Source organism: Aeromonas sp. Prich7-2 (assembly GCF_017939255.1).
Taxonomy (GTDB): Bacteria; Pseudomonadota; Gammaproteobacteria; order Enterobacterales; family Aeromonadaceae; genus Aeromonas; species Aeromonas caviae.
In genome coordinates this window covers 1-53,198 of the sequence record NZ_JAGKRI010000025.1, presented here as the reverse complement: position 1 = coordinate 53,198, position 53,198 = coordinate 1, and the positions used below count along the sequence as shown (strand labels likewise).

67 protein-coding genes (1 of these 67 running past the window's edge) are annotated in these 53,198 nt (G+C 61.4%); 44 read left to right on the top strand and 23 right to left on the bottom strand.

From position 1 onward, the window contains the following. Together corA and J9892_RS06155 are read right to left on the bottom strand one after the other, a co-directional pair. Positions 1-659, bottom strand: partial view of a magnesium/cobalt transporter CorA gene (corA, locus tag J9892_RS06160; RefSeq protein ID WP_005301617.1) — the 5' portion only. It extends 289 nt beyond the left edge of the window; only the first 659 of its 948 coding nucleotides appear in the window; the start codon lies at positions 657-659; its stop codon lies off the left edge, out of view. A gap of 415 nt (positions 660-1,074) precedes the next feature. Beyond that, a complete protein-coding gene (locus J9892_RS06155) occupies positions 1,075-2,718 on the bottom strand; it encodes an electron transfer flavoprotein-ubiquinone oxidoreductase (RefSeq protein ID WP_210538093.1) in 1,644 nt (547 codons plus the stop codon). A 126-nt stretch (positions 2,719-2,844) separates the two neighbouring features. On the opposite strand from J9892_RS06155, the gene J9892_RS06150 reads away from it, so the two are divergent. The 5 genes from J9892_RS06150 (at position 2,845) to aroG (ending at position 8,643) form a co-directional block, all read left to right on the top strand. Next, on the top strand, positions 2,845-3,594 hold the full coding sequence (locus J9892_RS06150) for an electron transfer flavoprotein subunit beta/FixA family protein (protein WP_039038996.1): 750 nt from the start codon (positions 2,845-2,847) through the stop codon (positions 3,592-3,594). A gap of 103 nt (positions 3,595-3,697) precedes the next feature. Next, positions 3,698-4,627 carry an FAD-binding protein gene (locus J9892_RS06145; protein ID WP_010674451.1) on the top strand — a complete coding sequence of 310 codons (930 nt, stop codon included), beginning with the start codon at positions 3,698-3,700 and terminating at the stop codon, positions 4,625-4,627. A 224-nt stretch (positions 4,628-4,851) separates the two neighbouring features. Beyond that, entirely contained in the window at positions 4,852-5,940 is a 1,089-nt protein-coding gene (gene serC / locus J9892_RS06140; RefSeq protein WP_010674452.1) for a 3-phosphoserine/phosphohydroxythreonine transaminase, read from the top strand. A 170-nt stretch (positions 5,941-6,110) separates the two neighbouring features. Then, positions 6,111-7,391, top strand: coding sequence for a 3-phosphoshikimate 1-carboxyvinyltransferase (gene aroA / locus J9892_RS06135; protein ID WP_010674453.1), 1,281 nt, complete (start codon positions 6,111-6,113; stop codon positions 7,389-7,391). Between the two features lie 196 nt (positions 7,392-7,587). Then, positions 7,588-8,643 (top strand): 3-deoxy-7-phosphoheptulonate synthase AroG, encoded by a 1,056-nt coding sequence (gene aroG / locus J9892_RS06130; protein ID WP_010674454.1) that lies wholly within the window; start codon positions 7,588-7,590, stop codon positions 8,641-8,643. An 86-nt stretch (positions 8,644-8,729) separates the two neighbouring features. Here the strand turns inward: aroG and J9892_RS06125 are convergent, their stop codons facing one another. Next, complete coding sequence (locus J9892_RS06125) at positions 8,730-9,452, bottom strand: TerC family protein (protein ID WP_010674455.1); 723 nt, start codon at positions 9,450-9,452, stop codon at positions 8,730-8,732. 116 nt (positions 9,453-9,568) lie between these two features. Here J9892_RS06125 and J9892_RS06120 point away from each other — a divergent pair, with 116 nt between their 5' ends. From J9892_RS06120 to J9892_RS06110, 3 genes are all read left to right on the top strand, one after another. Beyond that, entirely contained in the window at positions 9,569-10,684 is a 1,116-nt protein-coding gene (locus tag J9892_RS06120) for an ATP-NAD kinase family protein (RefSeq protein ID WP_210538092.1), read from the top strand. Positions 10,685-10,791: 107 nt separating this feature from the next. Further along, complete coding sequence (locus tag J9892_RS06115; RefSeq protein ID WP_010674457.1) at positions 10,792-11,070, top strand: YfcL family protein; 279 nt, start codon at positions 10,792-10,794, stop codon at positions 11,068-11,070. A gap of 99 nt (positions 11,071-11,169) precedes the next feature. After that, entirely contained in the window at positions 11,170-12,834 is a 1,665-nt protein-coding gene (locus tag J9892_RS06110; protein WP_043155860.1) for an AMP-binding protein, read from the top strand. Between the two features lie 609 nt (positions 12,835-13,443). Here J9892_RS06110 and cdd read toward each other — a convergent pair. From cdd to J9892_RS06095, 3 genes are all read right to left on the bottom strand, one after another. Beyond that, on the bottom strand, positions 13,444-14,325 hold the full coding sequence (cdd, locus tag J9892_RS06105; protein WP_010674459.1) for a cytidine deaminase: 882 nt from the start codon (positions 14,323-14,325) through the stop codon (positions 13,444-13,446). A 226-nt stretch (positions 14,326-14,551) separates the two neighbouring features. After that, on the bottom strand, positions 14,552-15,238 hold the full coding sequence (locus tag J9892_RS06100; protein ID WP_210538091.1) for an LrgB family protein: 687 nt from the start codon (positions 15,236-15,238) through the stop codon (positions 14,552-14,554). Between the two features lie 58 nt (positions 15,239-15,296). Further along, entirely contained in the window at positions 15,297-15,656 is a 360-nt protein-coding gene (locus J9892_RS06095) for a CidA/LrgA family protein (RefSeq protein ID WP_010674461.1), read from the bottom strand. A gap of 130 nt (positions 15,657-15,786) precedes the next feature. Here J9892_RS06095 and J9892_RS06090 point away from each other — a divergent pair, with 130 nt between their 5' ends. Next, complete coding sequence (locus J9892_RS06090; RefSeq protein WP_180911624.1) at positions 15,787-17,502, top strand: glycoside hydrolase family 36 protein; 1,716 nt, start codon at positions 15,787-15,789, stop codon at positions 17,500-17,502. A gap of 58 nt (positions 17,503-17,560) precedes the next feature. On the opposite strand, the gene J9892_RS06085 is transcribed toward J9892_RS06090, so the two are convergent. Then, positions 17,561-18,067 (bottom strand): hypothetical protein, encoded by a 507-nt coding sequence (locus J9892_RS06085; protein ID WP_010674463.1) that lies wholly within the window; start codon positions 18,065-18,067, stop codon positions 17,561-17,563. Positions 18,068-18,215: 148 nt separating this feature from the next. Next, complete coding sequence (gene sbcB, locus J9892_RS06080; RefSeq protein ID WP_210538090.1) at positions 18,216-19,643, bottom strand: exodeoxyribonuclease I; 1,428 nt, start codon at positions 19,641-19,643, stop codon at positions 18,216-18,218. On the opposite strand from sbcB, the gene J9892_RS06075 reads away from it, so the two are divergent. Then, positions 19,642-21,018, top strand: a complete 1,377-nt coding sequence (locus tag J9892_RS06075) for a site-specific integrase (protein ID WP_349237044.1) — start codon at positions 19,642-19,644, stop codon at positions 21,016-21,018. The genes sbcB and J9892_RS06075 overlap by 2 nt on opposite strands. Here J9892_RS06075 and J9892_RS06070 read toward each other — a convergent pair. The 14 genes from J9892_RS06070 to J9892_RS06005 form a co-directional block, all read right to left on the bottom strand. Next, complete coding sequence (locus J9892_RS06070) at positions 20,965-21,159, bottom strand: hypothetical protein (protein ID WP_210538088.1); 195 nt, start codon at positions 21,157-21,159, stop codon at positions 20,965-20,967. The two genes, J9892_RS06075 and J9892_RS06070, sit on opposite strands and share 54 nt — an antisense overlap. A 10-nt stretch (positions 21,160-21,169) precedes the next feature. Continuing rightward, complete coding sequence (gene ssb / locus J9892_RS06065; protein WP_210538087.1) at positions 21,170-21,649, bottom strand: single-stranded DNA-binding protein; 480 nt, start codon at positions 21,647-21,649, stop codon at positions 21,170-21,172. Continuing rightward, entirely contained in the window at positions 21,646-22,218 is a 573-nt protein-coding gene (locus J9892_RS06060; protein ID WP_210538086.1) for a 3'-5' exonuclease, read from the bottom strand. The genes ssb and J9892_RS06060 overlap by 4 nt, the downstream gene beginning before the upstream one ends. Next, positions 22,211-22,642 (bottom strand): hypothetical protein, encoded by a 432-nt coding sequence (locus J9892_RS06055; RefSeq protein ID WP_210538085.1) that lies wholly within the window; start codon positions 22,640-22,642, stop codon positions 22,211-22,213. The genes J9892_RS06060 and J9892_RS06055 overlap by 8 nt, the downstream gene beginning before the upstream one ends. Next, positions 22,639-23,226 (bottom strand): ASCH/PUA domain-containing protein, encoded by a 588-nt coding sequence (locus tag J9892_RS06050; protein ID WP_210538084.1) that lies wholly within the window; start codon positions 23,224-23,226, stop codon positions 22,639-22,641. The genes J9892_RS06055 and J9892_RS06050 overlap by 4 nt, the downstream gene beginning before the upstream one ends. A gap of 87 nt (positions 23,227-23,313) precedes the next feature. Next, positions 23,314-23,550, bottom strand: coding sequence for a hypothetical protein (locus tag J9892_RS06045; protein ID WP_210538083.1), 237 nt, complete (start codon positions 23,548-23,550; stop codon positions 23,314-23,316). Beyond that, on the bottom strand, positions 23,547-24,461 hold the full coding sequence (locus J9892_RS06040; RefSeq protein WP_210538082.1) for a DNA cytosine methyltransferase: 915 nt from the start codon (positions 24,459-24,461) through the stop codon (positions 23,547-23,549). Before J9892_RS06040 ends, J9892_RS06045 begins: the two co-directional genes overlap by 4 nt. Then, the gene (locus J9892_RS06035; RefSeq protein WP_210538081.1) at positions 24,458-25,300 is read right to left on the bottom strand and encodes an MT-A70 family methyltransferase; all 843 of its coding nucleotides are present in this window, start codon (positions 25,298-25,300) and stop codon (positions 24,458-24,460) included. The genes J9892_RS06040 and J9892_RS06035 overlap by 4 nt, the downstream gene beginning before the upstream one ends. Beyond that, positions 25,297-25,956 (bottom strand): hypothetical protein, encoded by a 660-nt coding sequence (locus J9892_RS06030; protein WP_210538080.1) that lies wholly within the window; start codon positions 25,954-25,956, stop codon positions 25,297-25,299. Before J9892_RS06030 ends, J9892_RS06035 begins: the two co-directional genes overlap by 4 nt. Then, the gene (locus J9892_RS06025) at positions 25,953-26,294 is read right to left on the bottom strand and encodes a DUF4406 domain-containing protein (protein WP_210538079.1); all 342 of its coding nucleotides are present in this window, start codon (positions 26,292-26,294) and stop codon (positions 25,953-25,955) included. Before J9892_RS06025 ends, J9892_RS06030 begins: the two co-directional genes overlap by 4 nt. A 124-nt stretch (positions 26,295-26,418) precedes the next feature. After that, a complete protein-coding gene (locus J9892_RS06020; RefSeq protein ID WP_244088545.1) occupies positions 26,419-26,715 on the bottom strand; it encodes a TM2 domain-containing protein in 297 nt (98 codons plus the stop codon). Positions 26,716-26,762: 47 nt separating this feature from the next. Further along, positions 26,763-27,080, bottom strand: a complete 318-nt coding sequence (locus J9892_RS06015) for a hypothetical protein (RefSeq protein ID WP_210538078.1) — start codon at positions 27,078-27,080, stop codon at positions 26,763-26,765. Positions 27,081-27,139: 59 nt separating this feature from the next. Further along, complete coding sequence (locus J9892_RS06010) at positions 27,140-27,514, bottom strand: hypothetical protein (RefSeq protein ID WP_210538077.1); 375 nt, start codon at positions 27,512-27,514, stop codon at positions 27,140-27,142. 15 nt (positions 27,515-27,529) lie between these two features. Then, positions 27,530-27,958, bottom strand: coding sequence for a hypothetical protein (locus J9892_RS06005; RefSeq protein WP_210538076.1), 429 nt, complete (start codon positions 27,956-27,958; stop codon positions 27,530-27,532). Between J9892_RS06005 and J9892_RS06000 the strand changes: the two genes are divergently transcribed. Next, positions 27,957-28,229 (top strand): hypothetical protein, encoded by a 273-nt coding sequence (locus tag J9892_RS06000; RefSeq protein ID WP_210538075.1) that lies wholly within the window; start codon positions 27,957-27,959, stop codon positions 28,227-28,229. The two genes, J9892_RS06005 and J9892_RS06000, sit on opposite strands and share 2 nt — an antisense overlap. An 18-nt stretch (positions 28,230-28,247) precedes the next feature. On the opposite strand, the gene J9892_RS05995 is transcribed toward J9892_RS06000, so the two are convergent. Further along, positions 28,248-28,676, bottom strand: a complete 429-nt coding sequence (locus tag J9892_RS05995; protein ID WP_246876623.1) for a S24 family peptidase — start codon at positions 28,674-28,676, stop codon at positions 28,248-28,250. Between the two features lie 322 nt (positions 28,677-28,998). Between J9892_RS05995 and J9892_RS05990 the strand changes: the two genes are divergently transcribed. The 33 genes from J9892_RS05990 to J9892_RS05830 all read left to right on the top strand — a co-directional run. Further along, positions 28,999-29,205, top strand: coding sequence for a helix-turn-helix transcriptional regulator (locus J9892_RS05990; protein WP_182951238.1), 207 nt, complete (start codon positions 28,999-29,001; stop codon positions 29,203-29,205). 31 nt (positions 29,206-29,236) lie between these two features. Then, on the top strand, positions 29,237-29,758 hold the full coding sequence (locus J9892_RS05985; protein ID WP_210538073.1) for a phage regulatory CII family protein: 522 nt from the start codon (positions 29,237-29,239) through the stop codon (positions 29,756-29,758). Then, the gene (locus tag J9892_RS05980; RefSeq protein ID WP_246876622.1) at positions 29,758-30,048 is read left to right on the top strand and encodes a hypothetical protein; all 291 of its coding nucleotides are present in this window, start codon (positions 29,758-29,760) and stop codon (positions 30,046-30,048) included. The genes J9892_RS05985 and J9892_RS05980 overlap by 1 nt, the downstream gene beginning before the upstream one ends. Continuing rightward, on the top strand, positions 30,041-31,132 hold the full coding sequence (locus J9892_RS05975; protein ID WP_210538072.1) for a hypothetical protein: 1,092 nt from the start codon (positions 30,041-30,043) through the stop codon (positions 31,130-31,132). The genes J9892_RS05980 and J9892_RS05975 overlap by 8 nt, the downstream gene beginning before the upstream one ends. Before the next feature lie 49 nt (positions 31,133-31,181). After that, positions 31,182-31,598 carry a hypothetical protein gene (locus J9892_RS05970; protein ID WP_210538071.1) on the top strand — a complete coding sequence of 139 codons (417 nt, stop codon included), beginning with the start codon at positions 31,182-31,184 and terminating at the stop codon, positions 31,596-31,598. Beyond that, a complete protein-coding gene (locus J9892_RS05965; protein ID WP_210538070.1) occupies positions 31,598-31,870 on the top strand; it encodes a hypothetical protein in 273 nt (90 codons plus the stop codon). Before J9892_RS05970 ends, J9892_RS05965 begins: the two co-directional genes overlap by 1 nt. Next, positions 31,870-32,151 carry a hypothetical protein gene (locus J9892_RS05960; protein WP_210538069.1) on the top strand — a complete coding sequence of 94 codons (282 nt, stop codon included), beginning with the start codon at positions 31,870-31,872 and terminating at the stop codon, positions 32,149-32,151. The genes J9892_RS05965 and J9892_RS05960 overlap by 1 nt, the downstream gene beginning before the upstream one ends. 76 nt (positions 32,152-32,227) lie before the next feature. Next, positions 32,228-32,938 carry a phage regulatory protein/antirepressor Ant gene (locus J9892_RS05955; protein ID WP_041205556.1) on the top strand — a complete coding sequence of 237 codons (711 nt, stop codon included), beginning with the start codon at positions 32,228-32,230 and terminating at the stop codon, positions 32,936-32,938. Beyond that, positions 32,935-33,132, top strand: a complete 198-nt coding sequence (locus tag J9892_RS05950; RefSeq protein WP_210538068.1) for a DUF3283 family protein — start codon at positions 32,935-32,937, stop codon at positions 33,130-33,132. The genes J9892_RS05955 and J9892_RS05950 overlap by 4 nt, the downstream gene beginning before the upstream one ends. Then, a complete protein-coding gene (locus tag J9892_RS05945) occupies positions 33,129-34,121 on the top strand; it encodes a DUF968 domain-containing protein (RefSeq protein WP_223955436.1) in 993 nt (330 codons plus the stop codon). Before J9892_RS05950 ends, J9892_RS05945 begins: the two co-directional genes overlap by 4 nt. Further along, the gene (locus J9892_RS05940; RefSeq protein WP_041211155.1) at positions 34,108-34,494 is read left to right on the top strand and encodes a RusA family crossover junction endodeoxyribonuclease; all 387 of its coding nucleotides are present in this window, start codon (positions 34,108-34,110) and stop codon (positions 34,492-34,494) included. The genes J9892_RS05945 and J9892_RS05940 overlap by 14 nt, the downstream gene beginning before the upstream one ends. Before the next feature lie 94 nt (positions 34,495-34,588). Next, positions 34,589-35,110, top strand: coding sequence for an antitermination protein (locus J9892_RS05935; RefSeq protein WP_246876621.1), 522 nt, complete (start codon positions 34,589-34,591; stop codon positions 35,108-35,110). Positions 35,111-35,520: 410 nt separating this feature from the next. After that, the gene (locus tag J9892_RS05930) at positions 35,521-35,727 is read left to right on the top strand and encodes a hypothetical protein (protein WP_033132437.1); all 207 of its coding nucleotides are present in this window, start codon (positions 35,521-35,523) and stop codon (positions 35,725-35,727) included. Between the two features lie 2 nt (positions 35,728-35,729). Further along, positions 35,730-36,221: a lysozyme gene (locus J9892_RS05925; RefSeq protein WP_045525021.1), complete on the top strand. Its 492-nt coding sequence runs from the start codon at positions 35,730-35,732 to the stop codon at positions 36,219-36,221. After that, complete coding sequence (locus J9892_RS05920) at positions 36,164-36,760, top strand: DUF2514 domain-containing protein (RefSeq protein WP_349237043.1); 597 nt, start codon at positions 36,164-36,166, stop codon at positions 36,758-36,760. Before J9892_RS05925 ends, J9892_RS05920 begins: the two co-directional genes overlap by 58 nt. Positions 36,761-36,886: 126 nt before the next feature. Beyond that, positions 36,887-37,423 carry a terminase small subunit gene (locus J9892_RS05915; RefSeq protein ID WP_210538066.1) on the top strand — a complete coding sequence of 179 codons (537 nt, stop codon included), beginning with the start codon at positions 36,887-36,889 and terminating at the stop codon, positions 37,421-37,423. Further along, a complete protein-coding gene (locus J9892_RS05910) occupies positions 37,395-39,341 on the top strand; it encodes a terminase gpA endonuclease subunit (protein ID WP_041205566.1) in 1,947 nt (648 codons plus the stop codon). Before J9892_RS05915 ends, J9892_RS05910 begins: the two co-directional genes overlap by 29 nt. Further along, positions 39,338-39,547, top strand: coding sequence for a hypothetical protein (locus J9892_RS05905; RefSeq protein WP_041211165.1), 210 nt, complete (start codon positions 39,338-39,340; stop codon positions 39,545-39,547). Before J9892_RS05910 ends, J9892_RS05905 begins: the two co-directional genes overlap by 4 nt. Beyond that, a complete protein-coding gene (locus J9892_RS05900) occupies positions 39,544-41,106 on the top strand; it encodes a phage portal protein (protein ID WP_246876620.1) in 1,563 nt (520 codons plus the stop codon). The genes J9892_RS05905 and J9892_RS05900 overlap by 4 nt, the downstream gene beginning before the upstream one ends. Beyond that, entirely contained in the window at positions 41,018-43,123 is a 2,106-nt protein-coding gene (locus tag J9892_RS05895; RefSeq protein WP_349237042.1) for a ClpP-like prohead protease/major capsid protein fusion protein, read from the top strand. The genes J9892_RS05900 and J9892_RS05895 overlap by 89 nt, the downstream gene beginning before the upstream one ends. A 57-nt stretch (positions 43,124-43,180) precedes the next feature. Then, positions 43,181-43,498, top strand: coding sequence for a DUF2190 family protein (locus J9892_RS05890; RefSeq protein WP_210538065.1), 318 nt, complete (start codon positions 43,181-43,183; stop codon positions 43,496-43,498). After that, positions 43,498-43,794 carry a hypothetical protein gene (locus J9892_RS05885; RefSeq protein WP_210538064.1) on the top strand — a complete coding sequence of 99 codons (297 nt, stop codon included), beginning with the start codon at positions 43,498-43,500 and terminating at the stop codon, positions 43,792-43,794. Before J9892_RS05890 ends, J9892_RS05885 begins: the two co-directional genes overlap by 1 nt. Before the next feature lie 6 nt (positions 43,795-43,800). After that, a complete protein-coding gene (locus J9892_RS05880; RefSeq protein WP_210538063.1) occupies positions 43,801-44,403 on the top strand; it encodes a phage tail protein in 603 nt (200 codons plus the stop codon). A gap of 34 nt (positions 44,404-44,437) precedes the next feature. Next, entirely contained in the window at positions 44,438-44,605 is a 168-nt protein-coding gene (locus J9892_RS05875) for a hypothetical protein (RefSeq protein WP_164980045.1), read from the top strand. A gap of 32 nt (positions 44,606-44,637) precedes the next feature. Further along, positions 44,638-45,054 carry a phage tail terminator protein gene (gpU, locus tag J9892_RS05870; RefSeq protein WP_210538062.1) on the top strand — a complete coding sequence of 139 codons (417 nt, stop codon included), beginning with the start codon at positions 44,638-44,640 and terminating at the stop codon, positions 45,052-45,054. After that, positions 45,054-45,518, top strand: a complete 465-nt coding sequence (locus tag J9892_RS05865; protein WP_201903007.1) for a phage tail tube protein — start codon at positions 45,054-45,056, stop codon at positions 45,516-45,518. The genes gpU and J9892_RS05865 overlap by 1 nt, the downstream gene beginning before the upstream one ends. Continuing rightward, positions 45,515-45,934: a hypothetical protein gene (locus J9892_RS05860; protein ID WP_210538061.1), complete on the top strand. Its 420-nt coding sequence runs from the start codon at positions 45,515-45,517 to the stop codon at positions 45,932-45,934. The genes J9892_RS05865 and J9892_RS05860 overlap by 4 nt, the downstream gene beginning before the upstream one ends. Positions 45,935-45,954: 20 nt before the next feature. Further along, a complete protein-coding gene (locus tag J9892_RS05855; RefSeq protein ID WP_210538060.1) occupies positions 45,955-46,248 on the top strand; it encodes a phage tail assembly protein T in 294 nt (97 codons plus the stop codon). Beyond that, positions 46,245-48,371, top strand: a complete 2,127-nt coding sequence (locus J9892_RS05850) for a hypothetical protein (RefSeq protein ID WP_210538059.1) — start codon at positions 46,245-46,247, stop codon at positions 48,369-48,371. The genes J9892_RS05855 and J9892_RS05850 overlap by 4 nt, the downstream gene beginning before the upstream one ends. Continuing rightward, positions 48,371-48,973 carry a hypothetical protein gene (locus tag J9892_RS05845; RefSeq protein ID WP_210538058.1) on the top strand — a complete coding sequence of 201 codons (603 nt, stop codon included), beginning with the start codon at positions 48,371-48,373 and terminating at the stop codon, positions 48,971-48,973. The genes J9892_RS05850 and J9892_RS05845 overlap by 1 nt, the downstream gene beginning before the upstream one ends. Further along, entirely contained in the window at positions 48,970-49,554 is a 585-nt protein-coding gene (locus tag J9892_RS05840) for a hypothetical protein (protein ID WP_210538057.1), read from the top strand. The genes J9892_RS05845 and J9892_RS05840 overlap by 4 nt, the downstream gene beginning before the upstream one ends. Positions 49,555-49,556: 2 nt before the next feature. After that, positions 49,557-49,958 carry a hypothetical protein gene (locus tag J9892_RS05835; RefSeq protein WP_210538056.1) on the top strand — a complete coding sequence of 134 codons (402 nt, stop codon included), beginning with the start codon at positions 49,557-49,559 and terminating at the stop codon, positions 49,956-49,958. Between the two features lie 125 nt (positions 49,959-50,083). After that, on the top strand, positions 50,084-53,198 hold a 3,115-nt coding region (locus J9892_RS05830), incomplete at its 3' end, for a hypothetical protein (RefSeq protein WP_210538055.1).

The following is a 53,198-nucleotide window of genomic DNA, read 5'->3' as shown; positions in this document are numbered from 1 at the left end:
TGCAGCATCTCGTCGATCCACTTGTTCTGCTCCCCCGTCATGCGCTGGCGCAGGCTGCGTTTGAGAAAGCGCAGGGCGCGGCGGGTATCGTGCAGGGAGAGACGGATCTGGCCGTTGGCCTCTTCCTGGGCCATCAGCTCCTTGAGCATGGGGTTGATCTGGTCCGGCTCGAAGATCTGATCGGCGGTGTTCTCCAGGGTCTTGTACCCATCCTCGATCAGGTCTGAGAGGTACTCCACCTTGAGGTTCTGCACCTCCAGCAGGATGTCGAGGGCGTCTTCGACCTCCAGTCTGTCCTGGCGCATGTAGTGGCGCAGCAGACGCACCAGGCCGATGTCGTCCTCGCGGATGCTGATCAGCAGGTTGTTGCGCAGGGTAAAAGAGACGTGCACACCCTTGGTGTCGCGACCGATGCGCTGGGGAAACAGGGAGTGGATGTGCAGACCGTCGGTGTCCCAGTAGAAGCGGGCGGATGCCTCGATGTCATCGAGCTCCTCCTTGTCCGGCACCTCCTCCAGGAACAGGCCCGTCAACCATTCTCGCTCCGCTGTGTCCGGCTTGTAGGCATCCAGCCAGACGGTGTTGTCGGGAACGATGTCATCCGGCCCGAGCGTGACTATGTCCAGCACCTTGTTGTTGAGAATGTAGGCGGTGATCATCTGTCCCCCCTTAAGAAGTCATGGGTAATCAGGGATGGTTGCACAGGTTCATGCGGCCTTAGATCGCACGGAAAGCGATCCCATGAAATAGCATAACGAGGCCGATGGACAACCTGAATGCGGCGAACTATACAGGGGCGGGACCCGCTTGTCAGGGCCTATTCATCAGGGGTTCAGCCTGTTCGCTCAAAAAATCGGCGAGGTCGGATCAGCCGTGGCGACCCCGATGCGGGCGATCCCGGCGTCGCCTTCTTTGTTCGCCCTGGTGTGGGGGAGGGCCCGGGCTCACCGGCGGGAATGGCGGGTTGCTGGTCGCCCTGCGACAGCCCCCGGCCAAGCGCAGGAAACGGTCTCCGGGCGGTGTTCCGGGGCTGCGTCTCCTTGTTATCTGCTCTGGTGTGCGTGGGCAAGCCTGTTACAGATTGGGATAGTTGGGGCCCGAGCCGCCCTGGGGCGGCGTCCAGACGATATTCTGGCTGGGATCCTTGATGTCGCAGGTTTTGCAGTGAATGCAGTTGGCGGCGTTGATCTGCAGCCTTGGCCGGGTATCCCCATCAAGGATCTCGAACACCCCCGCCGGGCAGTAGCGCTGGGCGGGTTCGGCCCAGGTGGGCAGGTTGACCTCGACCGGAATGCGCGCGTCCTGAAGGGTCAGGTGACAGGGTTGATCCTCGTCGTGGCTGGTGCTGGCCAGATAGACGGAAGAGAGCTTGTCGAAGCTGAGCTTGCCGTCGGGTTTGGGGTAGTCGATGGGCTGGCAACGGCTGGCCAGGCGCAGCTGGCGGTAATCCGGCTCCTTGTCCAGCAGAGTAAAAGGAGAGGTCAAGGCAAAGAGTCGCTGCTCCAGCCAGTTGAAGGCGCCGCCGAGCCAGGGGCCGAAGCGGTGCAGGGCGGCCCCGACGTTGCGGGCCCTCTTCAGTTCCCGGGTCAGCCAGCTTTGCAGCAGCGCGTCCTGAAACTCGGCCAGATCCCGTCCCCCTTCATCCCCTCCTCGCAGTGCCATGGCGACCGTCGCGGCCGCCACCATGCCGGACTTCATGGCGGTGTGGATCCCCTTGATGCGGGAGACGTCGAGGGTGCCCGCGTCACAACCGATGAGCAGACCGCCGGGAAAGTGCATGCGCGGCAATGAGTGCCAGCCCCCCTTGGTGATGGCCCGCGCGCCGTAGCTGATGCGCTCGCCCCCCTGCAACGTTGCCGCGATGAGGGGGTGGTGCTTGAGACGCTGGAATTCGTCAAAGGGGCTGAGCCAGGGATTCTGGTAGTTGAGATCGACGATAAGGCCGACCGCCACCAGATCCTGGGCCAGATGATAGAGATAGAAGCCCCCCTGACTCTTGTTGCCCTTTCCCTCGCCAAGGGGCCAGCCGCTGCCATGGAGCACCCGCCCAGGATGGGATTGTCCCGCAGGCACCTGCCACACCTCCTTGAAGCCGATGGCGTAATGCTGCGGCTGGGCGGTATTTTCCAGATGGAATCGGGCGATCAGCTGTTTGCCGAGGTGGCCGCGCGCCCCTTCGGCAAACAGGGTATAGCGGCCATACAGGGCCATGCCGGGCACGTGATCCGGCTTGGGGTTGCCCTCCTTGTCGAGGCCCAGATCGCCGGTCACCACCCCGCGTACCCGGCCCTCCTCCACGATGAGGGTGCTCGCCGCAAAGCCCGGGTAGATCTCGACACCGAGGGCCTCGGCCTGCTTGCCGAGCCAGCGGCAGAGGGTGCCGAGGCTGATGATGTGGCTGCCGTCGTTGTGCATGCGGGGTGGCACCGCCCAGTGGGGCAGCTGCAGGGAGCGGCTGTCGCTTTGCAGCAGATGGACCTGATCATCCGTCACCGGCATGCCGAGGGGGGCCTCCTGCCAGCTCTCTGGCAGCAGCTCCCTGAGGGCGACGGGATCGAGCAGGGCGCCGGAGATGAGGTGGGCGCCAATCTCGGCCCCCTTCTCCAGCAGGCAGACCGAGAGGGCCGGGGCCTGCTGCTTCAATGCGATGGCGGCACTCAGGCCTGCCGGGCCGCCACCGACGATGACGACATCAAATTCCATTGCTTCGCGTTCCATCTTGCCTCTGCGCTCGACTTGGCCTAGGGTAGTGCTGGTAGTTTACGTAAACGTAAACCACTTTGTCAGCAGAAAAGTGAGTGACGACAAGGTGGACCCACACAACAGGTATGAGGGATGACCGCCATGAAGCTGCTGGTCGCAGTCAAACGGGTCGTTGATTACAACGTCAGGATCCGGGTCAAGGGGGATGGCTCCGATGTGGAGCTCGCCAATGTGAAGATGGGGATCAACCCGTTTTGTGAAATCGCGGTGGAGGAGGGGGTCAGGCTGCGGGAAGCCGGCGTGGCATCCGAGCTGGTGGTGGTGACCTTCGGCCCCGAGGCGGCGGCCGAGCAGTTGCGCCATGCCCTGGCGCTGGGGGCGGATCGGGCGTTGCACTATGTTACCGGCGAGACCCTGACCCCGCTCACCGTGGCCCGGGCCCTGCAAACGGTGTGCGGGCAGGAGCAGCCCGATCTGGTGCTGCTCGGCAAACAGTCCATCGACTCTGACAACAATCAGGTAGGGCAGATGCTCGCCGCCCTCAATGACTGGCCGCTTGCCACTTTCGCCTCCGCCATCAGGCTGGTGGAGGGGGAATTGCAGGTGACCCGCGAGATAGACGGTGGCCTCGAGACCCTCGGCATGGCGCTGCCCGCCGTGGTGACCGTGGACTTGCGCCTCAACGAGCCGCGCTTCGCCTCCCTCCCCAACATCATGAAGGCCAAGCGCAAGCCGCTGGAGAGCCAGCCGTTCGCCGCCCTCGGGGTAGTGCCGGCCGGCCAGACACGGCAGCTCGGAGTGATGGCGCCACCGGTGCGCAGCGCCGGCATCAGGGTGGGCTCGGTGGACGAGCTGCTGGACAAGCTCAAGCACGAAGCCCGGGTGCTCTGATGGGCAGGGGCATGAGAGGGATGCCTCCCGCAGGCGTGAGCGCCATGCATGGGGCAGCGGCCCCGGGGAGCAAGGGATCAATGGATGACATGAAGGTGCTGCCATGAGCGTACTTGTGATTGCGGAACATCATCAGGGGCGGATCGCCGACAACCTGGCCCAGCTGGTCACGGCGGCGGGGCGCCTGGGGGGCGAGGTGCACCTCTTGCTGCTGGGGCAGGGGCTGACGGAGGCGGGGGAGCAGGCCGCCGCCCTCACGGGGGTAAACCGGGTGCTGCTGGCGGAACATCCCATGCTGGCGGAGGGGCTCAACGACGGGGTCGACAGACTGCTCGCCGAGGTGGCCAGGGACTACCAGCACTGCCTGATGGCTGCCAGCAGCCAGGGCAAGGATCTGCTGCCGCGAGTGGCGGCCAGGCTCGGGGTGGAGATGATCGCCGAGGTGACCGGCATCGAGGGGCCCGACACTTTCCTGCGTCCCATCTATGCGGGGAACGCCATCGCCCGGGTGGCGAGCAGCGCCCCCGTCAAGGTGCTCACCGTGCGGCCCACAGCGTTCGCCAAGGCCGGGTCCGGGGAGGAGCGTGCCCTGATGGAATCGCTGCCGGTGGCCGAGGTGCGCTGCCGTACCCGGCTCATCGAGCGGCGTGCGGTGCGCTCCGCCAGACCCGAGCTCGGGGCGGCCCGGGTGGTGGTCTCCGGCGGGCGGGCACTCGGCTCGAAAGAGCACTTTGCCCTCATCGACGCTCTGGCGGACAAGCTGGGGGCTGCCGTCGGGGCATCGCGGGCCGCCGTGGATGCCGGTTATGTCTCCAACGACCTGCAGGTGGGGCAGACCGGCAAGGTGGTGGCCCCCGAGCTCTACATCGCGGTGGGCATCTCGGGCGCCATCCAGCATCTGGCGGGGATGAAGGAGTCCAAGGTGATCGTCGCCATCAACAAGGACGCCGAGGCCCCCATCTTCCAGGTGGCGGACTACGGTCTGGTGGGGGATCTCTTCACCCTGCTGCCGGAGCTCACCGCCAAGCTGTAAATTTGCCACAAAGGGGCGAAGAAAGCCGTCCGTGCTGTCTCGCCCCCGTTTCCATGCATATTCTCTGCAAGCCCTGGCCCGTTCAGGGCTTTTGTCTGATGGGGGCCCGGTGGCGCCGGGGCAAAAGGTTGCGCTGGATCCCAAAAAGCCTTTGCCCCCACGGGGGGCTGTCGTGTAAAAACGTTCGAGTCACTGATCACACACATCCATTCACGGAAAGCGTCATGAGCAAACAGATTTACAACTTCTGCGCCGGCCCCGCCATGTTGCCGGTTGAAGTCATGGAGCGCGCCCAGCGCGAATTTTGTAATTTCCAGGGGCTGGGAGCCTCGGTCATGGAGCTTTCCCATCGCGGCAAGCCCTATATGGCGGTCGCCGAGAAGGCCGAAGCGGACCTGCGCGACCTGCTGGCGGTGCCGGACAACTACAAGGTGCTCTTCATGCACGGCGGTGGCCGCGGCCAGTTCTCCGCCGTGCCCATGAACCTGCTGGGTGGCGCCAACAAGAAGGCGGATTACCTGGTGACCGGCGTCTGGGCCCAGAGCGCCGTGGATGAAGCCCAGAAATACGGTGACATCCAGACCTTCCAGGGGGTGGCCAAGAACGAGCAGGGAGTCTCCCACCTGCTGCCGACGCCGGCGTTTCGCGCCGATGCCGCCTATGTGCACTACTGCCCGAATGAAACCATCGATGGCATCGAGATGTTCGACATCCCGGCCACCGGCGATGTGCCCCTGGTGGCGGATCTCTCCTCCACCATTCTCTCCCGTCCCCTCGACGTGAGCCGCTTCGGCATCCTCTACGCCGGTGCCCAGAAGAACATCGGCCCCTCTGGTCTGGCCATCGCCATCGTGCGCGATGACCTGCTAAATCAGGCCCGCGCCGATGTGCCGTCCATCTTCGACTACCAGCTCACCGCCAAGAATGACTCCATGTTCAACACGCCCCCCACCTACGCCTGGTACCTGGCCGGTCTGGTGTTCGAGTGGCTCAAGGAGCAGGGTGGCCTGGCGGCGATGGAAGCACGCAACAAGGAGAAGGCCGACTTCCTCTACGGCTACCTCGATCAGTCGAGCTTCTATGGCAACAAGGTGGATGTGGCCTGCCGCTCCCGCATGAACGTGCCCTTCCAGCTGAAAAACGAGGCCCTGGACAAGCTGTTCCTGGCGGAGTCGGAAGCGGCCGGTCTGCTGGCTCTCAAGGGACATCGCATCGTCGGTGGCATGCGCGCCAGCCTCTACAACGCCATGCCCCTGGAAGGGGTCAAGGCCCTAGTCAGCTTTATGGATGATTTTGCCAAACGCCACGGTTGAGGCGTGTCTCCCCATTGCCAGACGCCGGGGACTCCCCGGCGTCTGTTTTTCAGACCCATCCTGACCCAGGCTGCCGTCTCCCGCGGTCGTGCCACTGTCGAACTTGCCGCGGGGGACGCGGGCTGTTAACGTCCGGTCAGGTGATTTAATTGAGATCGAACAGGAAGTCTATGAATTCGTTGCGTTTGGAACCCATTTCTAGTGTGGCCGGGGTGGTCAATCTGCCCGGCTCCAAGAGTGTCTCTAACCGGGCCCTGCTGCTGGCGGCCCTGGCCCGGGGCACCACCCGGCTGACCAACCTGCTCGACAGCGATGACATCCGCCACATGCTGGCGGCGCTGACCCAGCTCGGCGTCAAGTACAAGCTCTCCGCCGACAAGACCGAGTGCACCGTGCACGGTCTGGGTCGCAGCTTCGCGGTCTCGGCACCGGTCAACCTGTTCCTCGGCAATGCCGGTACTGCCATGCGCCCCCTGTGCGCCGCCCTGTGCCTGGGCTCCGGCGAGTACACCCTGGGCGGCGAGCCGCGCATGGAAGAGCGCCCCATCGGCCACCTGGTGGATGCCCTGCGCGAAGCGGGTGCCCACATCCAGTACCTGAAGAAAGATGGCTATCCGCCTCTGGTGGTGGATGCCAAGGGGCTCTGGGGTGGCGATGTCCACATCGACGGCTCCGTCTCCAGCCAGTTCCTGACGGCGTTTTTGATGGCGGCCCCCATGGCGGCCGGCGACACCCGCATCCACATCAAGGGGGAGCTGGTCTCCAAGCCCTACATCGACATCACCCTGCACATCATGAAGCAGTTCGGGGTGGTCATCGAGCACGACGACTACAAGGTGTTCTACATCAAGGGCAACCAGACCTATGTCAGCCCGGGGGACTTCCTGGTGGAAGGGGATGCCTCCAGCGCCTCCTACTTCCTCGCGGCGGGCGCCATCAAGGGCAAGGTGCGGGTTACCGGCATCGGCAAGAACAGCATCCAGGGGGACATCCACTTCGCCGACGTACTGGAGAAGATGGGGGCCCGCATCACCTGGGGCGATGACTTCATCGAGGCCGAGCAGGGGCCGTTGCACGGCATCGACATGGACATGAACCACATCCCGGATGCGGCCATGACCATCGCCACCACGGCGCTGTTTGCTGAGGGCACCACCACTATCCGCAACATCTACAACTGGCGGGTGAAGGAGACCGACCGCCTGCACGCCATGGCGACCGAGCTGCGCAAGCTGGGCGTGGAAGTGGAGGAGGGGCACGACTTCATCACCGTGATCCCGCCCGCACAGCTCAAACACGCGGCCATCGACACCTACAACGATCACCGCATCGCCATGTGCTTCTCCCTGGTGGCACTCTCCGATACGCCGGTCACCATCAATGATCCGGGTTGCACCTCCAAGACCTTCCCGGACTACTTCGACAAGCTGGCCAGCGTCAGTCAGGCCTGAGCCCTTTCGGCCCGCTTCGTGCGGGCCTTTTCATCTCTGCCCCCGCTTTTTTCATGCCTCCTAGCAGCATTATGCAAACTTGCAAGGTGCGATAATAAAATTCCTTGTCGAAGAATGTAATTTTCTATTTACACCGACCCGGCACAGGGCTAGATTGAGATCTCTTTATCGCAGTCATCTAGCAGGAAACTTGGTCATGCAGCATCAAACCGACGACGTTCGTATCAGTGAAATCAAAGAGTTATTGCCCCCGGTTGCGGTGCTTGAGAAGTTTCCGGCGACCGACACCGCCTCGGCCACCGTGTTTGAATCCCGTCAGGCCATCCACAACATCCTGGCCGGCGACGATGATCGCCTGCTGGTGGTGATCGGCCCCTGCTCCATCCACGATCCGGTCGCCGCCCTGGAATACGGCAAACGCCTCAAGGTGCTGCGCGACGAGCTGAAAGATCAGCTGGAGATCGTGATGCGGGTCTACTTCGAAAAACCCCGTACCACAGTGGGCTGGAAGGGGCTGATCAACGATCCCTACCTCGACAACAGCTGCCAGATCAATGACGGCCTGCGCCTGGGTCGCAAGCTCTTGCTGGATCTCAACGACATGGGGCTGCCGACCGCCTCCGAGTTCCTCGACATGATCACCCCGCAATACGTGGCGGATCTGATGAGCTGGGGTGCCATCGGTGCCCGTACCACCGAATCCCAGGTACACCGCGAGCTGGCCTCCGGTCTCTCCTGCCCGGTGGGCTTCAAGAACGGCACCGACGGCACCATCAAGGTGGCCATCGACGCCATCGGCGCCGCCAGCGCCCCGCATCACTTCCTGTCGGTGACCAAGTACGGCCACTCCGCCATCGTCTCGACCGCTGGCAACCCGGACTGTCACATCATCCTGCGCGGTGGCCGCGAGCCCAACTACAGCGCCCGTCACGTGGATGAGGTGGTGAGTGGTCTGGACAAGGCGGGTCTGCCCCAGAAAGTGATGATCGACTTCAGCCACGCCAACAGCAGCAAGCAGTTCAAGAACCAGATGCTGGTGGCCGAGGACGTGGCCGGTCAGCTGCGTACCGGCAGCAAGGCGGTGTTCGGCGTCATGGTGGAGAGTCACCTGGTGGAAGGGCGTCAGGATCTGGTGGACGGGTGCGAGCTCACCTTCGGCCAGAGCATCACCGACGCCTGCATCGGCTGGGCCGATACCGAGGTGCTGCTGCGCAACCTGGCGGACGCCGTGGCCGCTCGCAACGCCCTCTGAGCCCAAGGCGCCCCGTTGGCGGGGCAATAAAAAAGCGCGACCCTGGGTCGCGCTTTTTGTTTGGCCATCTCTCGGCAGGTCGCGGTTTACTTGGCCCGCTCCTGGTGGCCGCGCAGGCGGATGTTGATCATCTCCACCACCAGCGAGAAGGCCATGGCGAAGTAGATGTAACCCTTGGGAATGTGCAGATCCAGCCCTTCGGCCATCAGCGCCACCCCGACCAGGATAAGGAAGGAGAGGGCCAGCATCTTGATGGTGGGGTGGGTATCGACGAAGTCGCCGATGGCCTTGGCGGCAAACATCATGACGCCGACGGCGATGATGATGGCCAGCACCATGACAGGGACATGATCCGCCATGCCCACGGCGGTGATGACGGAGTCCAGGCTGAAGATGATGTCGAGGATGGCGATCTGCACCAGGGTGGACAGGAAGCCCGCGGTCTTGCTCACCACACCCGCCTCTTCGGCGGCCCCTTCCAGGCTCTGGTGGATCTCGTGGGTGCTCTTGGCGATGAGGAACAGACCCCCCACCAGCAGGATGAGATCCCGTCCCGAGATGGCTTCCCCCAGCACGGTGAAGAGGGGCTCGGTGAGGCGCATCACCCAGGCCAGGGAGAGCAGCAGCAGGATGCGGGTGCCCATGGCGAGCCCCAGCCCCAGGATGCGCGCTTTCTGGCGCTGGGCTTCCGGCAGGCGACCCACCAGGATGGAGATGAAAATGATGTTGTCGATGCCGAGCACGATCTCGAGCAGGGTCAGGGTGGCGAGCGCGACCCAGGCGGAGGGGTCAGCAATCCATTCCAGCATGATTGAACCTTGGTTGAACAGTGATTGAGGTAGAAGCCGCGCATTTTAGCAGGGGGTCATGGCTTGTCCCAGTGGCGGGAAAAGATAAAATGGCGGCGATCCAACAGGAGGGAAACATGTTTCGATTAGGGCTCATCATCAACCCCGTCGCCGGCATCGGCGGGGCCGTCGGTCTCAAGGGCAGTGACGGTATGGTCGCCGAGGCGCTGGCGCGCGGGGCCGTCCCCAAGGCCCGGGAGCGGGCCCGCCAGGCCCTGTTGCCCCTGTGCGAGCTGACCACGTCATTCGAGCTGCTGACGGTGGCCGGTGAGATGGGGGAGACGCTTGCCGCAGAGCTCGGGCTGCCCCATCGCATCGTCCATCGGCCTGCCGGGGCGCAGACGAGCGCCGAGGACACCCGGGCTGCCGCCCTGGCCCTGCGCGATGCCGGGGTGGATCTGCTGCTCTTCGCCGGTGGCGATGGCACCGCCCGTGACATCTGCACTGCGGTGGGGGAGTCCTGCCATGTGCTCGGCATCCCGGCGGGGTGCAAGATCCACTCCGGGGTCTACGGGGTGACGCCGGCGGCGAGTGGCCGGGTGGCGGCCAGAATGATCGCAGGGGAGCTTCTGAGCCTGGTGGATGCGGAGGTGATGGACATCGACGAGGAGGCGTTTCGCGCCGGCAAGGTGCGCGCCCGCCACTACGGCCAGTTGCTGGTGCCCGGGGATCTGCGCTACGTGCAGGCGGTCAAGCAGGGGGGGCGGGAGTCCGAGGAGCTGGTGCTCGCCGATCTTGCCGCCGGTGTGGTGGAGCAGATGGAGCCCGATACCCTCTACCTGATGGGGTCGGGGAGCACGGTGGCCGCCTGCATGGGGGAGCTGGGTCTGGAAAATACCTTGCTCGGTGTGGATCTGGTGGAAAATGGCCGGCTTATCGGGCAGGATCTCAGCGCCGCCGAGATCCTGACCCGGATCCGCGGCCGTCGCTGCCGTCTGATCATCACCCTGATCGGCGGTCAGGGACATCTGTTCGGGCGCGGAAATCAGCAATTGAGTCCAGACGTGATCCGGGCCGTCGGGCGCGAGCATATCCAGGTGCTCGCCACCAAAGCCAAGCTGGCGGCGCTAGAAGGCCGTCCGCTGCTGGTGGACACCGACGATCCGGCACTGAACCGGTCGTTGAGTGGTTATCTGCGCATAACCACGGGATACAAGGATCAGGTCATCTACCCGGTGGCCAACCCGGAATAGGACATCAAGGATGCGGCTGGCCTGGCGCCAGAGAGCCGCGATCAACCGGATCGCGGTTCCACTCCCCGAATTTTTTGCCGGCAACCCCGGAAATGAGGCTGCGTTAAATGACGATTCACGATTTTGAACACAAGTTGTTGGGACTGATCGACGCCATGGTCGCCACGGCCAGCGAAGACGAGCTGTTTGCGGGCGGCTATCTGCGGGGGCACATCTCCCTTGCGGTGGCGCGCGCCGAGCTGGAGGGCAAGACCCTGGTGCGGGACGTCAAGAGCTATGTGCTGCGCAGCCTGAACGAGGCCATCTTGCAGGGTGAGCTCTCCGAGCAGGACGAGGTGCTGGTGCAGGAGATGTGGAAGCGTCTGCAGGCCCAGGCGGAAGCTTGATCCCATTCGCAGTTCAAACACAAGTTTAAGTAATCTGCTTCCCTGAGTGTTATCAAAAGGTTAATAATGAGGCTCGCCTTTTGTTTCAGGGATTAAACCATGGCCTCCACCTCACGCATTGCCACCAGACTGCCGCTCGAGATGCTCTATCACTGGGAGCGGCAGTGTCCCGACCGAATCTATCTGCGTCAGACCATCCACCGCGAATACGTCGACTTCACCTGGGGTGAGGTCGCCGACGAGGCGCGGCGCATGGTGACGGCACTGCGCGCCCTGGGCCTGGTGCCCGGTGACAAGGTAGCCCTGCTCTCCAAGAACTGCGCCCAGTGGTTCATTGCCGATCTGGCGATGCAGATGGGGGGATACGTGAGCGTGCCCATCTACCCCACCGCCAACGTCGACACCATCGAATACGTGCTGCGCCACAGCGAAACCAGGGCGATCTTCGTCGGCAAGCTGGACGACTGGAAGAGCCAGGAGGCGGGGGTGCCCGGGGATCTGCTGCGTATCGCCCTGCCTTACGACACCATGCCGGCCGCCCACCAGTGGGACGATCTGCTGGCGCAATACGACCCCATCCCGGACAGCCCGGTGCAGGCGCCGGATGCCCTGTTGAGCCTGGTCTACACCTCCGGCAGCACCGGCAAGCCCAAGGGGGCCATGCTGAGCGTGGAGCGCTACGCCTGGTCCTGCGAGAAGCTGGTGGAGGCGGTCTCCCTCACCGCCGAGGATCGCGGCTTCTCCTACCTGCCCCTTGCCCACATCACGGAGCGGGTCTACATCTACGGCGGCAGCCTGTTCAGCGGTGCCACCATCGCCTTCCCCGAATCCCTCGACACCTTCATCGAGGACGTCAAGCGCTGCCGTCCCACCGTCTTCATCTCGGTGCCGCGGCTCTGGGCCATGTTCCGCATCAAGATCCACGAGAAGCTGCCCCAGAAAAAGCTGGCGCTGCTGCTCAAGATCCCCCTCGTCTCCAGCCTCATCAAGAGCAAGCTGCAAAAGGGGCTGGGGCTGGATCAGGCGCGGGTGCTGGGCTGCGGCTCTGCGCCGGTGGCCCCGGCGCTGCTGGAGTGGTATCACAGCATCGGCATCCATATCACCGAGGCCTGGGGCATGACCGAGAACCACGCCTACTCCACCCTCAACTACCCGTTCCGGGCGGACAAGATAGGCACCGTCGGCAAGGCCGGGCCCGGGGTGACCATCAAGATCTCCGACGAGGGGGAGATCCTCTGTCGCTGCGACGGCATGATGGTGGGCTACTACAAGGATCCCGAGCACAGTGCAGAGGCCATCGACGCCGAGGGCTGGCTGCACACCGGTGACATGGGCAAGCTGGACAGGGAGGGTTACCTCACCATCACCGGCCGCATGAAGGATGTCTTCAAGACTGCCAAGGGCAAGTACGTGGCCCCGGTGCCCATCGAGGGGATGCTCGGGCAGGAGCCCATCATCGAGCAGCTCTGCGTTATCGGCTACGGCATGCCGCAGCCGGTTGCCCTGGTGCAGCTCGCCGAGAGCGCCATGAAGGGGGACAAAGCCGGGGTGGAAGCCCAGCTGGAGGCCGCCCTCAACCGGGTCAACGACAAGCTGGAATCCCATGCTCGCCTGCGGGGCATCCTGGTGGTCAAGAGCCCCTGGAACATCGAGAACGGGGTGCTGACCCCCACCATGAAGATCCGCCGCCACCTGCTGGAACAAAAATACGCGGACATCGGCGAACGCTGGTCCGGCAGCCAGCGCATCCTGTGGGAGTCCTGACAGGGGTCGGTACCGCCATATCGGCCACATCAATGACAGCGGGGGAGCCAGTGGCTCCCCCGCTGTATTTCAGGGGGAAGCAAGCCGACAGGGGGCTGGGGCATTGACCCCTTCCCCGACGTTTCCCGCCGCCGCCATACCGCCCCGCGTCGGGGGAATCGGCAGGGAAGGTATTTGCAAAATCCATGGAGAGGTGGGATCCCAGTGGCTTGGCAAATGCATCTTGGGGTCACACACGGGGGCCGCAAGGGGCGGGGACGAGGTATTTATCCCTTCCCCGACCTTTCCCGCCGCCGCCATGCCGCCCCGCGTCGGGGGAATCGGCAGGGAAAGGTATTTGCAAAATCCATGGAGAGGTGGGATCCCAGTGGCTGGGCGAATGCATCTTGGGGTCACACACGGGGGCTGCAAGGGGCGGGGGGGAGGCATTGGCCCCTTAACCTGGGCTTCCCGCCACCGCAGAGGAGGTCTGCCAATAAGGTCATCGGAGGGAGACCGCCCTCACATGGGGCAGGGGGGCATCTGATGCACGGCGCCAGAGGCGCAGAGAGAGGGGCTGAGAGCAAGAAGGGGAGCCGCAGCTCCCCTTCCCGTTGGTGGATGCCGGGGTCAGACGGCTTTGTACTCAAGCTCGACCGAGCCCAGGGCCTTCAGGGTGGACTGGGCCGAATCCCGCTGACTGATCTGGCCATCCTTGCTCTCCAGCAGCACGGCGCGGCGCACGGTGGCGAGATCCTCGCCACCCAGCACCGCGTGGGCGCAGGCCATCTGCATCGGCGGCAGGCTCGGGTTGAAGGCGGCGTTCTCGGCATAGCGGCCGCAGAAGATGCGCCCGTCCTCGAACTGCAGCGCCACCGCGGCATAGCCCTGGCTGTAGGGGGCATAGCTCTGGCGGGCGGCGGCGAGCGCAGCCTGCCACAGGGGGTCGTCGCTCTCGAGCACCAGCTCGTCATGGGCCTGGGGGCTCATCAGGGCATCGGTGATCTCGAGATCGGCGGGGCCGAAGGAGTGGGGCAGGAAGGATTGCAGCTCGCTGAGATCGTCCGGCAGGGAGACCTTCAGGGTCTTGGCGGTGCTCAGCTCGTTCATGAACTGGCGGCAGTGGCCGCAGGGGGTGTAGTTCACGGTGATCTCGGAGATCCCGGTCTCGCCACCCAGCCAGGCGTTGGAGATGGCGGACTGCTCGGCGTGGACCGAGTGGAACAGCCCCTGGCCCGCGAACTCCATGTTGGCGCCAAAGTACCAGGTGCCGCTCAGGCCGCAGGCGATGGCGCCGACGAAGAACCTGGAGATGGGGGCCACCGAGCAGGCGGCCGCCAGCGGCAGCAAGGCCAGACGCAGGGCCCTGTCATCCAGCCCGGTGGCGGCTTTCAGGGTCGCGACCTGGTCCGGGGTGAAACGGGCCTGGAAATCGTCCCCCAGCATGGGCAGCAGGGCGGCCTGGAGCGGGGCGGAAAGGGTCTCGAATGGCTTGGCAAAGCGGGGATGCATACTGTGTCCTCAAAGGCCAATTGGGGGGCCATTGTAGGGAGCAAGCGCGGCGAATTGTGTGAGCGCGCTCACGCCTTGATGGGCAAAGGGGCGGGGATGGTAAAGGAAACGTTTGTCTTTCGCAATCTGTGCGCCAGCTCCCGGCATCAGGGAGGCGAGGGTATCGGATGGAAACGGTGAAAGGGCACAGAGGCCATGGCCGCAGGGGCGGCCACGGCAGCGGGGATCAGGTCAGCCAGTGGTAGAGGGCGAACAGCAGGGGGGCGATGGCCGCGGTCAGCACGCCGCACACCACCATGGCCAGCGACGAGAAGGCGCCCTGGGTCACCCCCTGCTCGGCGGAGGCGGCGGTGCCGATGGCGTGGGCGCAGGCTCCCATGGCGAGTCCCTGGGCCTCGGGGTCGGTGACCCGCATCAGCTTGAGCAGGGGATAGCCCGCCAGGGCCCCCAGGATCCCCACCACCACCACCACGGCGGCGGCGATGGCGGGAATGCCGCCGAGGGACTGGCTGACGCTCATGGCGAGCGGCGTGGTGATGGACTTGGTGGCGATGGAGGCGAGCAGCGCCGGATCCGCCCCCATCAGGTGGCCGACCACCAGGGTGGTGCAGACCGAGATGAGCACCGCGGTGAGGGTACAGGCCAGGATGGGTGTGAGCTTGTCGCGGATCTGGCGTGCCTGCTGGTAAAGCGGCAGGGCCAGGGCCACCACGGCGGGTTCCAGCAGGGCGGTCAGGGGCGAGGCCCCCTGCTGGTACTGATCCAGGGGCAGATCGAGCCAGAGCAGCAGGCCGATGATGACGGCGGTGGGGATCAGCACCGGATTGATGACGGGCCAGGGCAGGCGGCGGTAGAGGGCCCGGGTCATGAAATAGAGGGCCAGGGTGAGGGGAATGGCCAACCAGAAGATCATGGCTGCATCCTTGTGATGACAGGGTAAGGTGAGGTGAGGGGCAGGGCGAACCAGAGGATCATGGCTTGTTCATCCTTTGATAGAGGTGGCCGACCGCGCCCAGGATGAGCACGATGCCGAGCACGACGCAGAGCATGATGAGACCGAAGGATTGGCGCAGGGGCTCGAGCCAGGCCACCAGGCCCACCGCCACCGGCACGAACAGCACCCCCATGTGGCGCAGCAGCAGGCCGCCCCCCAGCTCGACCCAGGAGAAGCGGACGATCTGCAAGGAGAGCAGCACGAACAGCAGCAGCATGCCGATGATGCTGCCGGGGAAGGCGAAGGGCAGGATGGCCGCCACGGCCTTGCCTGCCAGCAGACAGGCGATGATGACCAGAAAATCACGAAGGTAGCGCAGGGTGCGTTGCAGCAGCACGGGGGCCTCATCTTGGCAAGTGTGAGCAAGGTCGCAGTTTAACAGGCACGGGGGGGAGGGAACAGGGTCAACTGGCCCGCAGGGGATACAATGGCCCCGGCTTCATCCCCATTCACAAGAAGGAGTTCCCATGTCGACCCCCTCTCTCCTGGCCCGGTTGCGCCAACTGCCCGCCGATCCCGCCCTCCCTGACACCCTGCTGCAAACCCGCCAGTGGGAGGGGCCGCTTTGCCGGGTGAGGCTCGACAACACCGGGAAGCAGTCCGAGGCCGTCCACCACTGGCGGCTGTTTGAGGGGGATCTCGGACTTGCGCCCGACGCGGCCATCTACGGGGAGGGGTTCCAGATGCTGGCCCAGACCGGGGGACGCTGGAATGCCCCCGAGCACCTGGGCCGCTGCCCCGATGCGTCTGTCTATCGCATCACCGCCGATCATGGCTACCACACGGTGCACAACCTGCTGCTGGTGGCGCTGGAGGGGGGCTGGCTGCTGCTGGCCTTTGCGAGCTGCCAGCGCTTTGGCGGGGAGTTTCGTCTCCATCCCGACGGGCGCCTCGAGATAGTGATGAACACCGAAGGGCGCACCCTGGCGCCGGGTGCGTACTGGCAGAGCGAGGCGCTGATCTGCCTGGAGGGGCCGGACAGGGAGGCCCTGCTCGCGACGCTGGCGCAGCATATCGCCGCCGAGCACGGCTCCCTGGTGGGGGAGGTGCCCACGCGCCCGAGCGGCTGGTGCTCCTGGTATCACTATTACGCGAACGTGAGCGCGGCGGACATTCGCGAGAACCTGGCGGTGCGGGCCGAGCGTTTCCCGGCCCTGCGCTACGTGCAGATAGATGACGGCTATCAGGCCAGGATGGGGGACTGGCTCACCCCTTCCGCCAAGTTCGAGGAGGGGGTGGCGGCCCTGGCAGGGGAGATCCGCGCCGCCGGTTGCGAGCCGGCGCTCTGGGTCGCCCCCTTTATCGCCGAGCCCGGCTCGCAAGTGTTCCAGGATCACCCTGACTGGTTCGTGAAAGGGGAGGATGGCCTGCCGCTCCCCTCGGAGCGGGTCACCTACGGGGGCTGGCGCTGCACCCCCTGGTACGTGCTGGATGGCACCCACCCCGAGGTGCAGACGCACCTGGAGCAGGTATTTCGCACCCTGCGTACCCAGTGGGGCATTCACTACTTCAAGCTCGATGCCAACTTCTGGGGGGCCATCCACGGTGGTCGCTTCCACGACCCCGCCGCCACCCGGGTGGAGGCCTATCGGCGCGGCATGGCCGCCATCCTGCGCGGTGCCGGGGAGGGGGCTTTCCTGCTCGGCTGCAATGCGCCGCTGTGGCCGAGCCTCGGCCTGGTGCACGGCATGCGGGTGAGCGATGACGTGGAGCGCCAGGGCCCCCGTTTTCGCCAGATAGCGCGAGAAGCCTTCTGCCGCGCCTGGCAGCACGAGCGGCTCTGGGTGCTGGACCCCGACTGCGTCTGCCTGCGGGATATTCCGGGCCAGCACGGGAGCCGCGCCGAGTACGACTTCCACCTGGCCGCCCTGGTGGCGAGCGGTGGCATGGTACTGGCGGGGGACAGATTGCAGGATCTGGACGAGGCGCAAGGGGCGCGCCTTGGCAAGCTGCTGGCCCTGTGCGCCGCGCGCACCCCGGCGGCCCGCTTCGAGGGGATGGCATTCGAGCGCGGGCGGGTGGCGCTGCCCGGGGGCGGCGAGCTGCTCTGCCTGTTCAACTGGGGGGAGCACGCCTGCGAGTTCCCGTTGGCGCCGGGGGGCACGGACTTCTGGGACGAGACGCCCCTGGGGAGCCCCCTGGTGCTGCAAGGGGGGCAGGGGGCGGTGATCCGCTACCCCTGATGGCGTTGCACTGCAAAAAGGCTCCCTCGGGAGCCTTTTTTACGTGGCGAAATGGTCTCTAGAAGTGCCACTCCATCCCGATGGCGTAATTGGCGGAGCCATAGCCCGGGATCTCGTTGCTGGAGGCGAGCGCCTTGACGGTGAGGCGAGTTGTCAGGGGGATGCCGAGCCCCATGCCGATGGCGATCTCGTCGCTCTGATCCCCCATCATGTCCACCCGCAGGGTGCGATAGAGGGAGAGATCCTGGCTCATCTGGGCATAGATCTGGGACGACTTGTTGTAGAGCTGGCCGAACACCTCCATCTGGAAGCCGTTTTGCGGCGTGATGGCCAGGGGAATGCCGGCGAAGCGGTAGAGATCCGAGTGGTTGAAATAGCTGTTGGTGATTTGCGGGGTGAAGTCGGTCTGCTGGTAGAGGGTGCTGAAGTTGTGCTCGATGAGCCGGTAGGTCTGCTCCGGCAGGCGCAAGAGGTAGTCTGGCACCTCGAACCGGGCGCCAGCGAGGGCGGCCTGGGGCAGCAGGGCACAGGCGACGAGTGTCAAAGCAGGCAGAGCTGAACGCATAAAACGAGAGTTCCCCAACAGTCGAAAGCACGGCATCCATGCCGTCAGCGCATCTAAATATTCACACTATCAGGAGCTTGGGCTCCCTGCCCATTATGTCGCGAGCCGGGGAAACGCATCGGTTTTTAACTGTGAAACGGCTCACATCTCACAGATTTTCAAGGTAGTGATAGAGACTCTTTAGAATCGCAAAGTTCCGTTCGTTCCCCTGGTTCTGTTCCGCCAGGGCTTCCAGGCGCGGCACATAATCCGGCAGGCGGCGGCTGAAGTAGTCGCTGCAGTGCAGGCGCCAGCGCTTCTGCTCCGCTTCGCTCAAGGTGTGAGGCCAGTTGCGGGCGCGGTAACGGAACAGCATCTCGGGCAGACGGGGATCCGTGAAGGCAAACTCCCGCTCCCCCAACAGATCCGCCGGGGTGGCGCGCACCAGATCCATGGTGGACTTGTCGCCGTGGCCGAAGAAGCCGGCGTAGAGCTGGGTGTCGGGGTCGCCGTCGGTGCTGCCGGCAAACTCCTGGTTGAACACCTCCACCAGTTTTTCCCGCACCTCGGGGTGGGCCCGCAGCAGATCCAGGCTCTTGCGGCACTGAGCCCGATTGATGCCCAGCTCGTCCGCCCGCTCCGGCGTCAGGGTGGCGGCCGGGGCCAGTACCGGGCACTTGTTGATGTGCACCAGTTTGACCGGAATGCCGGCCAGATCCCCCAGCTCCTCTTTTTTGGTGTAGAGGCGCTCGCGGATCTCCTCGCAGGAGAGCTCGATAAGCGGAGTCGGGTCACGGGTCAGATCCACCATGATCACCGCGTTCTGGTTGGTGGGGTGCCAGGCGAGCGGCGACACCCAGCTCGCACACCCCTGCCAGGGGGAGAACATGCCGGAGACGTGCACCAGGGGTTTCATGGTCACCACGTCGATGAGGGCCTTCACCTTGTTCTTGTTGCGAAGATCAAAGAGGTACTCGAAGAGCTTGGGCTGGGCTTTTTTCACCAGCCTGGCCATCTCGATGGTGGCCAGCACATCCGAGAGCGCATCGTGGGCGTTGGCGTGGGCCACGCCGTTGGCCACCGTCAGCTTCTCCAGCCTGAAGCTCGGCTTGCCCTCGTCGTCAAACGCCCACTCTATCCCCTGCGGGCGCAGGGCGTAGCAGGCCCGCAGCATGTCGAGGATGTCCCAGCGGGAGTTGCCGTTCTGCCAGGCGTAGGCATAGGGGTCATAGAAGTTGCGATAGAGGGTGTAGCGGGTCACCTCGTCATCGAAGCGGATGCTGTTGTAGCCCAGCACGCAGGTGCCCGGGGTGGCGAACTCTGCGTGGATCTGGCGGATGAAGTCCGCCTCGCACAGCCCGTCCTTCATCGCCTTTTGCGGCGTGATGCCGGTGATGAGGCAGGCTTCCGGCTCCGGCAGGTAATCCGCCGGCGGCTTGCAGTAAATCACCAGCGGCTCGCCGATGACGTTGAAATCCCCGTCGGTGCGAATGCCCGCAAACTGCGCCGGTCTGTCTTTGGCCGGACTGATGCCGAAGGTCTCGTAGTCGTGGAAGTAGTAAGTGGGCTGGGTGGTCTGCTTCGCTGATGTGCTCATGTGTTCTTGTATGTTCACGCTTCTGATTGATTTTTCAGGGTTTAGTGCTGTTCTGGTGAGGTGCAAATTCCGAAGACACTTTCATCGTTCACCCAAACCTGACGTTGTTCAATGGCCTGCTGGTACATTATCTGGTACAAAACACCCCATGAGAGTGGTACAAAATTTTAATGGGGTAGCAATGGCGTTATCAGATAGCTGGCTTCGAGGGGTGAATGGTAAACCATATGCTGGCCCGAGCGAAGTGAGCGACGGTGATGGGTTGAGTGTCCGGGTCTCACCGAAGGGGGTGGTTGCGTTCCAGGTTCGGCATGTGGTCGACGGGAAGCGGGTTCGGACCTCTCTTGGCCGGTACCCGGCTCTGACCTTGCGAGAGGCTCGGATAAAGGCCGATGAGCTCAAAAGCGGTGTTGCGCCGATCAGTGCCTCGGGCGATGAGCCTACGCCTGCAGCCTTGTTTGATGAGTGGTTCGAGAAGTACGTGATGCGGGAGTGCCGAGAAGGCACCCAGAAATACTATCGCTATACCTTCTCGTCAGTGAAGAACCGCTTGCCTGACCGGCCAATCAACCAGATCACCATGGACATGTGGTTGAGCTATTTCGATGCCATCAGTGAGCGGGCTCCGGGGGTAACCCGGGCGGTGATCACGGCGTTGAAGGCGTGCTTCAACTGGCATGTTCGCCGCGGCACGATCAACATGCCCAACATGATGAGTCTGCGGGCTCGAGATGTCGGAGCTCCCGCCAAGACCGGACACCGAGTGTTGACGGTTCCCGAAGTCGCCAAGATCTGGCGTGCCATCGAGGCCAGCCGGGCAGGCACCGGCAACAAGGTGATTCATCTGCTCTGCTTGGTCTATGGGTGCAGGCTTTCCGAGGCCAGAACGCTCAAGCGTCAGGACCTGGATTTCGAGTCTATGGTCTGGACCGTGCCGGCGGAGATCAGCAAGACCGGCAGGCCTATCCGCCGCCCCATTACATCGGTGGGCAAGCAACTGTTCGAACGAGCCGCGATGGCGTCGGTGGACCCGGTCTATCTGTTCCCAGGTCAGGGGGAGGGGAATGGGCCGTTGGAGATCCACTCGTGCAATCGGCTGGTGAGCCGCTTACGCAGCAGCCTGGGGATCCCCCATTGGCGGATTCATGATGCTCGTCGAACGCTGTCGACCCGGTTATCGGAAATGGGGGTGTCGCCCCATATCACCGAAGTGATGCTGGGGCACACCCTGCTTGGCGTGATGGCTGTTTACAACAAACATGACTGGCTTGAGGATCAAGCGGCTGCCTATGAGCGCTGGTGGACAGTGATCCAGCGGGAGCTAGGCGTTGCCACTGATCCGGTTGTGGCTGTCAATCCAGGCCATGACGTGTGACTTGATCCAGCGCAGCGGCTGGTGGTCGATCGGCTTGGGAAACGTGGCGTCTTTATTGCGTAGGTGATAGAGCGCGGTCCGTCCCTTGCCAAGCATTACCAGCAGCTCTTTCTGTTCAATTTTCTCAATTGGCTCAATCATAATGCCTCCGTCAGAACGGCAGATCGTCGTCAAAATCAATCGGCGGCTCGTTGTAAGCGGGCGGCGCCGGTTGCTGTGCTGGGCGGCCATATCCGCCCTGTGGTTGTGATGCCGGTGGTTGTTGCGGCTGGCCCTGCTGCGGCCTGCTGCCAAGCATCTGCAGTACTCCTGTGAAACTATCGACCAACACCTCAGTTGTGTAGCGGTCGCTGCCGTCCTGCGCCTGCCATTTTCTGGTCTGCAGCTTGCCTTCGACGTAGACCTGCGTCCCTTTCTTGAGGTGCTTTCCTGCAACCTCAGCCAACGCGCCCAAGAAAACAACCCGGTGCCACTCGGTGCGCTCTTTCTGCTCACCGGACTGCTTATCGCGCCATGATTCTGAGGTGGCCAGGGTGATGCTGGTGACAGCGTTCCCGCCTGGCATGTAGCGCACTTCCGGATCCTGACCAAGGTTGCCGATCAGGATGACCTTGTTGATGCCTCGTTTCATTCTGAACCACCCACCATAAGCGCTTGATAGATAGCACTGACGTAGCGGGCCTGATGCTTGGCATCATCCAGTGCGCGATGGGCCACCCCCTCGAATGGCATATCTTTTTTAGGGTCGAAGCCGAGCATGTGGCGTCCGAGTTCCACAATGGTTCGAACGTCACGGTCATTCCAAAACGCCCATCCTAGCGGCATCCGAGTTTCCTGATAGGCGTTACGCAGGATCACGTTGTCAAATCCGGCTCCGTTTCCCCAAACCTGTAAATCAGGCTTACCACCTTTATTTCCGTTCTGCATCCATTCGCACAGCCTCGCAAGTGCATCACTCAGCGAGCAGTGTTTCACTGATGGCTTGAGTGCCGCGCGCGCTTCATCGCCCCGCTCCAGCCACCACAGCACGGTGTCAGGGTCCATCTCCCCGAATCGGGCACTGTCACTCAGGTGGATATGAGCCTCGAACTCGGCGCCAAGTTCACCGGTCATCGGGTCAAAGAACACAGCCCCGATGGTGACGATGGCCGCGCGGGGGCCTTTGCCCATTGTTTCCAGATCTAGCATTACGTTATGCATAAGTTCCCTCACAATTCTGTTCTGTTGTTGCGACCTTCCAGCGGTAGCCGCGGTGGTGCTTCTGCTCGCCGCGCAGGCAGCGTGAGATCATCTCCCGGTCAAACCCCATCTGGCGGTGTGCCTCGTGGATGCTGCCGAACTGGACGGTCTTGCCGTTGCGATAGGTGCCGATCACCGGCTTGCATTCCCACTGTGACGGGGTGACCTTGTCCACATAGAGGCGGCGGCCTGATGCCATCGCCCCGAGCGCGTTGCAGATCTGGCATTTCTCAACCCGGGTATCGAATCTCGGTTCGCGGTGAATGGCTGCGATAATCCCGCTGGCCCGCGAGGTGCTGACGTTGAACTCGGCCGCCACGTCAGCGCTGACGGCCCCCTGTGCTCTGGTGTGAACCCACTCGGCCACGTCTTGAACGATGCTCATAAAGACCCACCTTCCTGTTTTTGCTCTTTGTGGAGCAAGTCATCGTGAGATGGTCCGATAATGGATTGAGGGTCTTCACCAGCAAACCTGATAACCTGTCTCCATACGCTATCCAAAGTCCTGCGATAAACGTTCTCCATGGGGCGGTGAGCAACCTGCTGGTGCCAGCTAGTAACTGCAAAATCAAGCAGACTCAGATCTTGTTGATGTGGAAGTTTTCCTGCCAGTGCCGCGTCGCACCGTGATGGGAATGACTGCGTTTGCGGAACTTCGCCGATTGCCTCCCTCAGCAGCTCCGCCATCACACCACACTGGCGGGTTGCATCTGCAAGCTGTTCGGCCAGTTCATGATCGCGCTTGTTTGCCAGCCCAAGCACCACATATCCAGGCTTTTGCTCGAAGTCGGTGATGTAACTGACCGTCCTTTCCACAAAATTTCCGTTGAACTTGCCATCCCAAGACTTGAGAATCAGGGTGTCGCCGACTTGGAAGTTGCGATCGGTGTTGTTGCGGATCTCGAATGTCTTCTCGCCGTTGACAACTGCAGCGAAGTATTCCGGCTTAATCTTGAGCTCGTGTTTCATCGCAATCCCCTTAAATCAGTGCCAGCGCCACGAAAGCGGCCAGTGTGTTGAGTGCCAGAATGGTGAGTCCGGCAGCTTGTTGTTTGGTCATAGCTTCCATCCGTCCTGGTCGAGAGTGGGTGCAATGGTCACCATGTCTAGCCACACCTTGGCGATTTGCTCATCGCACAGGGCAGGTGCGTTATCGTCAGCATGCTGGCCGACGGCGATCATGGTTGGTGTCGCCTGTTTCGGGACCAGCACCCAGCCTTCCGGCAGTTCAATCTCGAGTGTTTCGGCGTAGAACAGGCGCATGCGCATTGCCGGGGTGAGTTGGATTTTCATGCTGCCTCCATCAGTGCCTGGATGATTCGCTTTCCAGCCAGCGGCGGAACGGCGTTGCCAGCCATGTGAACAGTCAGCCGGTGGTTGCTTGGGCGCTTGATGTCGCGCGGGAAGCTCATTGCCAGCAGGTTTTCTTCTGCCGTGAGCATCCGCATACGGTCGCCATCCACGACAGCCCAGCGATCGCGGGTGGTGATGGTGCCGATCGGTCGCTCAATACTTCTCCCGGTGCGGGTGTTGCCGTAGTAGCTCATCACGAATCGATCACCGTGGGCCGCTCTGCCGTTGGCAACCCGCTCCAGCGTCGCTTCTGCTCGTCCTGGCTTGGCAATCGGTGACCAGCGCCCTGCGGTGAAGTCAATGAACTGTGCAGCAGGTACATGCTCCAGCTTTGGCAGGTTCAGGGTTAATGGGTTTGCCGAGCGGGTGCAGACTATGAACATCCGGATCCGCTCCTGCGGAACACCGAGATCCGCGCAGTTGACTACATGTGGCTCCAAGGCATAGCCGAGAGCCTGCATGGCTGCCGCCCACGCCGGATAGAGCGGCCACTCAAGGAACTCCGGCACGTTCTCTACGATGGCGGCTTGCGGACGGTGAAACTCAATGGCAGATACCACGGCCCACGCCGTTGAACGACTGGCATCATGCTGCGGGTTTCCGCTGGCCCTTCCCCGCGCTTTGCTGTGACCCTGGCAGCATGGGGAGGCTAGCAGCAGATCATGACTCGGCACTTGCGTCCAGTCGGCCTGGTGCAGGTCTTGGCAGACGTGCTGAGTGCCAGGGTGGTTCTCGCTGTGCCAGTGGACCGCTTCCTGCCAGTGGTTTGCTGCCCAAAGCACTTCGCAGCCAGCCATCACGGCGCCGGTAGACCAGCCACCAAGGCCAGAGAACAGATCGATTGCCTTCATGCTGCCTCCCCGTTGTCGATATTCAGCGGCAACTGTTCTTCATCCGGATGCAGCAGGCGGCTGGCCATATCGGTGGCGCAGTCCATGGTAGTGGCGTCATCGCTTCCGCTGTCGATGATGTCGCGCACATAGCCAGCCAGCAGGCGGGTGTTTGCCGGAGTCAGGTAAGCGACTTCGTCAATCCGGTACATCACCGCCTTGACGGCTGGGAAGTTGTGCCAGTCGTGCAGCGGTTCGATATCGGCCAGCGGGTTAACCGGTGCGCTGGTGGCCTCTGCTGCCGGCGCTTCATTGCCCCAGCAGTCCCAACCGGCAGCGGATTCGCGGGCGAACAGCTCGATGCGCGGCACGTCACCGCACATTTTCTGGATGGCAACGCGAAACTCGTTCGGCTTCTGGCTGTGCTTGCCAACCTCTGCCTCGATGACGGCCCGCACGGCGCGGTCCTTGATGAGCTCTCTCACCTTGCCACGCACCCCAATCAGGGCAGATTCAGACCCAGCCCGGGTGGTGAACCCCATGCCGAAGTGTGGGAGCCAGCGCTTGGTCATCTTGCGCCAGACAAAGCCGTTCATGTTGACCAGGCGGAAGCCCCACGCCTTGCACAGGTCGATGGCTTCTTGCGGCATGCTGCCAACCCACCACATCACCAGCAGGCAGTGATCGTCAGCGAGTTTGGCAACCGGCAGCGCGGCCATGTCGGCCAGACTGGTGACGGTGTATTGCGCCTCGGCTGAGCTGGTCATGCTGCCGCCGGTGTTCTTGTTGTTGAACTGCCAAGCGGGATCGGCGTAGATGACGCGGTATTTGCGATCGGTGTTGAAGATATCGATGTTCACGCCGCCACCTCAACAGGACTCACCGCACACGGCATGATGATGGCTTTGGCGCCAGCGTATTGGCGGCTCTGCAGATCGACTTCGATAGCCGTTTTCGCACCGCGCAGGTTAACGGCGCATTGCGGGTATTGGCTGCCGAGCTCTTTACATGCTTTGGCTACGCGAGCGCAGAAGTCGAAGTTGATCCCGATGCGGTCGGTAGGGACGGCCTCGCCAGTTGGTACAGCGCGTTCCCAGTCTGGGTACTTGCCATCAATTTTGTGGAAGAAAGCGCATTGCTGGTGGCCCTGGCTATCAAGAACAGCGGCCGCAGTTGGTGTGACACCTTCGAACTCGCCGGTAATGAGGTTTTTCACCTTCATGCTGAAAGGCTTTGCCTCAACGCAGCGAACCACGCCGATCTTGCTCTCATCGTCATAAAGCAGCTCGAGGCTGTGAGCCTTCGCCGGGATCTTGCCTTTGATGGCAATGATCATCTGCTCATCAGGGCGCAGGTCTGACTCGTATGGAGAGACGAACATCACATGACCATCGGTGGCGACGATGTGCGATTTGGTGATCATGATGCCGTTCAGGTAGTAGCGAACATCCTGTTTGGCCTGAAACAGCATGGCGGCCTTTACCAGTGCGGCCGGTACGGTGGCGATGTGTTTCATGCTGCATCCCCTGTGTTTTCCGGATACCAGACAAAGCCATCTTCGGCTTGGCGGATTACCTTGCCGCACTCCATGGCGAGGTTGAATTCGGCGGTTGCTCTTTGGGAGTCAATCCAGGCAGGAAGCATGATCACCTCATCGGCCATCATCACCATGGGGCAGCAGAGCTGCATGTATTGCTGCTGGGTGAGGCCGTCCGGCAGGGTTGCCGGGTTGAGTACGACGTGGCCTTTTTGCTGCTGGTGGAGCGCTTCGGTGTTGAAGGCAGGGCGGTTGTATTCCGGCAGGCCAGACATTGGCCCTGCGATGTAGATGATTTTGCGTTGCTGGTTCGACATGGTTCATCCCGTTTACTGGTGTATCTGGGATAAAGATATGCGCTATGCGCAAATGCGTCAAGCGCATATTTAAGGGTGTTAAAAAGCCCACCGTGCTGGTGGGCTTATCTTGGGGGGTTAGCGACTACGCCTTGCCGTACTTCTCTGCGAACTTCTCATCAGACATGCAGAGGTACATGATGAACTCAATGAAGGCGATCACCGCTGGGATAAACGTCCAGCAGAAAATCAGGTAGAGGAAACCTTGCAGGGCTTTGCCAAGGTAGAACTTGTGAATACCAAGGCCACCGAGGAAGAAGGCCAGCAGAGCAGCAGTGATCCTGCTCTTGCTTGATCCATATACCGCCCCGCAGTGAGGGCATGACACTGCTGTTTTGTGAATTTCTTTACCGCACCCGCGACAAAAAACCATATCTGACATATTAACTCCCTATTATTTTTAATATTGAAGTACAAACTACTCTGCATCTATCGATTATATGTCTTTCCGCCAGTCGAAATGCCGTAGAGCCACGAACTGTAAGGAAAGCGCCCCAAAATCGTTGCATTTTCGCCAACGGCAGCCAGCGTCATCCCCCTGCACAGGAGGCTAACCCCACCTTGCATTCTTTCACACATAGCATCCGGGCTATCTATGAACTCAGTTTTATTCAAGCGCATCATAATAGCGGTCTGACCTTTTGGAATTGCTCCAATTGGCGGTATGACAAATATGGTTAGTTGCGTATAGCAGACCACGGCTATCACTGCGAGAATAGCAATACCTGCGATCATCATTTTTTTCATCTCTGGATTCCATTTTTCCATATTTATAAAAAAATAATGGCACTACAGCTTTACCATTACTACCAACTCAATTGTTTTTTACTGGCCTTCAGGTTCTCGTTGTACATCATCAGAATGTTGTCGTAGTTGCACATATCGATAGGGCTGTTGCAGTAATCTTTGATAACCCGATCCATTATTTTGCGATCGGTAGCCTGTGTTGCCTCCTTGAATGAGCTGAGATTCTGATCTTCCATCATGCGCAGCATCGACGGCTGGCACATATCGAGCTGGCTCTCGCAGTAGTCTTGCTGTACGCGATCCTTGATGTACTGAATCACTTCCTGCTTCTGGGCCTCTGAACCATCAAAATCCATCGGGTGGATAAAGCCAGCCATTGCAGATATCGGGAATAACATCATCCCGAGAATTACCGATTTGTTTTTATATCCCATTGCTCTTTTCCTTTTTTATTTTAAGGCATTAATGCCAAGACTTAGCCCAATACTAAGCGCTTGCGATACCAGAGAACGCGTAATCTCTCGGCCATCCTGTTTTACCGCATCCTTGAGCCGTTCGCCGAGAGGTGTGGTTAGGCTACCAGGTGTCGCCTTTAGGGTTTCAAGACCCTTGGCGGTGAGGACCGCTTCAGCTAATCCTGATTTTTGGTGAACCGTTGCTCTGATGTAGCCGCTATCTACCAGCCATACCAATGACGCCATTACCAACTCGGCCTGCTGGGTTAATTCACTGCCTGTAAATCCATCAACTTCAAAAACCAGCCCTTCACCTGTATATTTTACCAGTGGTAAGGCGATAGGGATCGGGAATGCCTCGTAGAGCAAGGCAAAGGTTTGCCCGGCGATTGCATCAAATTGTTCAATGTTGGAGGCCGTCATGTCTAATCCTGAAAAGAACGTGAAAACAGAAGCTGAAAGAAACGCCGAGATGACCGATCTGGTGGATGAGTTCATTAAAGTCATTAAGGCGACAGCGGCGGGAACTGAAACGGTGCCACGGCAGAGAACTTATTGGCACACCAGACTGCCGCAGATACCACCTGAATTGCTGGCTCCGGCCCTTTCTGAGGCGCTTACATGGGGGATTAGGGGCGCGGTGAGCGCCGAGGTTGATAATGTGCTGCGTCAGGTGAAAAAGGTAATTGGTTAAACCATCCATGGTCTACCCCTAGCGGCGTCGTCTGCGGCGGCGGTGTTCCACCATGGTGCCGATGATTTGAATGGGCTGGCGATCTGATCGCATGGTGGCGTAGTCGTCATTGAGTGGGGCCAGCTCGAAGATCTCTTTGCCGTCTTCGCTGTAGCCGCGTGGGCGGTACTTCTTGAAGGTGGCCTCTTCTTCGCCGTTCTTGGCAACCACGAAGTCACCAGGGTGAAGCGGTTCGTCCGGGTCGATCAGTACCAGATCCCCCTCGGTGAATTCCGGCTCCATGGAGTTACCCCGGATCACGATGGCAAAGGCGCGCTCGCCCAGCTCGAGATCGGTGGTGATGTAGGCCATATTGCCATCGCACTCGCGGATCTCGTTCGGCGCGGTCCATACCCCCGCCTGCACATAGCTGATCACCGGGATCCGGTGGATATCTGGCTGGGCCATTTCCATGTTTTGGTGGGGAGAAGCGGGCGAGTCATCAGAAAAAAGCTCTGAAACAGGCACGCTCAGTGCGTCCGCGATCTTGGATAGCAACTGTGGGCTGAAGCCCTGCAGGTCACGTTCCAATCGAGAAATATTGCCAACATCACTGTCCACCTGAGTGGCCAGCTCGTTGATCGTCATTTTGCGCGCTTTTCGCAGCGCCCTGATCTTTGCTCCAACTTTCATTTGTCCATGATGGCAATTTATATGCGGTGTGCGCAAAGCGTGACACGCATATGTTTCTGTGCTTGAATATGCGTGTAGCGCATATAAGGGGGCGTTCATGCTTACACCTCTTCGAAAGCTGCGAGAGCAGCAGAAGGTAACGATCAATCAGCTGAGTCAGGCGGTAGGGATTGACGTTGGAAACCTGAGCCGCATTGAGCGTGGCCTTCAAAAGGCATCGTTAGAGCGAGCCCAACGGATTGCTGATTTTTTCTCTCAAGAAATCAGCGTTATGGAAATCATCTACCCAGAGCACCGCCAGTGATTACCGCCAGGCCTGCTCTACGGAAACCATCATGACAGAAGCCAAAAAAACAACTACGAGAGTCAAGCGGGATCACTCCCACGCATCTGACCCTATTGACGCCGCTTATCAGTTGAGCCGCCGGTACAACATCACCGAGCTGGCCAAGCTGATGGGCAACAAGCGCCCGACCACCCTGAACAACAAGTTCAACCCGCAGTGCGAAGACCATCACCTGACCCTGTCTGAGGCGATGGCTGTGACCGAGCTGACCGGTGACAACGCCATTCTGCAAGCCTGGGCGCTGTCCCGCGGCCATACGTTGGTGGCCCTGCCGGATAGCACGGTGACCGAAGAGGAGCTGGCCGACCAGGTGATGCTGGTGGGTGAGGTGGTTGCGGCGGTGTTTGGTGAGTTGCGTGAGGCAAGGCAAGACGGGGTGATTGACCCCATTGAGCGGAAGGCTATCACGGCGGCAGTGCACCGGGCCATCAAGGAGCTGCTGAGCCTGGAAGAGTCGGTAGCCAGTCAGGTGCGCCCGTTCCCGGGGCCACATGCACAAGGAGAGAAGTGATGAAGGAAGCACAAAAAGAGTGGGCCGGCGCTGCGCTAACAGCCCGACCCGAGGTTGGTTTTCGCGGAGAAAACAACGTGGATAAGCGTACCGAAGCTGGCGCCAAAGCGCAAGGCAAGCGGCGCAACGTGATCCCGGCTGTGATCCCGCGTCTGGTGGAGAGTCAGGGCCAGTCCTATCTGGTCTATGGCGGTCTGCTGCGCGGCATCAAGATCCCGGCAACCAAAGAGCAGGCCAAGCGTCACCTGAACTGCCTGATGCAGCACCTGCAGGAGGTGGCCCATGGGTAACGTAGTTCGCCTGGCACCGGCCAGCGCACCCACCACACAGCGAGGCTGCAACGTGAACGAGAACCGCCGCAGCGGGTTTGTGCTGCTGTACAAGAGCATCAAGGATGCCACGTTTTACCGTGACACTGCTCGCAAGTCCCTGTGGCTGCACCTGCTGCTCGAGGTCACCCACGAGCGCACCGAGGATACCTTCAACGGCAACCGCGTCACCCTGAGCCGTGGCCAGCTGGTTGGCTCTGCTCGTTCGCTGGGTGAAGCCTGTGGCATCTCCGAAGATAGCGCCCGCCGCTCTCTGGATGCCTTCGAGCGTGACGGGATGATCACTCGCACCAGCAAGCAGGGAACCAAGGGTTACACGTTGATAACTGTTCTCAATTACGACCAGTATCAGCGCGGAGTTTCAGAACACGATGGCGCGGAGTTAGGCGCGGAGTTCAAAGCCGCATCGGATATTGGGTTGCAGGTGGTATCGCAATCTGATTGCGCGGAGTTAGGCGCGGAGTTTCACGCCGAATCTCTAAACAATATAAACAATCAAACAAGTAAAGATCTTAAACCCTCTTCGTCCCAACTCGCTGACGCGAGTCGAGACCAGCAGAGTGAGCATGGCGCAAGCGATGAGCTGGCCACTGCTGAGCAAGGCCAGACCGAGCAGGGCTCTGCAAAGCAAAAGACCCGCATCATCGAGGGGGCTGCAGTCCAGACCCCGAACGGCAAAGCTTGGGGCACCTCCGAAGACCTGCAAACCGCGCAGTGGATGTTCAAGCGGGTGCAGCAACTCAACCCGACAGCGCAAGAGCCGAACTGGGCGCAGTGGGCCAACGTGGTTCGCCTTATGCGCGAGCTGGACAAGCGCACTCACCGGGAGTTCTGCGAGCTGTACGACTGGGTGAGCCGGGATCCGTTCTGGTGTGCCAACGTGCTCTCCCCGCAGAAGCTGCGCGAGAAGTGGGATCAGCTGGTTGCCAAGCGCAGCGTCCCATCTGCCAAGCCGCAGCACCTCTCCAACCTGATGCAGGCCCAGAAGCAGGCGCAAGCCCTGCGCGAACAGGGGGTGTCATATGACCGCAATACTCCCCTGTAACACAGCTGGCCTGCCAACTACCCAAGACCCGCTGCAGGTTAGCACCGGCATGACCCTGTTCCTGGCTGACGAGCTGCTGCCGCTGATGGCTGGTCTGTGGCCTGCCAGCGCCAACCAGCTGGACGGAAATGTTCGCGGGGTTGCCGCGGCGTGGGGCCTGCAACTGCGCGGCCTGACTGCCGAGCAGATCTCGGAAGCGGTGATGGTGCTGGCCAACGATACCGCCCGCCAGTTCGCTCCGCGTCCTGCTGAGGTCAAGGCCGCAGCGATGGCGATGCTGGCCCCCGTCCAGTCAGCTGCGCCGATCGGACAAACCATTTCGGTAAGAGCCTGCGAGATGATCGCCGAGGCGCGGGTATTCATGCGCAGCGGTGCTGTGCGGTGGGATGAGCTGCAAGGCGAGATTTCCGCCGTTATGGGCGAGATGCGCCAGCGTGGCGTGGTGATCAGCGGGAGGGTGATGTGATGGTGGCCAATAAACACGAGCTGATCGCCAACGCGGCCCTGGCTCAGCTGCACAAGATGTGGCCCTGCACCTTCGATATCGAGATCCCGGAGGCGCCCGCCGGCTGGAGCTGGACCATGGCGAACAACGCCGGTGAGTTCGAGCTGGTGCTGGCCTGTGTCGGTGAAGGTGACGATTTCGAGCTGTCATCGGTCGAGGTGATCACCAAGGACGCAGTGGCGCTGCAGGCCTCGCTGCTCAGAGCAAACATCAGTTGTCTGGGGGTGCAGTGATGGCAGTGACATTCAGTGAAGCCTGCGAGCGGGATATCAAGGCCGCCAAGCATGTGCGGGTTGCGGTGTACCCAGAAGTTAAAGACTGGTTGCCGGTGCAGGTGCGCCTTGAGGTGTCGGATTGTCCGCGCCAGCTGGGGTTTACCTCAGCACAACACCGTGCCGGGCACTACCTGGTGCAGGATGCCGATCTCGGCGAAGTCATGGCGGCGGTAAACGCCCTGCGCGGCCAGCAACAGCGGCCCGCCACGTTGGAGATGATCAAATGCGCGATTTCATGAAGAGCACCCTGATGGTGGTGGTGATGGTGGGTCTGGCTGTGTATCTGGCCGCGAATGTGTCGATGGGGGTGAGGTGATGGAACTGATGATGCGGGGGGCAACCCCTTTGACGATGACCAGCGTGGAGATCGCCGAGCTGACCGGAAAGCGCCACGACAACGTGATGGCCGATATCCGCAAGATGCTGGTGGAAATTCAATCTCCTGAGAAGTCAGGCGATTACCAGGATGGCCGTGGTCGCACCCAGCCGTGCCTGTTGCTGGACAAGGACGAGACCCTTTGTCTGGTGGCCGGTTACAGCGCCCAGTTGCGGATCCGGATTATTCGCCGCTGGCAGGAGCTGGAGCAGCAAGCCCACCAGCCCGCGATGATGATCCCCCAGACCCTGCCGGAGGCACTGCGCCTTGCTGCCGAGCTGGCCGAGCAGAAGATGGCGCTGGAACAGAAGGTGGCGATGGATGCTCCGGCGGTGGAGTTCGCCAAGCAGATCGCCAGTGTGGAGAAGGGGATCACCTTGTCGGCGTTCGCCAAGACGGTGGGCCTTGGCCCCAATACCCTGTTCACCCTGCTGAGGGAACGCAAGATCTTGATGAGTTGCCGCGGGGAGCGCTGGAACCTGCCGATGCAGGAGTATGTGGACCGCGGGCTGTTCGCGACCCGGGAGAGCTCGTTTGACAGCAACGGCGAGCGGCGGATCAGTTTCACCCCCCTGATCACCGGCAAGGGCCAGCAGTGGCTGGTGGAGCGACTGATCCGTGACGGTATCCTGCGCGGGGTGGCGGCGTGACTCACAACCTCGCCAAACTACCCGAGCACGACCGCCAGCGTATCGAGCTGGAGAAGCAGGCTCACCTGCTGTTCTGGCGCCGTCGCCGCAACGATATCAGCCGGCAGGATGTGATCAACGCCATCGAGGCGGTGGATGAAGAGCACCGTGAATGGTTTCGCCAACAGTTGAACGCGATCAGGGGGCAAGCGTGAGCGCAGGTAACGCCGTGTTTGTTGAAGCGCTGGGGCTGGCCCTGGTGCCGCTGGGCGACAGCCTGCCAGCGGTGAGGCGCCAACTGGCTGGCAAGCCGGTACGCCTGGTGCGCGATCAGGGGGCTGACCTGCTGGCCCAGTTCCCTGAGCTGGTGTCGGCCCTGGCCTGCGCCGCAGTGGTCAATGCCGCCGGTGGGGAGCTGCTGACCGCCAATGCCACGGCTTGCGTGATAGCCGATGGCTGCATCGGGGAAACCGTCACCGCAGAAGTGGAGGGGGTGCATCTGCCTTTGTGCTGGCATCACGACAACGAGCACCGCAATGGGCAGTTACCGATCCGCCTCGCTGATGTGGCCTGGTGGCTGGCGCAGCTTGTGCTGCAGCGGGTTGCTGGCTGGTGTGGGGTGGCCGCTGCTGACCTGACTGCCCGGGATCTGTGCTGGTGGGCGACCGTCTACAAGGTGCTGCCTTCATTACCGGATCCGCTGCTGCGCTCTGCCTGTCGCCTGGCACCCATCGAACCGGATCGGAAGTGGTCGCCCCGCGGTAACCGGGAGACCGATGCCCGCTATCGTGAACATCGCCTTGAGGTGGCAGAGCGCGATCCGCTGGCCGATCTGCGGGCTCGCATCAATGCCAAACCAGCTATTCGTCAGATCGACCCAGAACCCGCGACCCTCCACCTGGGCAGGCCCAAGCGCCAGCGCTGGGAGTGTGCAGCCTACCTGGCCTTTGTCCGGCAGTTGCCCTGTGTGGTGACTGGCCAGCGCGAGGGCATCGAGGCGCACCATGTCGTGGGTCATGGGATGAGTGTGATGGGTAGTAAGGCGCACGATCTGATGGTGTTCCCGCTCGCCCACCAGCCACACATGGAGTTGCACCGGATCGGGTGGAAGGCCTGGGAAGCCCAGCACGGTTCGCAGTTGGAGCACGTTATCAACACACTGGAGCTTGCTTGCTCCCTGGGAGTGTTCAATGCCAAAAGCTGATTCATGGACGGTGACCCTGCCATGGCCCCCTTCAACCAACCGGATCTGGCGCAATGTGGCCGTGAGCGGTAAGCCCAGAACCCTGCTGAGCCAGGAGGGGAGGGTTTATCGCAAGGCTGCGGCCGATGCCTGTCTGGCTGCCAAGTTAGCCGGCAAGCAGATTCCCGATCGGCTGGCCCTGCGGCTGGTGGTGCAGGCCCCTGACCGGCGAGCCCGGGATCTGGATAACACGGTGAAGGCGGTGCAAGACGCCCTTACCCACGCCGGGGTGTGGCTGGACGATAGCCAGATCGACCGGTTGCTGGTGGAGCGTGGGCCGGTAGTGAAAGGGGGAATGGTGTCGGTAACTGTGGAGGTGATGAGTGCGCTTTGAATATGCAATTACCGTAGGGGATCCGCGTTCTGTGATGCTGCAGGCCTATCAGGCCCAGTCAACGGGGCGTTCTCATCTGACAAAGAGTGATGTGATGACGGCATTGGGAGTGGTTCAGAAGCACAATGGTGCCGGCATGGCGCTGGTGATGGCGCGTTACTGCAAAGACCTAGGGGATGCCAAGAAGGCCCTGCTAGCTGTGCAAGCCGAGTGCACCAAGATTGCCCCCCGCTATGTGGGGGCCAACAAGGAACGTGGCCATGGCATGGCCTTGCGCCGGGTGGCCGAGCTGGCCCTGGAACACTACTGCCGCACTGCTGACACTCCTGGGGCTTCCTGTCACCCGCAGTTCTGCCGGGGGCGGGGAGTGATCCGCGACCTGGAACTGAGCCGCCTGCACGGCAAGGCGATTGATAAGGTGTGCCCACGCTGTGGTGGTACCGGGCTACGCCCCATCCCGGGTACTCAGATCAGACGCGCCATTGAACCGTTGGCTGGTGGACTGACCCGTGGGCAATGGGAGCTGGGCTGGTATCCGCTCTATCTGGCCGTGCTGGATTGGTGCCACCAGCAGGAGTCAGCGGCGCAGACGCGCTATTGGTATACGACGCGGTAAGTCACTTGCCCCTAGAACCCCGCTTCGGCGGGGTTGTTGCTTGTGCAGGTGAGGGTGGCTTGACGGCCACCTGCAATTTTGTGTAGGCTGATTGCCAACGATGGAAGACTGCACCCGAAAGGTTGCGGTTTTTTTTGTTTCTTGCTCTCAAACCTCGGCTTAGCCGCAATGCTGTTCACTTAAGAGAATTTGAGTTCCAGTCCACGTAGTATCAGGACAAAAAATCGAGGGAGGCATGATGCCTCCCTCTTTCTATTGCAAGCCCCGCTGGATAAAGGCTGGAGGAAGATCGACTGGACACAGCCTTGCCCCCTCAACTCAAATCCAATTTATGAATAATCAGTCAAAAAAGTGCTTATCTGAACAGCATTGCGGCTTAGCCGGGGTTTTTTCGTTTCTGGGGTGGATTCATGAATCAAGGCCATGAGCAGATCGCTACCACTGTGGTCGGTGAAACTGCGAAATCTGCCCCTCCTGTAGCGGTGGTGAGTATGTCGTGGGCTGGTGTCTCTTTGAATGACTGGGTGCTGATCGCGACGCTTGTGTGGCTTTCGGTTCAGATCGGCTGGTTTATCTGGTCGAACATCATCAAGCCACGCGCCAAGCAGGTGGGGTAGGCATGACAAAAGTACGAATTGCCATAGCGGCGCTCACTCTCAGTGCTGCCGGCTTTGTGGGGATCCTGAATCGGGAGGGGTTTGAGCCGACGGCTTACCCCGACCCCGTACACGGTACCAAGCTCCCCACTATCGGCTTTGGGAGCACCGAAGGGGTCAAGATGGGTGACACCATCACGCCCGTCGCCGCGGTGAACAGGAGCCTTCGGGAGGTGCGGGTGTTCGAGAATGCCCTCAAGGCCTGCATCAAGGTGCCACTCCACCAGTATGAGTTCGACGCCTATGTCGAGCTCTCCCACAACATCGGTCCCGGCGCCTTCTGCCGATCCACCATCGTGAAGCGACTGAACGCTGGCGACTACCCCGGGGCCTGCGAGGCGATCCTGCTATTTAAGCGCTCCGGCAACCAGGACTGCTCGGTACCGGGGAACCGGGTATGCCCCGGGCTCTGGAAAGACCGGCTGCGCCTCAATGCGAAGTGCAAGGGGGTGTGATGGGAGTGACTCAGCAGAGCAAGGTGCTGCCGTTCCTGGCCGGTGCCTTGGTGATAGCCGCCCTGGCCGGCGGCGGTGTGGCGCTCTATCGCTCCGGTCATGCTGCTGGGGAGGAGGGGGAGCGCAAGACCTGGCAGGCAAAGTGGAATGAAGAGGCTGCCCGCCTTGCCACAGCCAGAACTAAGGCTGAGCTGAAGGCTCGGGAGGAAGAGCAGCGCCGGCAGGCTGAAATCGATGAGGTGAGAGACCATGCACAAGAAGAAATCGCCCAAGCGCAGGCTGATGCCGCTGCTGCTGACCTTGAGTCTGGCCGGCTGCGCGAGCAAGCCCGCCGCCTGGCAGCCCGAGCAAGTCAGTGCGCCAGCAATCCCGGGGCTGCCCAAGGAGGCCCGGCAGCCGGACATCCTGCCATGGTGCTCGCCGACATGCTCAGCCGGGCTGATGAAAGAGCGGGTGAGCTGGCAGCAGCGTATGACCGAGCTCGAGCGTCAGGACTAGCCTGCGAAAGAGCCTATCTCTCATTGACTCAACCCCGTTAACCCAACTACCGCAATACCCCACCCCCCAGGGTAAAGGTACTCCCAGCCACCCCCCGGCCTTACGGGTTGGACGAGGCGCAGTTTTTCACTACATATGAAACCCCAAGAAGTGAGGTTGTTGTTTTCATGTCAGAGCCATCAGACAAGGATCGCCCTGCGCCTGGCTGGCTGAAAAAATCCGACATGGCTGCAAGCCTGGGGATCTCGGTGCAAGCCTTTGATAAGTGGGGAGTTCAGCCAGTAAAAAAGATCGGGCGCAACGTTTACTTTGATGTGCGCTCGGTTGTGGATAACCGGATCGAGAACGCGATCCAAAAACACCAACCAACGGATCCTCAAGACATGGATGAGGATCAATTGGACTTCCAACGGTGGAGGCTCACCAAGGAGCAGGCCGACAAGGCCGAGCGCGAGAACCGGATCGCTGAGCGCCATCAGGTGCCGACCGAGTTTGCAACGTTCGCTCTGACGCGCATCGCCGCAAAGGTCAGCAGTCTGCTCGACACCGTTCCACTCACTATGCGCCGCCGTTATCCCGAATTGCAGACCAAGCACATCGAGGGGCTCCAGCGCGAACTGGTCATAGCCAGCAACGAGGCGGCCTCCCTGGGTGATCTGCTGCCGGAGTTACTGGATGAATATATCGACAGCACAAGTAAGTAGCCTGGCGGCTGCCGTCAACCTTGGGCTGTCAGCCCTGCTCAGGCCGCCGGTGCAGACCGCCGCCGAGTGGATGGATGACCATTACTACCTGCCGGTGGAGTCCTCCTATCAGGAGGGCCGCTGGAAGTCGCTGCCGTTCCAGGTGGCCATCATCAACGCGATGGCCAATGACGACATTCGAGAGGTCAATTTCGTCAAGTCGGCGCGGGTTGGTTACACCAAGATGCTGCTCGGTGTGGCCGCCTACCTGTTGGAGCACAAGAAGCGCAACGGACTGATCTGGCATCCCACTGATGGTGATGCTGAAAAGTTCGTCAAAAAGCACGTTGATCCCATGATCCGTGATGTCCCCAGACTAAAGGCGCTCGCGCCCTGGTATGGGAAGAAGCACAAAGACAACACGCTGGAGCTCAAGCGATTCGCCAACGGGCGAGGGTTAGAGATCCGGGGTGGTAAAGCGGCGGCAAACTACCGAGAAGCCTCTCCCGACTTCGGTATCTATGACGAGCTGGCCGCCTTCGATGCTGACATCGATCACGAGGGTTCGCCCACGTTCCTCGGTGACAAGCGGATGGAGGGCTCGACCCACCCCAAATCAATCCGTGGCTCTACCCCCAAGATCGCGGGGCAGTGCCAGATAGAGCGGGCGGCCAGCGAATCGCAGCACCTGATGCGTTATCACGTGAAGTGCCCACATTGCCATGCAGAGCAGTACCTCAAGTGGGGCGGCCCCGATGCCGAGTTCGGCATCAAGTGGGACGGTAACAACCACAACTCGGCGTTCTATCTGTGCGAGGCAAATGGCTGCGCCATTCGCCAGCATGAGATGGATTACGAGACGGTGGAACGCTGGATCTGCGAGCGCACCGGCATCTGGACGCGGGACTCCATCGACTGGTTCGACAGTGATGACCAACCGATCCCTCCTCCCGAGTCGGTGACCTTCCATATCTGGACGGCCTACAGCCCGCTGACGACATGGGTGCGGATTGTCTCTGACTTCCTCAAAGCGAAGGATGACCAGGGCAAGCTAAAGACCTTCGTCAACACCACGCTGGGCGAGACCTGGGAAGAGGAGACCGGTGAGAAACTGGAGTGGGAGGCGCTTGCCGCCCGCCGCGAGGTATGGCCGCACCCCGTCCCTGATGGGGTGCTCTATATCACTGTCGGGGCTGATACCCAGGATGACCGTTTCGAGTTCGAGATCACCGGCTGGGGCGTGGGGGAGGAGCATTGGGTGATCGACTACCAGCGCCTGTACGGCAACCTCGGGCACACCGAGATCTGGGATCGACTGCACGAGCAGTTCTCGCGCCAGTTTATCAAGGCCAACGGTGAGGTGATGGATATCGGCCTGGTGCTGATTGACTCGGGTGGTCACTACACCGATGAGGTCTATCAGTTCTGTCGCCGCAACCCGCGCAAATATATCCCTATCAAGGGGGCCACGGTGATGGGCAAACCCATCATCACCTTCCCGCGCAAGAAGAACCGGCAGGGCGTTTACCTGTCGGAGGTCGGCACCGACACCGCCAAGGACGTGATCTACGCCCGCCTGGCCGATGTGCCTGCATCGCTATCCGGGCCGCTGCCTGGTTACCGGCACCACCCTGTCGCCGAGTGGGCAGATGAACACTATTTCAAGGGGCTGACCTGTGAGCGAAAGCGGCTGGAGTTTATCAAGGGCCGCCGCGTCTATCGCTGGGTTAACCCATCCGGCGCCCGCAACGAGCCCACTGACTGCGCGGGTTACTCACTGGCCGCCGTGCGCCTTGGCGTCCAGCACAAAGGCTGGCGCCTGGTCGCCCGGCATCAGCCAACCACTATCAACCACGCCGAGCCGGTATCCCGCCCGCAGCCAAGACCCACGGCAGCAGGCAACAGCTGGCTCGGCACAAACTCAGGAGGCTGGCTGTGAAGCTGAGCGATATCGACAGCATGATCGAGCTGTACCTGCAGGCCGAGCGCGATGTGCTGGCCGGCAAGCAGGTAACGTTCCAGGGCCGCACTGTGACCTCTGAAAACCTCAACGAACTCCGCTCTGGTCGGCGGGAGTGGGAGCAGCGCCGCGCCAGCGTGGCCAACCCTGCCCGTCAGCCCTATGCCGCCGCGAGGTTTACATGAGAGCCATAGATAAGTTGGTCGGGTTTATCTCCCCCGGCTGGGCAGCCAACCGGATGCGCGACCGCTTGCGAATGATGGCCTACGAGGCGGCAATGCCGTCTAGAACCCATCAGGCCAAGCGGGAACGGCGTGGCGCCAACGTGGCCACCCAGCAATCGGCGATCAGCTTGCGCGAGCAGGCCAGAGCCCTGGACGAAAACCATGACATTGTGATCGGCCTTCTCGACAAGATGGAGGAGCGGATTGTCGGCGGCAAAGGCATCCAGATCGAGCCGCAGCCCCGCTCTGTCGATGGGCAGTTGCTGGATGACCTCGCCAAGGAGATCCGCCGGCGCTGGGCTGCCTGGTCGCTCAAACCGGAAACCACCGGCACCTACACCCGTCCCGCCATGGAGCGGCTGGCCTGTCGTACCTGGTTGCGCGATGGCGAGGTGTTTGGCCGCCGCCTGCTCGGCACCATCAAGGGCTATCAGCATCATTCTGACACCCCCTTTTCGGTGGAGGTGCTGGAACCTGACTTTGTGCCGTTCGAGATGAACAGCGTGGCGGATGGGGTCAGGCAGGGGATCAAGGTCGATGCCTGGCGCCGTCCGAAATCCTACTTTGTGATGTTCGATCACCCCGGCGAAATGCAGGGCTATCGCTACCGCACCAAGGAGGTTGAAGCCAGCGAGATGTATCACCTGGCCCTGCGCAAGCGGATCCATCAGCTGCGCGGCGTTACGCTGCTGCACGGTGTCATCACTCGCCTCGCTGACCTCAAGTCGGTGGAGGAGGCCGAGCGTGTGGCAGCTCGGATCAGTGCCTCGCTCGCCTTCTTCATCAAGAAGGAGCACCCGGAGGGATACCAGGCGCCACCAGATGGTTCGCCTGCGCAAGCGCAGAGAATGATCGACATCACGCCGGGCATGACCTTTGACGACCTGCGCCCCGGCGAAGATGTCGGGGTTATCCAGTCCAACCGGCCAAACACCGCTCTGAACATCTGGCGATCGGGTCAGCTGCGCTCATCCTGTGCTGGCACCCGCAGCCAGTATTCGAGCGTGGCCCGCGACTATGACGGCACCTATTCCGCCCAGCGCCAGGAGCTGGTTGAGGGGTGGGAAGGCTTTGCCGTGCTGCAGGATGAGTTTGTGGCCAACTGGTCGCGCCCTGTTTATCGGGATTGGTTGCTGGCCGAAACCCTGCGCAGCAAAGACCCGCTCAAGCCGCCTCCCGAGCTGGATATGAAAACCCTGTTCGATGCCATCTATCTGGCGCCAGTCATGCCCTGGATTGACCCGGAGCGCGAGGCCAACGGCTGGAGAGCTGTGATTCGTGGTAGTGCTGGCACGGTGACTGAGTGGATCCGGGCTCGCAACAGGAACCCTGACGAGGTGCGGGACCAGCGTCTTTCCGAACTGGAATGGGAGAAGCAAAACAACGTCATCACCGATTCCAACCCAGCCAATGATCCAGGAGCACAACCCAGTGAAAAAGCACCACCTGACGGCGGCGGTCCAGACCGCGCTGATGCCAGCGCGAGCGGAGGCCGCCAGCGACCAACCCGCCGCCGATAACCAGAGCCCCCGCAGCTGGTACACCATCAACGCCCTGGCCGCCTCAGAGCCCACGGTAGAGATCTACATCTATGACGTGATCGGCTACTGGGGTGTGTCGGCTCAACAATTCATCTCGGACTGCAAGGCCGCCGGGGTGTTTAGTGCCAAGCAAATCAATCTGCACATTCACAGCCCCGGCGGTGATGTGATGGACGGGTTTGCCATCTACAACACCCTGGCCCGCCTCACCTGCAAGATCGACATCTGGAACGATGGCCTGGCGGCCAGTATGGCCTCGGTCATTCTCTGCCTGCCCAATGCCACCGTGCATATGCCGAGCAATGCCTGGGTGATGATCCACAAGCCGTGGTCTGGCGCAGTCGGCAATGCGGACGACTTGCGAGATCTGGCCGATTGGCTGGATCGCAACGAGGCGCTGCTGCTCAACGCCTACGAGAATAAAACCGGCAAGCCCCGAGAGGAGCTGGCCGCGCTACTGTCGGCAGATACCTGGCTCGATGGCCTGCAGGCCAAAGAGATGGGGTTTGTCGATGTCCTGGAAGAGCCGATCTCGGCTGCCGCCTACGTGAACGAGAACAAGATGAAAGACTTTAACAACATTCCTACCCAGGCCCGAACCCTGTTCGGCGCCAAAGCGAACGCTGGCACAGCTGCTCCTGTACCGGCCAATCCCACCACGACCGCCGTTTTGCCTGGCCAACCCCAGCAGCCCGCTGGTGATGATGCTGTCGCTGCCTTCAAGCGACAGGAGCAGGCTCGCCGCAATGACATTCAGGATCTGTTTGCGCTGACCGGCGGCCGCTTCCCTGAGCTGATGGCCGAGTGCCTGGCTGATATGGATGTTTCTGCCGCAGCCGCGAAAGAGAAAATCAAGGCCGCGCTGGGCACCGGCGCCAGTGAAACCGGCCCGCTGGGTTCCACCGTGCATATCCACGCTGGCAACGGCAACCTGATCGGCGACTCTGTTCGCGCCTCCCTGATGGCCCGCTGTGGTCATGCAGAGAAAGAGCGTGACAACCGCTATGACGGTTTCAGCTTGCGCGAGCTGGCGCGGGCATCACTGGAAGGTCGCGGGGTATCCACCTCCGGCATGAGCCCGATGAACTATGTCGGCATGGCCTTCACCCACACCAGTTCCGACTTTGGCAAGATCCTGATGGATGTCTCCAACAAGTCAGTGCTGGAAGGTTGGGAATCCGCCAACGAGACCTTCGAGAAGTGGACGCGCAAGGGCACCTTGTCCGACTTCAAGGTGGCCCAGCGTGTCGGCTTGGGTGATATCGCCAGCCTGCGCAAAGTGCGCGAGGGTGCTGAGTACAAGCACATCACCCTGAACGACACCGGTGCCACCATCCAGCTGGCGACCTACGGCGAGCTGTTCTGCATCACCCGCCAGGCGATCATCAACGATGACCTCGACCTGCTGACCCGCATCCCGAAACTGATGGGGGCGGCGGCGCGTGGCACCATCGCAGATCTGGTCTATGCCGTGTTGACCCAGAACATCAAGATGCCGGACAACAAGGCGTTGTTCCACGCCGATCACCACAACCTGCTGAGCGGCGCAGACTCTGCCATGAGCATCAAGGCACTCTCTGCTGCCAAGGCGCTGATGCGCAGCCAGAAGGCGGCCGCAGAAGGTGGCAAGGGTCGCGCTCTCAACATCCGTCCGGGCTTTGTTCTGGTGCCGACCGAGCTGGAAGATACCGCGTTCCAGCTGATCAACAGCACTTCCGTCCCCGGCGCCGATGCCAACTCCGGCATTATCAACCCGCTCAAGGGCTTCGCCGAGGTGATCGGTGAGCCGCGCCTCTCCGATAGCGATGTGGCCCAGTGGTTCCTGGCTGCGCAGGGTGGCGACACGGTTGAGGTTGCCTATCTGGACGGCATGGATGCGCCCTGGATTGAGCAGCAGGAAGGCTTCACCGTTGACGGCGTGACCACCAAGGTTCGCATCGATGCGGGGGTTTCTGCTCTCGACTATCGCGGCCTGGTCAAGTCGAACGGCAAGTAATGGGAATGGCCCGCCATCTGGCGGGCCATCTTTTTGGCAAACAACAGGAATAACAACATGGCAAAGAATTTCGTTTGTGCCGGCACCCAGCTGGCATTTATCGCCCCGACCGGTGGCGTGGTTGCCGGCAAGCCTATCAAGATGGGCGCTCTGACCGTTGTCCCGCTGGAGACCGCTGCCGCTGGCGCCGAGTTTACCGGCGCCCTGTCCGGTGTCTGGTCTCTCCCCTGCGACACCGCGCTGACCACGGTTGGCACGGCTGTCAAATGGGATGGCGCCAAGCTGGTCGCGGACACCACCAAGGACGCGGACGACTTCGGCAAGCTGGTTAGCAGCGGCGCCAGCGGTTACGCCGACGCGCTGATCGTCCAGTAATGGTGACCGGCGCCCGCTGGCAGCGGGCTGTCAGTCGCCTCAACGTGGCCGTTGACCAGGCGATGGGCATCCCTGCCGTTGTCGCTGGGCAGCCGCTGACCGTGATCTATGACGAACAGCCAGATGCGTTTGCCCAGGTGGCGACAGTGCTGCGCGAGCTCGCGGTGAGCTGCCCGCCGCCAGGGGTGCGTTTCCGTAACGGTGACAAGGTAGAGGTGCCAAGCCTTGGCCTGGTTACTACCGTCAGAGAGGTCCCCTATATGAGAGCAGGTCAGCTGATCATTCCCATCAAGTGAGGCGGTATGGCCATCCAGAAAGACCTTGAAAAAGCCGTTGATAATCTTACTGCCATACATGCCAAGGTTGTTCCAAAGGCTAGTGCGCAAGCCGTTAACCGGATCAGTGTTCGTGCATCAGGTAGGGCAATAAGGATGACGGCAAAGGACGAGAGAGTGAAGGTTCCGGCCAAGTTGCTAAGGCCACGAGTGAAGATATTCAAGGCCACCCCACAGTCACCTAACTCAGTGATCAGGGTTCGCCGCCGCCCAATCCCCATGATCAAGCTCGGCCCTGCTCAGCAGAGGCTGACAAGGCGTGGGGGGACTTATCAGGCTGGCGACATGCAGGTTGGCCGCCATCGCGTATCCGGTGGTTTTGTTGCTGATGGTTCAAAGGGGTTCGGTGAGTATCGCCGCGGCGGTAAGTATTCTGACACGAAACTCAGGAGCTGGCAGATCCTGCGCCGTGTCGGCAAGGGGCGTCACGCCCTGGAAGTGATGCGGATCCCGCTGGTCACCCCGATCACCGAGCACTACGAGCGCGAGGCAAAAGCAGCGATGAGCCGTGACATGCCCCGCGAAATGCAGCAGGCGCTGCTGCGTCAGCTTCAACTGGCGATTAAATGAGGCTAGGATCCTGATCTCAACAGAAGGAGAGAGCATGATCATCCTGAAAATCGCCGTGGCCCTGCTGATGCTGGCGCTGATCGCGGCGGGCACCTATCAGGGCGGCTGGCTTGGCTTTGCCATCACGGTCGGCATGACGCTGGTACTCAACGGCATGTTCAACCGATGGGATGCCAGGCGGCAAACCTCAACCACCAAATAACCCGCTTCGGCGGGTTTTTTATTGGACTCACTATGACCAAACGAACCCTTATCCGGCAGGCGCTGGCCCATAAGGTTGTCGAACTGCTTGGCCGCAATCCTAGCCCATCCCCTGGGGTGGTTTTTGCCAACCGGCCATTCTCGATTGACCAGGAAGATCTGCCGGTGGCCTTCTGCTACCTGATGGAGGGCGCCCCCTCCGAGTATGCGCTTGACATGCCAGGCGACAGCGCCCAGCTGATGGTGTCGCTCTATGTGATGGAGAGCAACCAGGCCGATGCCGAGCTCGATGTGCTGGCAGAGAATCTCGACCCACTGGCCGGCGCCAACCTGAACGGCCTGCTTAATGAGGGGCTGGAGCTGGCCAACTGGAGCTATGGCCTGGACGAACAGGGCACCGGGCTGTCCAGCCTGACCCTGACCTTTAACGCAAGTTGGAGTGATAACTGATGACCGATACCAATAAAACCGTCAAGGGCGCTGGCACCGAGCTCTATATGGCCAAAGTGCCGGGGCCGACCAAGCCTAGCATCGCCACCGCTGATTCAGTGGTGCGGCTGGCGGATATCAAAGAGCTGACCCCACCGGATATGTCGGTCGAGACAACTGAAGAGAATTATCTCGATGCGGCCAACCCGGACTGGAAAGAGAAAACCCCTGGCCAGAAAGATGCGGGCCAGCTGGGCTTCACCCTGGCATGGAAACCGGATGACGCCGCCCAGAAAACCCTGGTCACTGAATTGGGCGGCGAACTGCGCTGGTTCCTGATCAAGTACCCGAACGGCAAGGTGGATGGCTTCTACGGCTTTATCTCCAGCATCGGCAAGCCGATCGCTATCAAGGAGACCATCACCCGCACCGTGAAGGTGGATCTCTCCGGCAAGCCGTCTCTGGCCGAAGAGGATGCGGCATGAGTGCCCTGGTTGCCCGCCGCACGCTGACACTCTCCAGCAAGGTTGGCTCTGAAAAGGTCGAGCTGCAGCAGCTCAACGGCCTGCAGCTGTTTGACTATCAGGCGGCGCTGCTCTCCGTTGACTGGCCGAAGGTGGACGAGCAAGCCAGTCAGCGCACTCAGCAGAAAACCCTGCTGGCCATTCACCGCATCACCTACGAGCTGAATTTGCTGCTGGCCGCGATGGGGCTGCACCACAAGCACCCCGAGCTCGATATCGAGCAGATGAAAGCCTGGGTGCTGGCCCATTACCCAGATTCGGCCCATGTGCTGCGCATGGCGATGGCAGTCAAGGAGATCAGCGGGCTGGCCAGCCTCGCCAAAGCGGATGCCGAAGATGCGGAAAAGCCGGAGACGGTTGACCCAAAAAAAGGTTAGAGGGGGAGCGCCAGCGGGTCATGATGATGGCCCGCCAGTGTCGCCGCCTGGACTGGCGGCGGATGCTGAGCGAGATCAGCAGCACCGAGTATATCGAGTGGTGCGGCCACTTCGCCGAATACCCGTTCGATTACCTGCTCGGCCAGTATGAAATGGGGCAGATCTGCTACACCAACCTGCTGCCGCACATTGGCGCAGAGAACTGCCCAGCCCCCTCTGATTTTTACTACAACCGCCCTGAACGACCAGAGCAGAGCTGTGACGATGTGGCTGCGCTCGCCGCCACTATCCCCGGTGTGGAGTCTTTTACATGACGACTGATGTCGCTGATCTAAGAGTGCTGCTCAGTGCTGACCCAAGCAAGCTGAATGCGGATGTTCGCTCAGCTATCGGGGTACTGAAAAGCTACGCGCAAGATGCAAAAAACGCCGAGGATGCCACGTTTGGTTTTGGTCGTTCATTCAACGATACCGCCGATCTGTTATCTGAAAAATCTGTCGCTATCGTGCAGGGATTCAGTGTGGTGCAAGGTGCCGTACTCGGTCTGACTGGTACGGCTGTGGGTCTTGCTGCCTCGGTTAGCTCGCTGGCTCAGCAGGGCCGAGAGATGGAGCAGATGGCCCTGAAAGCTGGCGTGTCTGTGGAGGTGATGCAGGAGCTGACATACGCGACAGAGCAATACAACGTTAGCGGCGATCAGCTGTCAGACATGCTCAAAGACGTACAGGATAAGCTCGGCGACTTCTCGGCTACTGGCGGCGGCGAGTTCAAGGACTGGATGGATAACATAGCCCCAAAAGTCGGGTTAACCATCGAGAAACTACAACAAATGGCTGGCCCGGATGCGCTTGTTGCAATTCAAAATGCGATGGATGCAACAAATGTTTCCGCCGCCGAGCAAGTTTTTTATCTGGAGTCGATTGCCAATGATGTCTCTGTTTTGCAGCCGCTCCTGCAGAACCATGGGGCAGAGCTACAGAGGTTAACCAGCCACTATAGAAGCCTAAATGTGGCGCTGTCAGAGACCGATATCAGCCAGCTAAAAGAGCTGGATCAGAAGCTAAAGGACATCAGCCTGCGCCTGCAGAGCTCGTTTGCCCAGGGGGTGCTCGGTGCTTCCGAGCAAATCGACTGGCTAACCGAAAAGCTCGGCTATGCCGTGAGCTACTGGGGAACCCTGTTTGATAGTTGGGCGGATAACCCCCGCACAATAGACGGCATGAGTCGCCGCCTCGGCAACCTGCGCGAGGAGCTTAAAGATCTGGACGACCAGATCAAAGAGACCTCCAGGCAAAAGGAGTTCGGCGGGGTTGGCCTGCTCGATGCCATTCTTGGCGACACGGCAGGCCGCTCAGCCTTGCCTGAGCTCCAGCAACGCCGCGCCGAGATTGAGGCCGAGATCGGCCGCATTCAGGATGCATATGGTAAGAAGCGATTTGGAATTGGTGAGCAGCCGGAGTACCAGCCGCCCGAGCCGGTCAGCTCCCGCGATACCAGCTCTGATACCCAGAAGCTGTTGGATCAGGGGGAGAAGCGGCTCGCCACCCTCGATATGCAGTACGCCAACGAGCTCGAAAAGTTGCGGCTGGCCCATGAGGATCGGCTGACCGAGATCGACAAACTGCAACTGAGTGAGGCCGAGCTGCGGCGCCGCGGCTATGAGAGCCTGAGTGAGCTGCGAGAGGAGTACCGCCAGAAGGAGGCGGATCACTTCGCCGAGCAGCAAGCTGACTACATGGCCAAGCGTGAAGAGGCGATGGCCAAGGAGCTGGAGGCAGACCAGCGCAAGCAGGAGCAGCTTGCCGAGCAGGAGCGCCAGCGGGTTGAGCAGCAGAAGAACATGCAGCAGCAAGCCGCCCGCGACATGCTCAGCTTTACCAGCCAGACCATCGGTCTGACCACCGACATGCTGTCACAGTCAGGCAAGGAGCAAACCGGGGTAATGAAGGCGCTGCTGGCCGCCCAGAAGCTGATGGCGATCCCATCCATCATTATCGCCGGTCAGCAAGCAGCCGCCGGTGCTGAGGCGTTTGCCGCCATGACCGGCGGCCTGATAGGCGCTGCAGCTGCTCGCGCCATGATAGAAGCTCAGACGGCGATATCCATTGGTTTGGTTGTAGGCACCTCGATTGCCGGTATGGCCCACTCAGGGATTGAGGAGATCCCGAGCGAGGGCACCTGGCTGCTCGACAAGGGTGAGCGGGTTTACACCAACAAATCAGCCCAGCGCATCGACCAGATGTATGACCAGCTGATGAGTGGCGGCGGTGGCGCTGCTGCCGCTGGTGCTGTGTTCGAGCAGCACCTGCACTTTAGTTCCGATATGACCGACGATGACCGCAATGCGGTTATAACCTCCGCCGCAAAGCAGGGATACCAGATGATGATTGAGGACTTTGGCAGTTATGGCAAGGGTCGAAAAATGTTGGGGGTTTAATGGAAACTTACGACTGGCCAGCCGAGTTCCGGGTGCGCGAGAACACCCTGGCGCTGCAAACCAACCACCGCATATTTGAAAACCCTTGGGGCGGTAGCGAACAGGTCGCCAGCACCCCTGGCAGCAAATGGCTGATGGAGCTGACCATGGGCCGGATGGAGGGAGACGTTGCTCGCCGCTTTGAGGCGTTTATCGCCCAGCTGGACGGCCCATCCAGCCGGGTGCGGATGTGGGACTTTGCCCATCCGATCCAGCCGGTGCATGGCGCCCCCATCGTCAGTGAGGGGCTGACCATGCGCACCAGCTTTACCAGCCGTGGCTGGACACCATCCACCCTGGTGCTGCGCCGTGGCGACTGGATCCAGATCGGTGACGAGCTAAAGCGGGTGGTGGCGGATGTGCAATCCGATCTCTCCGGCGCTGCCACGGTGCGTGTTGCGCCGATGCTGCGCAACAACTATCCCAGCGGAACCCCTCTGATGGTTGCCCGCCCGATGGGGGTGTTTCGCCTGGATGGTGCTGGGGCTGGCAAGTCCCGCCGGTTGAACGCCAGGGTGCGTGACCTTGGCACCATCAAGTTTGTGGAGAGCTTCTATCCATGATTGTCGGACTTGATCCCGATGTGATGGCCGCCCTTAACCAGCCCCATGTGTCGGCGCTCTACGCGCTCAAGCTGGATCTGGTGAGCGGCATCAGCCGCATTCACTCAGGGCTCGGAGAGCTGGTGATCGGCGGCGAGACCTATTACGGCGTGGGCTCGATGGGGGCAGTCAGCCCCCAGAAAGAGCAGCTGTCCACCTCGCCAACCAAGCTGAATGTCAGCCTGTCTGGGCTCGATGACAGCATGCTGGCCGAGGTGATGCGCGAGCGCATCGTTGACCGGATGGCCTGGCTCTATCTGGTGGTGATCGGCCCTGCCGAGGTGCCGCTCAAAGCCTGCCTGCAATTCAAGGGCCGCATCGCCCAGACCCCCATCAAAGCGGGCAAGACCAACACCATTCAGCTCACTATCTCCAATATCTTCGAGGATTGGCAGAAGGGGCTGAACATGCGCAACACCGATGAGAGTCACCGCCGGTTGTACCCCAATGACCGTTTCTTTCGCTACCAGAACGAGATGGCAGACCGCTCTATCTTCTGGGGCAGCAAAAAAGACGCCCCCGGCTTTGTTTATAAGGACTGACCATGCGCCATCCAGATTGGCAAATCCGCATTATCCAGACCATTCAGGCCGCCAGTGAGCGGCCTTTTTGTTGGGGTGAAAATGATTGCTGTCTGTTTGTGGCGGATGTCTGTCTGGCTGCCTGTGACAAAGACCCTGCGGCCGCCTATCGCGGGCGCTATAGCACCGAGATCGGCGCCAAGCGGGTGCTTGCAAAAACCCACGGCGATATCCCGGCCGCCCTAGATGCGCTGTTTGCGCGGATCCCGGTGGCGATGGCCCAGCGCGGTGATGCTCTGGTGTTTGACGGCCCGCAGGGCCAGACCGCCGCCGTGATGTGGGCCGGTCAGGTATGGGCCATGACCGAGCAGGGCGCCCGCCCCATTCCTGACGCTGTTCCCCTGTTTGCCTGGAGAGTCGAGTAATGCCTGCTGCTGCTATCCCTGTCATTGCTGGTGTTGCCGCTGGTGCCGCATCAACCCTGGTTGTTACCACTGCAACGGCCATCGCCATCGGCTCAGCAGTGATGAGCGCCACCATGATGCTCACCATGAAAAAGCCCAGCCTCGGTGACTACACCAGCGCCAGCGAACGCAGCCAGGTATTGCGGGCCGCTGCCAGTGACAAGAGCTGCGTCTATGGTCGGGTGATCTCCTCCGGCTTGATGAGCTTTGCCGCCGAGGAACCCGGCGAGCAGGACGAAGGCGAATGGCTGCACCTTGCCCTGGTACTGTCTGGCACCAAGCTGACCCGCATCGGCGACCTCTGGCTCGGCGATGATCTGGTCGGCACCTATGGCGATCTGGTCAGCTGGGAGCTGCATGCCGACCGCCAGACCTGTGACCCCTATATGCTGGAGAAGTGCGCCGACTGGAAGGAGGACATGATCGGCCAGGGCATCACCTGGTTGCGCCTCTCGCTCAAGTTTGACGCCGAGAAGTTCCCCGCCGGTCTGCCCAATATCAAGGTCGAAAAATTCGGCAAGGAGGTCTGGGATCCCCGCGATAACAAGTGGAAATGGAGCGACAACCCCGCCCTGGTGATCCTCGATTACTACCGCAGCTGGTTGCAGGTGCCCGATGACGAGATCCGCATCGAGGAGTTTATCGTTGCCGCCAATATCTGTGACGAGATAGTCACGGTCGCCGATGGCAAGGTGGAGCCGCGTTATACCATCAACGCCGAGTTCGATCTGACCGAGCCTCGCGCCAAGGTGCTGGAAGCCATGCACATGGCCTGCTGCGGTCAGCCGACCTATATCGGCGGCCGGTTCGGCATTCTGGCCGGGGCCTACTATGGCCCCGCCAGTGACGAGCTGCGCCCTCATCAGCTGATCGGCGATCTGGAGCTGCTGCCAGAGCCATCGAGCAGTGACAAGATCAACCAGGTGGCAGGCACCTTCGTTGACCCGATCACCTTTAAAAAAACCGACTTCCCTGCGGTTATCGTGCCGCAGTGGGTGGAAGAGGATGGTGGCCAGCCGCTGTTGGAAGATCTCGACCTGCGCTTTGTCACCAGCGAGCACCAGGCCCAGCGCATCGCCAACATCATCCTGCGCCAGCGCCGCGCCGCCCGCACCATCACCTGCTCGGTCAACCTCTCTGGCTGGCGCTATCGCCCCGGCCAGACCATCCGGTTTTATCTGCCTGCCTTTGGCATCAATGGCCCCGAGTTTCGCGTCACCGATTGGGCATTCAGCCTGAACGGCGGGGTAGATCTCACCCTGCGCGAGGATTCACCGCTGTTCTGGGCCGATGCCATCGGCAAGCCGATGGAGCGCCCGGAGATCACCGAGTTGCCATCGGGCGGCGTCGCCATGCCCGATCAGCTGCGCTATGAAGTGGAGCAAGTCGGTGAGGTGATCCAGGGGGTGCTGTCCTGGCGCAACGTCGGCACCATCGCCTACAACCAGGTGATCATCCAGCGCCTCGACCCGGACCAGCCCCCGCAAGTCGTGCTGACGGCCCAGGTGCCCGGGCAGTCGTGCCGGGTGAATGGTCTGGCCGCCGGCAACTATGTGGGCCAGGTGCGGGCGATTGCCATGACCGGCGCCCCATCGCCGGTGGCGTCGGTGTCCTTCACCATCGCCGTACCGGCCATCCCCGTGGGGGTGGAGGTCGAGGCGGGCAACTGGTCGCTGGCGTTCCGTCCGGTGTTCACCGGCGGCCAGTCCTACGGCACCCTGTGCGAATGGTGGTGGAGCAAGGTGCAACTGCCCCTGGCCGAGGTGCAGGCCAAGGCCACCCAGGCGGGCCTGGGCGCGTACATGACGTTCCAGGGCTTGCAGCCTGACACCACCTATTACGTGTGGCTGCGTGCCGTCAACGCCTACGGCAAATCCGGCCTGTTCGCCGCCAGCGGGAAAACCACCTACGACGCCGCCTCCATTCTCGACATCTTGGATGGGGAGATCGGTGGCGAACACCTGCGTGAGGAGCTGCGCCAGCCCATCGAGCAGATCGCGGACATCGTTGACCAGGCGATCCCAGACATCATTGGAAAACTGGAGCTGGTCGAGCGCGAGTTCACCGATTTGAGCGAGACGGTCGCGCCGATTGCCGAGCGAGTGCCGGTGATCGATCGGGAGTTGACTGGGCTGGGGTCTGCCCTGGCCGCGCTCGATGAGCGGGCGACACAGACCGAAAGCCTGCTGCGCGACGAGCAAGACAGCCTGGGACAGATGGGGATCGGCACAGTCCTGCAGCAAGACAAGCTGCACGGCAAGATTGACCGTGTACAGAGTGAAATGGGCGATCTTCGCGATGCCATTTTCACGGTTAATCCCGGCACCGGCGAGATTGAAATGGATGCGGTGCGGGCGCTGCGCGACGAGACCCAGGCCAGTTTTACCGAGGTCAACCAGAAACTGGACGCCGCCACCGGCACCTTGGCCACCAAGGCCGATCATGCAGTGGTGGATGCCCAGGGCGAACGGCTGACCGAGGCCGAGCAGGTGCTGGATGGCATCAATGCCAAGATCACCCAGACGGTCACCAAATCGGAGTTCACCAGCGAACAGCAGCGCCTGACCGAGGTCAGCAGCTCCCTGGATGCCGCCCTGGGGCAGATCCAGCAGAAGGCCGCCCAGTCCACCGTGACCGAGCAGGGCGAACGGCTCGCGGCGGCAGAGCAACGGATCACCGTCAACAGCGATGCCCAGTCGGCCCTAGCCGAGCGAGTGTCGGGCCTCAAGGCCGAGCTGGAGGGGGGCGACCAGACCCTGCTGGCCAACATCACCGAAGTGGCGCGGGTCAGTACCGAGGCTGACCAGGTGCTGGCTGAGCGGGTCAGCGGGGTCGAGGTGCGTACCGACACCGCCGAGGGCGCGATCCGGGCGCTGGAGGAGATTGTCGAGAATGACGGCGGGATCACCGCTGGCCGCTTTGACGAGATCACCGCCACCCTGGACCTGACGGCCAAGGCTGCTGACCAAGCCGCCGAGGCCGCCATTGCCAACGCCCTCGCGGGCGATAAGGGGGAGCAGCGTCACCGCCAGGCCGAGGCATCCATTCGCCGTGACCAGGAGGCGCAGGCGAATGAACACCAGGCACTGGCCCGAGAGGTGACCCAGTTCCGGGCAGAGTTCGCTGGCGAAGCGGCTGCTACCGCTGCCGAGCTGACGGAGGTGAGGGAAGTGATCGCCGGGGTGGAGCAGTCGACCGCCC

Excerpts from the sequence above, each read along its gene's own strand:
- J9892_RS06155 (WP_210538093.1), bottom strand. The coding sequence starts at position 2,718 with ATGGAACGCGAAGCAATGGAATTTGATGTCGTCATCGTCGGTGGCGGC.
- J9892_RS06150 (WP_039038996.1), top strand. The coding sequence starts at position 2,845 with ATGAAGCTGCTGGTCGCAGTCAAACGGGTCGTTGATTACAACGTCAGG.
- J9892_RS06145 (WP_010674451.1), top strand. The coding sequence starts at position 3,698 with ATGAGCGTACTTGTGATTGCGGAACATCATCAGGGGCGGATCGCCGAC.
- serC (WP_010674452.1), top strand. The coding sequence starts at position 4,852 with ATGAGCAAACAGATTTACAACTTCTGCGCCGGCCCCGCCATGTTGCCG.
- aroA (WP_010674453.1), top strand. The coding sequence starts at position 6,111 with ATGAATTCGTTGCGTTTGGAACCCATTTCTAGTGTGGCCGGGGTGGTC.
- aroG (WP_010674454.1), top strand. The coding sequence starts at position 7,588 with ATGCAGCATCAAACCGACGACGTTCGTATCAGTGAAATCAAAGAGTTA.
- J9892_RS06125 (WP_010674455.1), bottom strand. The coding sequence starts at position 9,452 with ATGCTGGAATGGATTGCTGACCCCTCCGCCTGGGTCGCGCTCGCCACC.
- J9892_RS06120 (WP_210538092.1), top strand. The coding sequence starts at position 9,569 with ATGTTTCGATTAGGGCTCATCATCAACCCCGTCGCCGGCATCGGCGGG.
- J9892_RS06115 (WP_010674457.1), top strand. The coding sequence starts at position 10,792 with ATGACGATTCACGATTTTGAACACAAGTTGTTGGGACTGATCGACGCC.
- J9892_RS06110 (WP_043155860.1), top strand. The coding sequence starts at position 11,170 with ATGGCCTCCACCTCACGCATTGCCACCAGACTGCCGCTCGAGATGCTC.
- cdd (WP_010674459.1), bottom strand. The coding sequence starts at position 14,325 with ATGCATCCCCGCTTTGCCAAGCCATTCGAGACCCTTTCCGCCCCGCTC.
- J9892_RS06100 (WP_210538091.1), bottom strand. The coding sequence starts at position 15,238 with ATGATCTTCTGGTTGGCCATTCCCCTCACCCTGGCCCTCTATTTCATG.
- J9892_RS06090 (WP_180911624.1), top strand. The coding sequence starts at position 15,787 with ATGTCGACCCCCTCTCTCCTGGCCCGGTTGCGCCAACTGCCCGCCGAT.
- J9892_RS06085 (WP_010674463.1), bottom strand. The coding sequence starts at position 18,067 with ATGCGTTCAGCTCTGCCTGCTTTGACACTCGTCGCCTGTGCCCTGCTG.
- J9892_RS06075 (WP_349237044.1), top strand. The coding sequence starts at position 19,642 with ATGTGTTCTTGTATGTTCACGCTTCTGATTGATTTTTCAGGGTTTAGT.
- sbcB (WP_210538090.1), bottom strand. The coding sequence starts at position 19,643 with ATGAGCACATCAGCGAAGCAGACCACCCAGCCCACTTACTACTTCCAC.
- J9892_RS06070 (WP_210538088.1), bottom strand. The coding sequence starts at position 21,159 with ATGATTGAGCCAATTGAGAAAATTGAACAGAAAGAGCTGCTGGTAATG.
- ssb (WP_210538087.1), bottom strand. The coding sequence starts at position 21,649 with ATGAAACGAGGCATCAACAAGGTCATCCTGATCGGCAACCTTGGTCAG.
- J9892_RS06060 (WP_210538086.1), bottom strand. The coding sequence starts at position 22,218 with ATGCATAACGTAATGCTAGATCTGGAAACAATGGGCAAAGGCCCCCGC.
- J9892_RS06055 (WP_210538085.1), bottom strand. The coding sequence starts at position 22,642 with ATGAGCATCGTTCAAGACGTGGCCGAGTGGGTTCACACCAGAGCACAG.
- J9892_RS06050 (WP_210538084.1), bottom strand. The coding sequence starts at position 23,226 with ATGAAACACGAGCTCAAGATTAAGCCGGAATACTTCGCTGCAGTTGTC.
- J9892_RS06045 (WP_210538083.1), bottom strand. The coding sequence starts at position 23,550 with ATGAAAATCCAACTCACCCCGGCAATGCGCATGCGCCTGTTCTACGCC.
- J9892_RS06040 (WP_210538082.1), bottom strand. The coding sequence starts at position 24,461 with ATGAAGGCAATCGATCTGTTCTCTGGCCTTGGTGGCTGGTCTACCGGC.
- J9892_RS06030 (WP_210538080.1), bottom strand. The coding sequence starts at position 25,956 with ATGAAACACATCGCCACCGTACCGGCCGCACTGGTAAAGGCCGCCATG.
- J9892_RS06025 (WP_210538079.1), bottom strand. The coding sequence starts at position 26,294 with ATGTCGAACCAGCAACGCAAAATCATCTACATCGCAGGGCCAATGTCT.
- J9892_RS06020 (WP_244088545.1), bottom strand. The coding sequence starts at position 26,715 with ATGTCAGATATGGTTTTTTGTCGCGGGTGCGGTAAAGAAATTCACAAA.
- J9892_RS06015 (WP_210538078.1), bottom strand. The coding sequence starts at position 27,080 with ATGAAAAAAATGATGATCGCAGGTATTGCTATTCTCGCAGTGATAGCC.
- J9892_RS06010 (WP_210538077.1), bottom strand. The coding sequence starts at position 27,514 with ATGGGATATAAAAACAAATCGGTAATTCTCGGGATGATGTTATTCCCG.
- J9892_RS06000 (WP_210538075.1), top strand. The coding sequence starts at position 27,957 with ATGTCTAATCCTGAAAAGAACGTGAAAACAGAAGCTGAAAGAAACGCC.
- J9892_RS06005 (WP_210538076.1), bottom strand. The coding sequence starts at position 27,958 with ATGACGGCCTCCAACATTGAACAATTTGATGCAATCGCCGGGCAAACC.
- J9892_RS05995 (WP_246876623.1), bottom strand. The coding sequence starts at position 28,676 with ATGGCCCAGCCAGATATCCACCGGATCCCGGTGATCAGCTATGTGCAG.
- J9892_RS05990 (WP_182951238.1), top strand. The coding sequence starts at position 28,999 with ATGCTTACACCTCTTCGAAAGCTGCGAGAGCAGCAGAAGGTAACGATC.
- J9892_RS05985 (WP_210538073.1), top strand. The coding sequence starts at position 29,237 with ATGACAGAAGCCAAAAAAACAACTACGAGAGTCAAGCGGGATCACTCC.
- J9892_RS05980 (WP_246876622.1), top strand. The coding sequence starts at position 29,758 with ATGAAGGAAGCACAAAAAGAGTGGGCCGGCGCTGCGCTAACAGCCCGA.
- J9892_RS05975 (WP_210538072.1), top strand. The coding sequence starts at position 30,041 with ATGGGTAACGTAGTTCGCCTGGCACCGGCCAGCGCACCCACCACACAG.
- J9892_RS05970 (WP_210538071.1), top strand. The coding sequence starts at position 31,182 with ATGACCCTGTTCCTGGCTGACGAGCTGCTGCCGCTGATGGCTGGTCTG.
- J9892_RS05965 (WP_210538070.1), top strand. The coding sequence starts at position 31,598 with ATGGTGGCCAATAAACACGAGCTGATCGCCAACGCGGCCCTGGCTCAG.
- J9892_RS05960 (WP_210538069.1), top strand. The coding sequence starts at position 31,870 with ATGGCAGTGACATTCAGTGAAGCCTGCGAGCGGGATATCAAGGCCGCC.
- J9892_RS05955 (WP_041205556.1), top strand. The coding sequence starts at position 32,228 with ATGGAACTGATGATGCGGGGGGCAACCCCTTTGACGATGACCAGCGTG.
- J9892_RS05940 (WP_041211155.1), top strand. The coding sequence starts at position 34,108 with ATGCCAAAAGCTGATTCATGGACGGTGACCCTGCCATGGCCCCCTTCA.
- J9892_RS05935 (WP_246876621.1), top strand. The coding sequence starts at position 34,589 with ATGACGGCATTGGGAGTGGTTCAGAAGCACAATGGTGCCGGCATGGCG.
- J9892_RS05930 (WP_033132437.1), top strand. The coding sequence starts at position 35,521 with ATGAATCAAGGCCATGAGCAGATCGCTACCACTGTGGTCGGTGAAACT.
- J9892_RS05925 (WP_045525021.1), top strand. The coding sequence starts at position 35,730 with ATGACAAAAGTACGAATTGCCATAGCGGCGCTCACTCTCAGTGCTGCC.
- J9892_RS05920 (WP_349237043.1), top strand. The coding sequence starts at position 36,164 with ATGCCCCGGGCTCTGGAAAGACCGGCTGCGCCTCAATGCGAAGTGCAA.
- J9892_RS05915 (WP_210538066.1), top strand. The coding sequence starts at position 36,887 with ATGTCAGAGCCATCAGACAAGGATCGCCCTGCGCCTGGCTGGCTGAAA.
- J9892_RS05910 (WP_041205566.1), top strand. The coding sequence starts at position 37,395 with ATGAATATATCGACAGCACAAGTAAGTAGCCTGGCGGCTGCCGTCAAC.
- J9892_RS05900 (WP_246876620.1), top strand. The coding sequence starts at position 39,544 with ATGAGAGCCATAGATAAGTTGGTCGGGTTTATCTCCCCCGGCTGGGCA.
- J9892_RS05890 (WP_210538065.1), top strand. The coding sequence starts at position 43,181 with ATGGCAAAGAATTTCGTTTGTGCCGGCACCCAGCTGGCATTTATCGCC.
- J9892_RS05885 (WP_210538064.1), top strand. The coding sequence starts at position 43,498 with ATGGTGACCGGCGCCCGCTGGCAGCGGGCTGTCAGTCGCCTCAACGTG.
- J9892_RS05880 (WP_210538063.1), top strand. The coding sequence starts at position 43,801 with ATGGCCATCCAGAAAGACCTTGAAAAAGCCGTTGATAATCTTACTGCC.
- J9892_RS05875 (WP_164980045.1), top strand. The coding sequence starts at position 44,438 with ATGATCATCCTGAAAATCGCCGTGGCCCTGCTGATGCTGGCGCTGATC.
- gpU (WP_210538062.1), top strand. The coding sequence starts at position 44,638 with ATGACCAAACGAACCCTTATCCGGCAGGCGCTGGCCCATAAGGTTGTC.
- J9892_RS05865 (WP_201903007.1), top strand. The coding sequence starts at position 45,054 with ATGACCGATACCAATAAAACCGTCAAGGGCGCTGGCACCGAGCTCTAT.
- J9892_RS05860 (WP_210538061.1), top strand. The coding sequence starts at position 45,515 with ATGAGTGCCCTGGTTGCCCGCCGCACGCTGACACTCTCCAGCAAGGTT.
- J9892_RS05855 (WP_210538060.1), top strand. The coding sequence starts at position 45,955 with ATGATGATGGCCCGCCAGTGTCGCCGCCTGGACTGGCGGCGGATGCTG.
- J9892_RS05850 (WP_210538059.1), top strand. The coding sequence starts at position 46,245 with ATGACGACTGATGTCGCTGATCTAAGAGTGCTGCTCAGTGCTGACCCA.
- J9892_RS05845 (WP_210538058.1), top strand. The coding sequence starts at position 48,371 with ATGGAAACTTACGACTGGCCAGCCGAGTTCCGGGTGCGCGAGAACACC.
- J9892_RS05840 (WP_210538057.1), top strand. The coding sequence starts at position 48,970 with ATGATTGTCGGACTTGATCCCGATGTGATGGCCGCCCTTAACCAGCCC.
- J9892_RS05835 (WP_210538056.1), top strand. The coding sequence starts at position 49,557 with ATGCGCCATCCAGATTGGCAAATCCGCATTATCCAGACCATTCAGGCC.